Origin of the sequence: Foetidibacter luteolus, assembly GCF_009650435.1 — a bacterium.
Lineage (GTDB): Bacteria > Bacteroidota > Bacteroidia > Chitinophagales > Chitinophagaceae > Foetidibacter > Foetidibacter luteolus.
In genome coordinates this window covers 1-57,671 of sequence record NZ_VVIP01000067.1, presented here as the reverse complement: position 1 = coordinate 57,671, position 57,671 = coordinate 1, and the positions used below count along the sequence as shown (strand labels likewise).

The following is a 57,671-nucleotide window of genomic DNA, read 5'->3' as shown; positions in this document are numbered from 1 at the left end:
AAACAGGATGTAGTGAATAAAGCAATGCCGAAAGGTTTCTGGCGCCTTGGGCGCCAGAAACAATGGTTACACTGCGGGCAAAGCTGAATAGCGAACAAGGCGCACAAGAGTGCGACGCAACGAAGGCCTCATAGCAGTCCCGTCTGCCGGGCCCATAAAAATTATCTTGAAAGCCGAAGGCTTTTCACAACTACGTTACAATAACCGGCACAGGATAACAGGAAATGAATAAACGCCGCCACGCCTGCCTATTGGCGCAGTTTTGGTACTTTTGCACTCTCACTATTAAAAAACGCAGATGCAATTATATTGTAACTCGCTTACGCAATACGAAAGGCTGAAAACAAGAGAAGTAAAGATTGGTGATTTGCTGCTGGGCAATTTTCATCCTATCCGCCTGCAGACCATGACCACCACCGACACCATGGATACCACTGCCACGGTGGAACAATCCATACGCTGCATTGAAGCCGGCGCCGAGCTGGTGCGTATTACCGCACCATCAAAAAAAGAAGCGGAAAACCTGCTGAACATAAAGAATGAACTGCGCAAACGCGGCTATACCACGCCGTTGGTGGCCGATATTCATTTTACACCCAATGCTGCCGAAATAGCGGCACGGATAGTGGAAAAAGTAAGGGTTAACCCGGGCAACTACATTGATAAAAAGAAGTTTGAACTGATTGAATACACGGATGCGGAATACCATGAAGAAATTGACCGCATACAGGAACGCTTTACCCCGCTGGTTAAGATTTGCAAAGAATATGGTACGGCCATGCGCATAGGTACCAACCACGGCTCACTAAGCGACCGTATTATGAGCCGCTACGGCGATACGCCTATGGGCATGGTAGAGAGCGCCATGGAATTTTTGCGTGTGGCCCGTGGTGAAAATTTTCACAACATTGTACTTAGCATGAAGGCCAGCAACCCGCAGGTAATGGTGCAGGCATACCGGTTGCTGATACAGCAAATGATGCAGGAGTTTAACGAGTGTTACCCGCTGCACCTGGGCGTTACCGAGGCCGGCGATGGCGAGGATGGCAGGGTTAAAAGCGCCGCTGGTATTGGCACCCTGCTGGAAGATGGTATTGGCGATACGGTTAGGGTTTCGCTAACGGAAGACCCCGAATTTGAAATTCCCGTTTGTAAAGACCTGGTGAAACGCTACGAAGGAGAGGGTTCTATTGTTAGCCGGCAAACCTCCGCGGTAAAAGTGCCGGCTAAGGTTCCGGCGCTGGAAAAGGTTCCCTACTCACCTTTTGAATACCGGCGCAGGCAAACTTTTGCTGTGGACAATATCGGCGGGCACCATGTACCGGTGGTTATTGCAGACCTTAGCAAGATTGACAGCATAACACCCCGGCACCTGGAAAGCATAGGGTACAAATACGATGAACCTACGGATAAATGGAACATTAGCGATGCGGCTGCCGATTATATTTTTACCGGGCACCAACTATTGTCATTTGCGTTGCCGGGCACGCTGAAAGTGATTGTATACCCCGATGCGTGGCAGGAAGCGGAAGACAAAACCAAATACCTGCCCATTTACCAGGACAGCGGCTACGTGAATGCTGAAAGCAAAAGCCACCTGCTGAACTTTGTAATGATTGACTGTTTTAACGACGATACCCCGGCCAACGATTTTACTTACCTGGACAGCCTGGCCAACGACCCACGGGTTGTATTGTGCTTAAGCAGCGCTAACAAACAGGCTATGTCATCCGTACGGCGCATGTTCGTGGAACTTATTGCCCGCAATATTCAAAACCCCGCAGTTATTGTGTGCGACAGCTATTGGCAAACAACAGACGAGCACCTCATTCATTACTCCACCGAATGCGGTGCACTGTTACTGGATGGTTTTGGCGACGGTGTTTGCCTGGGCATGGCCAGCGAAGCCTATAAACAGCAGGCCACCAGTTATCAAAATACCAGTGGCCGCAACTACAGCAGCAATGCCACGGTAGAGCAGTTCATTAACTCCACCGCTTTTTCCATACTGCAGGCTACACGTACACGCATTTCCAAAACAGAATATATTTCCTGCCCTTCCTGCGGCAGAACCCTGTTTGATTTACAGGAAACCACCGCTAAAATACGCTCTGTTACCAACCACCTGAAGGGCGTTAAAATAGCCATCATGGGCTGCATTGTTAATGGTCCAGGCGAAATGGCCGACGCTGATTTTGGCTATGTAGGCAGCGGCGTGGGCAAGATTACCCTGTATAAAGGCAAGGAAGTGGTAAAACGCAACGTTGACAGCAACATAGCTGTTGAAGAACTGGTTAACCTGCTGAAAGAAAATGAAGCCTGGGTAGAACCGTGAGGAATATGCAAGATGTGGGATGTACTATATAAGTCAGCTTCTCCCCCACTTGCGATTCACCATTCACTACTCACGATTATGATACCAGCGGCATAGCCTTGTGGTCCCGAAAGTTCGGGATTGCGTCGCAAGCACTTTATCGTCCGGTTTTTCATGGCAACTTTTCAGACCCGGGTAGTTTTACCTTGCAGGTGAGGGTCTGCACAAGATGTTTTATTTCTCCGCAATAATATATTATCTCTATTTTCATAAACAAAAAGCCATGCAGAATAACCAGGAAATGCGGCTGGCCGTACTGATTGACGCGGACAATGTGCCATCAGCCAACCTGAAGGAGATGATGGAAGAAATTGCCAAATACGGCACGCCCACTTTTAAACGCATTTATGGCGACTGGACAAAGCCTACTGTGGCCCGCTGGAAAAACCTGCTGCTCGAAAACGCTATTACACCCATACAACAGTATAGCTATACACAAGGCAAGAATGCCACAGATTCAGCCATGATTATTGACGCTATGGACATACTGTATACCGGCCGGGTGGAGGGTTTCTGCATCATATCCAGCGACAGCGATTTTACACGCCTTGCCCTGCGCCTTAGGGAAGCCGGTATGAAAGTAATTGGTATGGGCCAGAACAAAACACCTTCGCCCTTTATTGCTGCCTGCGATAAGTTTATTTACATTGAAATTCTAAAACCTGCCGACACTTTGCCGGCGAAAGAAGAGGATGTTAAGCAGGAGGAAGCCCCTGAGCCGGTATCAATTAAAAAAGTTGACAGGAAACTGATTAGCCTGATAGCATCTTCTGTAAACGACCTTGCCGACGAATCTGGCTGGGCATACCTGGGCGAGCTTGGCAACCTGGTGCTGAAGAAGCAACCGGATTTTGATGCCCGCAACTACGGCTTTAAAAAACTGGTAATGCTGGTAAAAAGTACCGGCGCTTTTGAAATTGATGAACGCCTTACAGAGAAAGGCAACGGCAACGTAAAACATGTATTTGTAAAGAATAAACCGGCTAAAACGCAAAAGTTTAATAAGCGGCCAAAAGCACCTCAAAACACCGGCGGAGAAGGATAGCTGCTTTTTTAAATTACCTGAACAAATTTTCAAATCATCTCTTACATTTGCACTCCGCTCTTTTAAAAAAAGTCATAAAGACAGTAAGTCAATAAGTGTGTGCGGGTTATCCTGTTTTACTTTTTGACTTAATGACCCACTTGACTTACAGTTTGCCCAGGTGGTGAAATTGGTAGACACGCTACTTTGAGGTGGTAGTGCTTTAACCGGCGTGCTGGTTCGAATCCAGTCTTGGGCACTTGATAAAAGAGCCTGCGCTATTAATAACGCAGGCTCTTTTTTTGCTATTGCTTCAATTGTATATTCCTGTATTCCACTTTCATCTTAGGCATAACATGCACCTGGAAGCCCAGCAGGCCGCTGGCTTTGCTGTTGGTGCTGTCTTCGTCCACAGCTTCGCTCATTAAAGTGCCATTAATAAAGTGCTGCATTTTGTTGCCTTTGGCAATAATGTGAATTTCGTTCCAGTCGTTTACTTTTATCAAAGCTTTCAACGAATCCGTATTACCAACAGAGCCGGTAATCACGGGTTTTTCATTTGGCTTTAGCACAACACTCTGGCCACGCATAGCTAAAAATCCACGTTTGCGCTCTTCATAATTCTGACCGGTGTAAGTGTTAGCGCCATCAATATCCGCCTGGTAACCTTTCAGAGCATATTTAATATCCGGCAATTCTTCGCTGCGGTATTGAATGCCGCTGTTGCCTTCAGGGCTTATACGGTATTCGGCCTTCAATTCAAAGTCGCCCGGGGTGCCGCCCCGCCATATCAAAAATGTGTTGTTCTTTAAAGGTTTTGCCTCCGTTACTTCTCCTACAAGCGTGCCGTTTTCCACACGCCAAAACCCGGTATCTGCTTCCCAGCCTTTAAAAGACTGCCCATCAAAAATGGATACAAAGCCGCCTTGTGTTTCCGCCGGCGCGGCAGTGCTGTCTGCCCCTGTTGATACTTCGTCTGTTGTGGCGGATTGGCAACCGCTGCCCGCTAATACAACAGCCAATGCAGCAGTGCAAATAACAGCAGTGAATTTTTTTTGTAGCATATATTTTGTTTTATCGTCAATAGTTATTTTGAACGGCGAATTAATTTGGTTACCAGCGACAGTATTTCATGGCATCGAACGTTGTGTCACTCACTTGTACGTCCAGTATTTCATGGCATCTTTTCAGGCCCGGATAGCAATGTTTCCGGCGCCTCCGGTGGCAGAAACAGAACCTGCATTCCAGGTACCAGGCTGCATACTCCTGGCTGTTCTATACGGGCTGAAAAGCCGCTCAATGAATTGAACGTACAAGAGTTTCCAATCTTGCTGCTTCGACACGCAAGATTGCGCAACGATGCTCAATTCATATTCTATGGCCTGGCTCATAAATCGTGAATGGTGAATGGTCAATGGTGAATGATGGGTGCGAATTGACAATAGTTGCTTGCCACTATTCACCATTGACCATTCACCATTCACTAAATCTCTTTCCACGTTTTGGTATTAGCAGATTCTATTACAGCTTCGCAAACCTTTTGTGTTTCCAGTGCTTCTCTAAAAGTTGGAGAGCAGGGTGAGCCATCTTCAAGACTCTTTAAAAAATCTGCTGCCTGGTGAATGAAAGAATGTTCATACCCAATACCCAAGCCAGGTACCCACCATTTATCCATATAAGGTTGGTCGCCGTCTGTAACATGAATGGAACGCCAGCCACGTACAATGCCTTCATCGGCATAGTCAAAATACTCCAGCCTGTTCAGGTCATGCAGATCCCAACGGAGAGAGGCATTGGCGCCGTTAATTTCAAACGTGTACAAAGCTTTGTGTCCGCGGGCATACCGCGTAGATTCAAACAAACCCAGCGAACCATTTTGAAAATGACAATGAAAAATACAGGCATCATCAATACCAACTTTCTCCACCTTGCCCGTAAGCTGGTGCATACGCTCTTTTACAAACGTTTCTGTAACAGCAGACACATCTTTTATAGAACCATTCAACCATATCGCGGTATCTATACAATGCGCCAATAAATCGCCGGTAACACCAGAGCCGGCAACACTGGCATCCATGCGCCAAAGACCTTCGCCGCCTTGCGGCAGGTTGGCATTAATGGTCCAGTCTTGTAAAAAGTTAGCACGGTAATGATAGATTCGTCCCAACTTGCCTGAATCAATAATTTGCTTTGCCAAACTAACCGCAGGTATGCGGCGGTAGTTATACCAAACTGTATTGGCAACCCCGGCCTTCTCTATGGCATCCACCATGGTTTGAGATTCTTCCAGTGTTCTTGCCAAAGGCTTTTCTACCAACACCATTTTACCAGCTTCAGCAGCGGCAATAGCAATTTCAGCATGCGTATCATTGGGTGTGCAAATGTCCACCGCGTCAATATCTTCACGGGCAATAAGCTTTTTCCAATCTGTTTCGTAAGACTCAAAGCCCCACTGCTCTGCAAATGCTTTCGCCTTACTTTCGTTGCGGGCACACACCGCTTTTAAAACGGGTGTATATGCCAGCGCCGGGAAAAAATTATCTATACGGTTATATGCATTGGAATGTGTACGGCCCATAAAGCCACAGCCAATAACACCTATGCGTAGTTCTTTTTTTGTTGACATGTTTGTTTGGTTTGTATTGTTAGACCTCACCCTAAATCCCTCTCCAAAGGAGAGGGACTTTTAAACATCTTTGCTAAACTCCCCTTTAGGGGTTGGGGGTTTCATACCATCCATGTGCATCTCTCACTTTAATCATTGCCGCAAGAATATCATTCCAGGTTTGCTGTTTGGTCATTACTTCATTAGGAAACATACAGCCGTCCCAGCAAATATGTTTAAAGGCTTTGGTCAGTTCTCCGTTTTCATTGCGCAGCCAGTAGCCTGCGGCTTTGGTAATATCCAGCTTGCCATTAGGATCTGTTGCAAGGCAGTGCCTGCCTGTTTTATCATGCGAACCTGTACCATGAACGGTACCATCGTTTTGCGCCACGTGAAAATCTATCGTCCATGGCCGTAATGCGTCTGTTAATTGTTTAAGCCCGGCGTACAAGGTATCCTGGTCGTTCCAGTCGAAATTTTCTGGTAAAATGCTGTCTTCAGGGCGGTTATAACCTAACAGGTAAAGCAGTGTATGCGCCATATCTGCCTGGAAACCAATGTTGGGCCTGTCCACCGCTTCCATGGTTTCTATCATCGTTTTCCAGCTATGCATACCACCCCAGCATATCTCGCCTTCAGCGGCAAGACGTTCGCCATAATCGGCCGCAACATCGCAAGCTTCACGAAAAGTCTCGGCAATCAATTTTGTATTGCCTGCAGGATCCTGCGACCAGGCTTCCGGCTTACATGCTGAATCAATTCTTATAATGCCGTTAGGGCGCACACCCAATTCTCTGAGCTCTTGCCCGAAGCGACAGGAACGTTTCACGATATCTACAAACAAGGCCCGGTCTTCTTTACTGCCCATTGCGGGGCCGCCCCAAATGGGGGCAACAAGACTGCCTATTTCCAGGTTTAATGATGATACTCTGTCAGCAAGCCTTTTAAGTCCATCATCACTTTCATCAATATTAAAATGTGGCTCAAACAAACCAAGGTCAATACCATCGAACTTAATTCCATCTACTTCCGCATTAACCGTCAATTCAAGCAAGGTATCAAGAGATATCGGCGGCTCTGAATCGGAACCTTTACCTACTATGCCCGGCCATGTGGCGTTGTGTAGTTTGGGATAATTATTTCTTTGCATATCGTTAGATTGAAATGTTTTGAGATTTTAAAGTTTCACGCAAAGGCGCCAAGGCGCAAAGTTTTTTTGTTCTTGTTTTTATAAACTTTCTATTTCCTGCTTTGCGTCTCTGCGGTTTTGCGTGCCATTTTCCCTCAAATTGAAATGTTTTAAGATTTAGAAGTTTCACGCAAAGGCGCTAAGGCGCAAAGTTCTTTGCTCTTGTTTTTATACCTTTTATTTACTGCTTTGCGTCCCTGCGGCTTTGCGTGCCACCTTTCTACAACACCAAATCAGGGTTGGCAGGCCCGAAGTGTTTTAATATTACAATCGGGTCTGTTGTGGAAGGATTTACGATTGTTACACCTTCTTTTGCTGCTGCTTCACTCACAAAAAACTCATCGTTGGTTAACTGGCCATAACGTATCAGTGCAGGTGTTTCAATATCCCATACACCAAATTTTCCGTGTCCCTGCATTACAATAATGCCGTAAGCAGCACTGTCTTTTATGGTAACCGTCTTACCAGGTTGCACCGTTAATTCCTTTGCACTAAACGCATCAGATTTATAACATATCCAATTTTCTACATAACCTTCTGCCTGCATTTCTTCAACAGGCTTAACGGGCTTCGGCGCCATAAAACGATTGACCATCGTATTGGGATCAACGTTCAATTCCCAGTCAAGCACATCAATCAAAGAATCAAAATCACCAATGCTTTCTTTGGGTGAACCATTCCACAGTAGTTCTTCCGGAATAATGGCTTCGTTAACCAGCGATTGATACATCGCAAATACGTCAGAAGCCTTTTGAGGTTCATACGTACACATACTACCAGGCGCATGCAGCAAGCCAGGAGGAACATCCCAGCCTGTGCCTGGCTCAAGCCTGTAAGCCTGTGAATAGTTGGTAATCTTGTTATCGCCTTTGGTAAAATTCACCAGGCATTCACGTATTTGTTCTTTGGTAGTGCCCGGTGCAATACCGATAAATGTGTAGGGATAATCGCCACCATGGTTATTCAATTGCGGCGGAAAATAATACGCTTCGGGCTTCCCTTTCTGGCCAATCAATGCAGCCTTTTCATCGTTATGGTGCACATGGTGTGGCAAAGGCCCCATGTTATCGAAGAACTTTGAATACATCGGCCAGCTTTGATATTCATTCCACAGGCGGTCACCAATCAAAGCACCCTTCAATTCATCTACCGCATCTTTGAGCAGTACACGCTCTTCACTAGCACCATCATTAACTACAATAAAACTCAAGCCTTCATTTTCGCCTGTAAGGGGACCATTCTTTGCCGGCGTTGTTGATGACAGCCAGCGTTCATCAATGCCGCCACGCACGCCACCTAATACATAATAATCATCAGGGTGCAGTTTAATTCTGCGGCCGGGAACACAAAATGAGCGGGGCACCCAGGTAGGTGCAAGCCTTACAATTCCTTTTCCCTGGTCAAGCGCTTTTTGAGCAATGCTTTGTTTTTCCATTGGTAATCGTTAGTTATTTTTTGATGTAGCAAAGGCACCGAGGCACAAAGGCATCAAGTGCTGCTTTTATTAAAAAGTTTTTTTACTTAGCTGTATTGCTACTATAAAGCTTCGTTGAGCAATCTTGCGTGTCAAAGCAGCAAGATTGGAACACTTGTACGCTTTGTTCTTTACTCGGCAATGTGCAATCAACCTCCTAATATTCAGGCATGTTTGTTCAGTATAACTTTGGCTATAGCCATTGTTGCTTTTATTTCAAAACAGCATGCTGGTAACGGCGCTCTGCGAAGTCTCCGGACTTCGCAGTATTATGCTTAAAGTCTCTGACTTTATTTTCATCGCCGGAGGCGATAGAATAAACATCCGCGGCGAGGACGCCGCGAATAGCGTCCACAATTATTTCTTCGCAATCTCTTCAATCATCCCCAATCCCCGTTCACACAATCCCTATCTCCAAATCATACAGCCTCGTTTCACCGGGCTCTAATAAAATTAATTGTTTATCAGCTCTTGCTTTTGCCTGGCCGGTAGGTGGATTTGTACCGGGCTCAAGTCCGGTAACATATTCGCCAAAGCCCCAGTGTTGCCAGTTGGTAAACCAGGGCAATTGCTTTTTTACAAACTTTATCTCTACTGCAAAGCCCAGTCGCTTATTGTTCAGGCTGGCTACACATAGGCCTTGTTCATCTGAATCAATATCTACAATTACGGCATCTTCTTCGCTGCCGTTATGTTGCTGCATCGGTGCAGGGCATGTATGAAAATCATTGTTGTTATTAAATATCCTGTTATTGCTATCGCCATCACGTGACTGCCATTTGCCGCTCCAGTTGATAGCCGTTCCTTCATCAACCAATGGCCAGCCGAAATTGCAGTGATAAAGTAACATATGTGGTGCAACCGTATTGCCCCTGTTGGTTATTTCATCATGAATTTTGATGACGGCTTTACCCAATGTGCCGGATATGGTCCTCTTTAATTCCAATGCCGGGCCGAATATTTGCGTTTCTTTAATGATGCCGGTAATGCTCATGTCAAGCTTATCCATAACGGGATCGGGTTGTTGAATAGAAATAACCTCAGCAGGCGTATTGCTGATGCCGCCGTGTACTCCGCGTTCACCAAACTCATCTTTTTCAGGGCCGCCCACATGGGTAAGGCCACAGGTGGTAAGCAACCCACCACCAAATGTTTTTAACCAATCTGCACCCTTGTTGGAGAATGGTTGTGGCGGCACTACGCCGGTACTGCTTAGCCAGGCAAGGCTATATTGGTTATAAAAAGCATCGGCAATATCCATGGCACGGTCAAGCACTATTTTGTATCTAAGACCTGTACCGGTATTAACCCAGGCGATGCGTGTGCCCCGGCCTGCGCCATTATCCAGCACGGAGGTCTCTATACCGCCGATCTGTGTATGATTTGATATTTTGTTTTTCCAGTTGGTCAAGCAAGAGATTTTAAAAAAGGCACAAAAGCAACAAGTTAGCAACATGCCGAACAAAGAACTAAACGTACAAGAGTGCGACGCAAGCAAAGCTTAATAGTAGTTTGTGCAGCCGGGCTCATAAAATTTTCTTACCTATTTTACAAAAATGGTATCCTTTTCATTACCGCCTGATTTCAAATAGGCCAACAGGTCTTTCAACTCTTCAGGGTTTAACCTGTTGATCATTCCCGGCAACATCGGCGACACATCAGACACCCTGGTACGTACTACATCTGCCTTGGCAATATCTCTTGTAACCAGCGGCGCAAAAGGGTTTTGTGAAATAATGTATTTGTCATTGTCCTGGTTAATCATTCTTCCTACAATAGACGAACCATCCTTCAAATAAAACACCGTTGCGCCGTATTGATCTGAAATGGTTTTGCTTGGCTCAATGATGGCTTCCAGCATATCCCTGTAAGAGAAGCGTGTACCCAATTGTGTAAGGTCAGGGCCGGCCACACCACCCTGGCCATTCATACTATGGCAGGAAATACAAAACGATGCAGCGAACATAGCTTTACCCCTTGTATAATCACGGTGGGTGATGCCATTATCTACATATTTCATGGCACTGTCCACTTCCCAGTTACGGCCTGGCCCTTTAGGGCGCATAGCATCTTTTGCAAGGTCTGTACCGGAAACGGAAATAATAGAATCGCCGGAGAGGTTGTTGAAATAGGCGAACCTGTCTTTAGGCACATGCGATAACGCCATTTTCCTTGCGCCATCTACAAAGCCGATGAAACTGTAACCGCCCTTAAAGCCAAAGGCATCATAAAACCATTTGAAGTATTTATCCTGCAGCTCAGGCGTCCATCCTGTTGTTACCTGGCTTAAAACGGTGGCATAATAAGTTTGCTGTGCCGGCGGTATTTTAGCCAGCATACCGGCTATATCCATACCATACTGCGGGTTGCGCATGATAAGGTCTGATGACTTGGTAAAGGTTTCCTGCCCTGCGCTGTTGTCGTCTTTTGCAGATGCAAGCAGCGGTACTGTTTTGTTTGCAAGTTCAGGTGCATTCAGGTATCCCAGCACCTTGCTGAGTTGCCTGTTTAACTCATTACCACCGCTTGCCGGAAAATGAGGGTTAAAATAGGCAATCACTGCCGTTTTGGTTGCTGCATCGGGTGCACCCATGCGGGCAAACACCAATTCGAAAGCCCTGGTTAAATCTAATTGCTGTGCCTCAGAAAGTTTTGAATAGTCAACTTTTAATAAGTTGGCGAGTAACTGGTTCTTGGCTGCTGCATTGCCTTTGCGTGCCAATGCAATGGCCGCCTGTGTTGCAGTAATAGCGTCGGTTTCAGCCAGGGCTTTGGCCTGCCATTCAGCTACGGGCTGGTTTTCTACCGCTATGCGTGCCGCGTAACGGATAAACCTGTCTTCATGTTTTAAATAAGGCCAGGCAAAATCAACTGCGCCTGCTTTGGGGGCGCCATGATACTCTTCCAGCTTGCGGCGTATTTTATTTTCTTCTGTAAGTTCAGTTGGTTTAACGGGCTCTGTGTTTTCTTTGCCGCCTTTATAATATACCCGGTACAAATCAGATTCCAGCCTGCGGCCACCGGTAAGAAAATACAAAGCTCCGTCCGGACCAATTACACCATCCGTTAAAGGCAATGGTGAGCCAGACACAAACTCTTCGCCTTTTGCTTCATACGAAGAACCTTTGGGCTCAAGATGAATGGAGTAGATAATACCAAAACTCCAGTCGAACGCGAAGATGGATTTACGGTATTTTTCCGGGAACCTGGAATTGATGCCCGAAACCACATTAGTGGGCGAGCCTTGGCCGATGTTCAGTATAGCAGGCAGGTTATCCGGAAATACCGGAGAATATTTTTCTGTGCCCGGGCGCCAGCCAAATTCAGCGCCACTGGTTACATGGCATATACGTGTAGGGCGGTACCAGGGCGTGCCCAGGTCCCACTCCATATCAGAGTCGTAAGTAAACAGGTCGCCTGCATCGTTAAAAGCCATATCAAAAGGGTTGCGGAAACCGGAAGCGATCAAATCCCAGTTAGCACCGGTAGAATCTATGTGGGCAATCCAGCCGCCCTGCCACTGCACCGTATTGTCATGGCCGTTGGGGTCTTTTATCTGCGGTAAAATGTTATCCAGCTTACCGTCGGGAAAATTGCGGTAGCTGTTCAGCTTAGGTATTTTGGTAAAGTTGCCCGCAATAACGTAAAGCGATTTTTTGTCGGGCGCCATCACAATACTGTGCGGGCCATGTTCGCCTTCACCGTCCAGCGCTTTCAACAAGGTTACTTTATCGTATTGGTCATCACCGTTGGTATCCTGCATGCGGTAAAGGCCGCTGCCTTTGCTAAACTCGTCATCGCTGCCATGGTTAATCATTACATACAGGCTGTTGAATGCATACAGCAGGCCTTGTGCGTAACCCATGCTCACTTTCTTTTTAGATGTATCTGCCAGCACCGCGGTATCTGATGTTATAATGAGCCGTTCAATCTGGGTTTTGGTTGCGGTATCACCAATTGGCGGCAACGTCATCCGGTAGAGTGCGCCATATTGGTCAGAGGCAATCAGCCTGCCTTTGTCGTCAAACGTCATAGAAACCCAGGAGCCTTCGCCATTTTCAGAAGGGCCATACAGGTGGTCTGCATGAAAGCCTGACGGCAGTTTAAGATTGGCTACTTTAGGGTCAGATGATGTTTCATCTGGCTTTAAATCTGCATTGTTGCCGCAACTGTACAGCATGGTTATGGCAATAAGCAATATCACTGAATACATCCGGTAAAATGGCGATGAAATACGTAAAAAGTTAGTTAGCATAATACTTGGTGGAGGTTTAATGCATCTTTTATGGGTGGTTAACAATGTGAAATCCTCTACAAATTAATCCATGAATTATTTTTCACGAAGTATAAATTTTGTGGTTGCCACATACAGGCTGCCATGGTAAATAAAAAGCGCCGGACAGCCGGGTATTGATGAATTTTCATACAGCAAAAGTTGTAAGGCATAAACATAAATACTTTGGCTTTTAGAACTGTTATGACCTGTGCTGAATTCGGCGGTGCGCCGTTTTGTTAAGGCGGGAAAAGATATTGGCCGTAAGATTAAGATGCAAGAGAATTTTATGGGCCCGGCTGAATGGACTACTATGAGGCTTCGTTGCGTCGCACTCTTCTACGTTCTGTTCTCTATGCAGCTTGCCCGCAATATAGTGTATGCTTATGCCGCCTCCGGCGTCACAAAGCACTATGCCTTGCACATGCGCCAAATACCTACTTTTGCCCCTTTAAATAAAAAGGGTTTTACATGAGCTTTTTGCAGGTTAACGGGGTTGGCAGAAAAGAGGGCAACGACTGGGCTATAAAAGATATCAGTTTCAACGGGCGGCAGTTTCATAAAATAGCTATTGCCGGCGAAACCGGTTCGGGCAAAAGCACGCTGCTTAAAACAATAGCCGGGCTTACAGAGCCAGATGCAGGAACAATAAGATTCGAAGGTGAAAGGGTTTGGGGCCCTGCTTATAAACTGGTACCCGGCCACCCGGGGATAGCTTATTTATCCCAGCAATTTGAACTGCCCAACTACTTAACCGTAGCCCAGGCACTGGAATATGCCAACCTTATGACTGATGAGGAAGCGGAAACACTTTACCAGGTATGCCGCATTAACCACCTGCTGCAAAGAAGGACAGACCATCTATCCGGCGGGGAAAAACAACGCATTGCCCTGGCCAGGTTGCTGAGCACTTCTCCCAAACTGCTCTTACTGGACGAACCGTTTTCTAACCTTGACATGATCCACAAAAACGTCCTGAAATCGGTCATCAGCGATCTGGGGGAAAAGCTGGGCATTACCTGCATGCTCATCTCCCACGACCCGCTGGATACCCTATCCTGGGCGGATGAAATGATAATACTCAGAAAGGGTGAAATAATACAAACCGGGCCGCCGGAACAGGTATACCGCAATCCTGCTGATGAGTATGTTGCCGGCCTGCTGGGCAGGTACAACCTGTTGCCTGCTGAAATAGCTACTGGTTTTACCAGGGTCGCTGTAAAAGAGCCAACCGGCCGCAAACTTTTTACCCGGCCTGAAGATTTGGTGCTGTCTGTTAGCGGCAGCGGCATACAAGGAACAATATTGCAACTAAAGTTTTATGGCAGTGCCTACGAAGCAGAAGTGCAGCTTGGCCGTATTACCGTAACGGCACGCACTCAAATCAATACTTTCTCACAGGGCGATGCCGTTATGGTAAACCTTACCGGCAGGCAACGCTGGTACCTGGATTAGCCTGGCTGTAGCAAAAGTTAAACCTTCTTTTGCCGTTATTGAAGGCAACGGTATTTATTGTAAGTTTGCAGCCTGCCTAAAAAAAGGCTTTTAGTTCTTTGAGTTTACATACACTGTAAACTATTAACCGCATAATACGGGGCTGCATTGGTTTTGACAGCATAGGTTACGGTAGGTATAAGCATGCAGTGCGTTGTATCATTAGCACTTTAATCTGAAGGTTCAAACTATAAATGGCAATACTCAGTATGCCATGGCTGCCTAATCAGTGATTAGTTAGTCATTAGGGCCGCGTTGAGCAGGTTGTTCTGTTGCCAGGCTCCGCCGCCGACTCAAAAAACAAACACAGAATGCTGCAACGGAAGGCTGTGACCGTTGCCTAAGACTATCCAGCTAAGCACAGGGTTGGTTTGTTCATTTCCTGCCCCGCGCCTACAACCAATAATGGAATAAGCATGTAGAAGACTTATGGTGACTATGTTTGGACGCGGGTTCGACTCCCGCCAGCTCCACTATTTTAATATTAATTGTTTCAAAGCTTGTAAACAGTGTTTGCAGGCTTTTTTATTGTGCAACTACCCCGTCACCATACGGTTAACAGGAAAAGTAACATGAAACAAAGAACCTTTGCCCGGCTCACTTTCCGCCCATATCTGTCCGAAATGTGCTTCCACAATTTCTTTGGCAATGAATAGGCCCAGGCCAATACCCTTACCCTGGTTTTCGCTGCTGGAAACCCGGTAAAACTGGCTGAAAATATCTTCCAGGTATTTCTGTTCAATTCCTATGCCCTCATCTTCTACAACTATGTGTGCATTTTCTCCTACTATGCTCCATGAAACCTTGATGAGTTTACCGGCCGGGGTGTATTTGGCTGCGTTGGATAAAAGGTTAACCAGCACCTGGCTGAACTTTTGCCTGTCAACATACACAAGTGTATCGTGCTTAGCATTCTCCAGTTGAAAATTATGGCTGGATAAGTCTACCAGCTCCGCGCTTTCTTTAATAAGGTTTTGCAGGCTTATTTTTTCAGGCGCCAGGGCAAGCTTGCCTGCCTGTATGCGGGATATGTCCAGCAGGTCTGCAATAATGGCTTCCAGGCGGTCCACCTGCGGGGTAACACGTTTAAGGGCATCGTCAACGGAAATTATACCGGCGCTCAATAATTGCAGGTACCCTTTTACCGTTGTAAGGGGTGTTCTTAACTCATGGCTGGCAAAGCCGATAAACTGGTCTTTTTTCCTGTTCAAAAACTGCACTTCCTGTAAAAGCCTTGCATTATCAAGGGCTATGGCTGCCTGGGCGGCAATAGCTACCACCAGCTTTTCGTGTTCCTCTGTAAAACAGGCGGTCTTTGGGTGCCCGAAAAACAGCCCTCCGATAACGTGGTTATCCTGCGAAATAACCGGAACAGCAAGATAACTTATCACGGGCAGGTGCCCGGCAGGCATCCCTTTGTGCGGGTAATTATGACCATAGCGTGGGTCTTTGGTAATATCATCACTGCGTACTGCGCCGGTTCCATCAAAGGTGGGGGAGAAAAGGGTGGTATTACGGGGCATGCCAAACCGGTCAAAAGCTTCCCTGGGCGCCCCGCTTAAAGCATACAGCATGAAAGCCTGACCGTTTACATCAACTTTATTGTAAAAGAAAGCGCCAAAAGCGGCGCCGGAAAGGCGTGTTGTGCCATCGGTAACAAGCTGTAAAATCGCTTCTGTATCCAGCTTGCGGTTAATGGATTGAGCCAGGTCGTTAATAATGGCCAGCCGTTCTTCGTTAAGTTTTTGCTGGGTAATATCCCGGGCTATTTTAGAAGCCCCGATAATCTTTCCGTCCGCACCGCGTATAGGGGAAATGGTGAGTGAAATCTGCAGTTGCTTTCCATCTTTTGTAACACGCACGGTTTCAAAATGCTCTACCCTTTCTCCACGCTTCAACTGTTCTATAATCCTCTCTTCCTCGCTTTTCCTGTCATCCGGTATCAGTATATGTATTTGCCGTCCAATCATTTCCTGCTCTGTGTAACCGAACATACGTTCAGCAGCCCTGTTCCAACTGGTAATTCTGCTGTCCAGGTTTTTACTGATGATAGCATCTTCTGAGCTATCAATGATGGCAGCCATCATTTGCTCATGTGGGTAATTTACAGGTGTAGCCATATATGTTTTCTCATATCGCCAAAAGTAATACCAAAAGCTTTTTTTGCATGTTTAACTTTACAAATAAAAATTGCAATAGCGTTAAACAAAAATTTGCGGATGGCAAACCTACCTTTGCCTAATTTACCAGGCTTAACGCAGCGTTGTTATATTCGTATAAAACTAAGCATAAAATCTGCCACCGGCAGAAATGCCTGTTACACCCGCGGGTGAGGGATTGCAGCGGTTACCCCGGTGAAGCCTTTGCGGCCTGGCTTTTGTGCCGGAGTAATAGCGAAAAGCCCGACCCCTTGCGCAGCTTGGGGGCACCCCCTGAAAATTTTCTTTACTAAGTAAAAGCTTTAAGGCTTACCTGTAATAAGAAGAGTTAAAAAACAGAATTTATGAAGAATATCTTTAAAGCATTATTGCTGCTTTTTACAGCCTGCAATGTATCTGCCCAACAAAAAGAGCAGGTTTCTGCGGAAGAATTTGAAAAACTTGCATCGCCTGTTGAGGCGCAATTGCTGGACGTAAGAAGGCCGGATGAATTTGAGGAAGGACATATTAAAAACGCAAAACTGGCCGACTGGCAAAATGAAACCCAGTTTAAACAAAAAGTAGCCCAACTGGATAAAACGAAACCTGTTTACGTGTATTGCAAGGCAGGCATACGCGGCAGCAAGGCGCAGGACTGGCTTACTAAAAACGGGTTTACCCGGGTTATTAATCTGCAGGGCGGCATTGATGCCTGGAAAGAGGCAGGCAAACCGGTTACGAAAGAGCCATAACCCCAATTATGTTTATGCAGGCATTTACGGGTTTTTGCTTGTCTTTTTTCTTCAGCATTGTTGGCTCTCTTCCTCCTGGTACGGTTAACCTCAGTTCTGTGCAACTGGGGCTGGATAACAAGCCCCAACTGGCATGGCGGCTGGCTGCTGCCGCGGCCATAGCGGAGTATTTTTATGCTTACCTGGCTGTAACCTTTGAAGGGTTTATAACATCTTCGCCGCTGGTGGTTAAAAATTTTCACCTGGTGGCCGCACTGGTAATGCTGGTATTGGGCATTTTAAATATCCGCACAAGAAATAAGCCATCGGCACTCTCGCAACGTTTTTACAACAGCGGTTTTCGCCGCGGGCTGGTACTGGGTTTTCTAAACCCGCTGGCCATGCCCTTTTGGATTGGGATAACGGCTTACCTTAAAAGCCAGCATTGGATTAACCTGGACAGTTCTTTGAGGCTGCATGCCTACCTGCTGGGGGTATCATTGGGGGTTTTTACCCTGCTGGTTACGGTAGCCTATATGGCTAACAGGGTTATAAGGCTGTTTAATAAAAGCCATGTAATAGCCAGCATACCGGGCTACCTGATGCTTGGCCTGGGCATTTATGCCCTTATCAGGTATTTTTTTATGATGACAGGGTGAGAGCGTTAAGACCGACCGGCTATTGGTTTAGCACCGCTTTAAATTTTCCATCTGTTAACTGCACTTTTTGGTTGGTACGGTTTAAAACAGTGCCGGTAAAAGTGCCCTCAATTAGTTGGGTGGGTGCATTGTAAGCGGTTATGGCAACCGTTAATTCTGCTGTGGGGGTTGTTTTGTCTGCCCTGTAGAGCGTGTTTCCACCCCTGTCAAAAAAAGTAAATGTGACCGCGTTTAGCGAGGAATAGCTGCCTTTTTGTACCGTGGAGGAACCGGGGATATCCACTAATACGGCAATGGCTGTATCTTTTGAAGGTACAAGCCCTACCAAAGTAACCACTAATGAGCCGTTTACTGTATCGGTAAGCGCCCCGTCAAAATAGCCATGATAACTACGGCCGCCCTGGCTGAACATCCATGCAGAATCGGCCAGGTTAATGTTTTCCGGCTCATCGCTTTCCGCAGGCGTTACATTTATCTCAAAAACGCAGTAGCTGCCGGCAGCATTTACAGGAACAACGGTAACACCCCCGGATGCCGGCGTGCCATTGCCCTGCAGTATAACCTGCTGCAAACCCGTTACTGTAAAATGGCCCGAAGAGCTGAATGCAATGCCGTTAACCGTGGCTGTAGAAATGCTGTAACTACCTGGCCTGCTAACATTTACCCACAAGGTTACGGTGTTGGATGGGGTAAGTGCGGTTCCTTCCGTATAACTTCCTGTCAGTTCTGTATTTGGGCAGGCAAGGGGCGACCCCTCAAGAGAATAAATGGCAGGCAACGGGCTTGCCGACCCGCCTTCATAACTGTATTCCTTACTGCAATTAACCAGCAAGAACAGCCATGCAACAATTATTGCTACCGCCCTTGATACGCTCACAACAATTTGTATTTTAAACAAAAGCCATATAAAAACAGAGTTTCACTACGCTGGTTACACGCTGCGTGCAAAAGATTTTTATGGGCCCGGCAGCAGGAACAAGCATGAGGCTTTACTGTAGCCTGTCCCGAGAGGAACGATTCGGGATCGCACTCTTGTACGCCACCGCTTTGCCCAACAAAAAAACCGGCATCCCTTAGGTTTAATTTTTTACCAGGCATTACCATCCAGCCATTACCGTAAGTACAATAAGGCAAAAAACAACAATTTGATACCGGCAAGAAAACAGAAGTTTTGCCACCTGGCCAACATTAGCCGGCGCTGTTCAGCAAGTTGAAGTATTTTTCAACAAACAGCTCTTTTTGCTTTAGCTTATACTGCATTACAAAACGCGGGTGCGGCAGGGCCGTTATATTGCCAAACCAGCCATACCTGCCGTTAAGCTGCCGCAGGTATTTTAAGTTTTCACCTTCACCTATGCAAAAGCATACATCCCTGTTCAGGCCCCAGGATAACTGGCGGTTAATACAATCTGCCGCAAATGGCTCTATGAGTTGTTTCAGGTTTTTGTCGTCATAATAATTAAGGTTTTTTCCGTTCCGCACAAACCCCAACGGGCTTATGGAAGAGATGTAGAACCGGCCGTAAAAAGCGGCAGGCCCGCCAAAAGCGTCAATTACATCGTAAACAAATACAGACGACAGCTCCTGCTTTTTTGCAAACCCGTTTTCTATGCCGCATTTTTCCTGCAGACGGATGGGGTCTGTAAAAGGAATGCCGGTAACGCCCCCGCCAAAGCGGCCTGGGTTAATACCCAGCATAAGGTGCCGGGCCTGGTTATCGTTGTAAAATTTACTGTAAAAGGCGAGGCAGGCATTTCTTACCTGCCGGTTGTTGTGCACATCCAGCACGCCCACCCCCTCCGGCAGCGCAAAAGGCAGGTGCAGGTTAAAAAGAAAATCAGTTATCAGCGGGGAAAGTTTTTTCATTAAAAAATTAATTTAACATGCGCTGTTACCTTTAAAAGGCGTGGGTTTATAAGCGGCAAGATTTCCGGTTTGCGGCTTTCGCCAAGCTATGGCAGCAACCAACAATAATTAAGTTTTATCAAAATTGCGTTTTTCCACAAATTTTACCCTACTTTTGCCGTCCAAATAAAGAAGAAGAAAAATTCTGGATGTTTTTAAAAAGAAATTGAGATGTCTTACTTAACAAAAGAAAAAAAAGCCACAATTTTTGCAACCCACGGCGGCAAAGCTGAGAACACAGGTTCTATAGAAGGCCAGGTAGCCCTGTTAACAGAGCGTATCAGCAGCATATCCAGCCACCTGCAGGCAAATAAAAAAGATTATTCTACCCACCGCGGCTTAATGCAGATGGTAGGCAAACGTAAACGTTTGTTGAGCTACCTGCAAAAGCACGACCTTACCGGTTACCGCGCATTGATTGAAAAACTGGGTTTAAGAAAATAAATTGTTCAATTATGCTGAAACTATTCCCAACTGCGTTTTGAAACGGTTGGGAATAGTTTTTTTTGCATACGCCTGCAAATAGATTCCTTATCTGTTCACCAGCGGCACCTGTGTACGCCATATTTCCCCGCTTTTCGTACTTCGTGCTTCTATTTTCAATATTTTATTATGTTAACTCAACCAATTCAATCCGCATTTACCTTACCTAACGGAGCGGAAGTTGTTATAGAAACCGGCAAACTGGCCCGCCAGGCAGACGGTGCTGTTACCGTACGCCAGGGTAACTGTATTATTCTTGCTACCGTAGTAGCCAACAAAGAGCCTAAAGAAGGCCAGGACTTTTTCCCGCTATCTGTTGATTACCAGGAAAAATTCGCTTCGGCTGGCCGTATCCCCGGCTCATTCTTTAAACGTGAAGCAAGGCTTAACGATTACGAAGTATTAACCAGCCGCCTTATTGACCGTGCATTGCGCCCATTGTTCCCTGAAGATTACCTGTGCGATGTGCAGGTGCTGATATCCCTTGTATCCAGTGAAGAAGAAATACTTCCGGATGCGCTGGCTTGCCTGGCCGCTTCGGCAGCATTGGCGGTAAGCGACATTCCCATTAAAGAAATCATCTCTGAAGTACGTATTGCCAGGGTAGACGGCAACTTTATTGTAAACCCTAAGCGGTCTGAACTGGCCAAGGCCGACCTGGAGTTCATTATTGCAGCTACAGAGAAAAACCTGATGATGGTGGAAGGTGAAGCCAAAGAATGCAGCGAGGAAGACCTGGTAAAAGCGCTTGAGATTGCCCATGAAGCCATCAGGGTGCAAATTAAAGCGCAGGCAGAACTGCGTGACAAAAAAGGTGTTACAGGTAAACGCGACTACGCTAAACCTGCCCAGGATGAAGCCCTTAAAGAAAAAGTAACTGCTTTTACCAAAGAAAAAATATATGAAATAGCCAAAGCAGGCACTGATAAGCATAGCAGAAGCGATGCTTTTAAAGCGCTTAAAGATGCATTGGTGGAAAGCCTGGGAGAAGACGTTGAAGACAGCACAAAAAAACTGGCTAAAAAATATTACGAAGATTTACAGTGGGAAATAGTGCGCAACATGATACTGGACGACCGCATCCGCCTGGATGGCCGCCAGCTTGACCAGGTTCGCACACTGGCAATGGAAGTTGACCCGCTGCCCACGCCGCACGGTTCTGCCTTATTTACAAGGGGCGAAACCCAATCCCTCACCACAGTTACCCTTGGCACCCCGCTGGATGAGCTGTTGGTTGAAAGCGCTGCTAAATCTGATTATTCCAAATTTATACTGCATTATAACTTCCCGCCATTTTCAACCGGAGAGGTTAAAATGATGCGTGGCCCGGGCCGCCGCGAGGTTGGCCATGGCAACCTGGCCATGCGCAGCCTTAAGCAAATGATGCCGGGCAGCGATTATGCCTACACCGTGCGTATAGTTAGCGACATCCTTGAATCTAACGGTTCTTCGTCAATGGCTACCGTTTGTGCCGGTTCGCTGGCGCTGATGGATGCCGGTGTGCCTTTTCCCAAACACGTAAGTGGTGTGGCTATGGGCCTTATCACCCGTGGCGATGGCAAGTATGCCATCCTTACCGATATATTGGGCGATGAAGACCACCTGGGCGATATGGATTTTAAAGTTACCGGTACCCGCCAGGGCATCTGCGGCGTACAGATGGATATTAAGGTAGATGGCCTTAGCATGGAAGTAATGCGTGAAGCGTTGGAACAGGCACGCAAAGGCCGCCTGCATATTCTTGATGCCATGTACGAGTGCCTGCCTGCACACCGCGATGACGTTAAGCCGCATGCGCCAAGAATGGAAAAACTGATTATTGACAAAGAATTTATTGGTGCGGTAATAGGCCCCGGCGGAAAGATTATACAGGAAATACAGAAAGAAACCGGCACTACCATCAATATTGAAGAAGTGGGCAACTTTGGCGAGGTTAGCATCTTCTCTTCCAACAAAGAAGGTGTGGTTAAAGCGCTTAACTGGGTTAAGGGCATAGTAGCTGTACCGCAGGTTGGCGAAGTGTACGAAGCCAAGGTAAAAAGCATCCAGCCTTATGGTGCTTTTGTGGAGTTTCTGCCTAAAAAAGAAGGCCTGCTGCACATTAGCGAAATAAGCTGGAAACGCCTCGAAACAGTAGAGGGCGTTTTAAACGAAGGCGATATTGTTAAGGTTAAACTGATTGGCCTTGACCAGAAAACCGGTAAGTTTAAGCTGAGCAGAAAAGTATTGCTGCCTAAACCCGAAGGCAAACCTGCACAATAAGCAATTTTGAAAATATAAATAAGCGGCCTCAACCCGGGTTGAGGCCGCTTTATTTTTTGCTTTGCAAAAAACAGGAAGTTTTTTATTTACCGGGCTTTATTGCTACTATGAGGCGTCCGTTGTGTCACTCCCTTGTACGGCAACAATTCTACTGGGCAATTAATGCAATAGACTGCCCCGGGGCAAAGCGAAGGGCTTTGTCAGCTACTCGGCACAGCGCCAGCCTGTAAATTCGCCAGTTTATCATAGTCATATATTCTCTTTATGAGCCACGTTCAAATTACCATAACACCCGTTACTGAAGAGCAAAAAGAAATACTGGTAGCCTTATTAAGCCATGCCGGTTTTGAAGGTTTTGAAGAACAGGACAACCTGGTAAAAGCGTTTATACCCGCGGATAATTTTGATGAGGAAACCCTTTCTTCCATTACAGGGCGGCAGGGTGTTTCCTATCAAAAATCAATTGTGCCCATGCAGAACTGGAATGCCGTGTGGGAATCTTCTTTTGAACCGGTATGTGTGGATGACTTTGTAGCCGTACGTGCAGATTTTCATGCCCCTGTAAGCAATGTGCAGCATGAAATAGTAATTACCCCTAAAATGAGTTTCGGTACCGGGCATCATGCCACTACCTACATGATGATGGATCAAATGCGCCACATTGATTTTTCAGGAAAGAAGGTCTTTGATTTTGGCACCGGTACCGGCATATTGGCCATTCTCGCTGAAAAACTGGGTGCATCTTCAGTATTGGCAATTGATAACGATGAATGGTGCATCAATAATTCACGGGAAAATGTCCATAGCAATCAATGTGAAAATATCCGGGTGGAGCTTGCAGGTAACGTTGCAACAGGTGAAAAATTCGATGTTATACTGGCAAATATCAACAAAAATGTAATACTGGATAACCTAAACGCCCTTTGTGGAAACCTGCAATCCAAAGGTTTTCTGTTACTTAGCGGGCTGTTGGCCGAAGACGAAGCAGACATCTTATATGCAATAGAAAAATTTAATGTGTTGTATAAAGGCTGTTTTTCCCGTGATAAATGGATTTGTATGCTGTTTAATGGCTAATTTTTTCCAGAAAATATTCACACAAAAAGCTGGATTTGCAAACCCGGAACCTTATATTTGTTATCCAGCTTTAACCAATCACCATTGAAAGAACTCCTACTTATCGTATTAGCTTATCTTATTGGGTCAGTTCCCACCTCTGTATGGGTAAGTAAAAGATTTTTTGGAATTGACATCAGGGATTATGGCAGCGGCAATGCCGGCGCCACCAACACTTACCGTGTGCTCGGCTCTAAATGGGGCACATTTGTAATGATTATGGATATGCTGAAGGGCGTTATAGCTACTTCACTATACATTTTTATCCCCTTTTACTTAACCAGCGAGTTGCACCGCACCAACCTGATGATAGGGCTGGGCTTAGCGGCTGTACTTGGCCATATATTTCCTTTATGGGCCAATTTTAAAGGCGGTAAAGGTGTGGCTACACTGTTTGGAATGATCGTTGCGATTCAACCCCTGGTAGCTGTTTGCTGTGTAGGGGTTTTTTTGCTGGTACTTTACCTTACCCGGTTTGTTTCCTTAAGTTCCATCTTATCGGGTATAGCTTTTGCCGTATTTATCCTTTTCATATTTAATGATGATGTAACGCTCTACCGCATATTCTCCATACTGGTAGCGTTAATGGTTATACTCACCCACCAGAAAAACATCAACAGGTTGCTGAATGGCACGGAAAGCAAAGTGCCCATTCTTAAATACCGCGACCGCCGAAGGCAAAAAAGACGTGGTTAATACACACAGCCATTAACACAGAAAAATTCCTCCCCTCTTTCAGTACTCAGTTTTAGGTTGTATTATGCTTAATGTAGCTTCCTAAGCTGAAGTATAATATCATTAAGTTAAGCTGCCAGCCTGAGCCCGCAATAAACGGGTAAAGTGACTTGTACAACCGGTTTCGACAATGCTGCGATAAACTCAGCATGACAATGCTCAACCCGGCATTACAGCCTAAATTTAATAATGTGGGCTGCCGAATAAAGCGGTGCAGTACAAGAGTGCGACGCAAGGGACGCCCAACAGTAGTTCCTGCTGCCGGGTACCAAGACTTTCTTTTTAATCAGATTCCGTTGTACCTGCTACGCCGAATTTTCGTCTTTTGCCTACATCCTTCGTCATTATGCCGATTTGGCCACTACCTGCTTTAAACTAAAAAATAGCTTCAACATCCAAACGGGCATTATTTATTCAATCGCTCCTTATGATGAGAAGCTCTACACTCTTGCTGTTTATTTTTTCCCTTTGTGCCAATACGGGCTTTGCGCAGAGTAATACCACCGGTACTGTTAAAGGCGCTTTGAAAGACACTGCTTCCGGCCAGCTATTAAAAGAAGCTACCATCACCATCCTGAACCAGACGGACTCATCTGTAGTGCTTTACCGGTTAGCCGGCCCTGACGGAAATTTTTCTATTGACAATGTGCCGTTGGGCAATTACCTGCTAATGGTAAGCTTTCAGGGATACGATAATTTTTACCGGCCCTTTGCACTTTCTGCTGAAAAAAATGTTTTTGATGCCGGCAATGTTTACATGCATACTACCGCTAACGATCTGGGCAATGTAACGGTACAGGCGCCACCTATTATTATTAAGAAAGACACTGTTGAGTTTAACGCCGGTATGTTTAAAACCAAACCCAATGCCGTTGCTGAAGACCTTTTGAAAAAGCTGCCGGGTGTGGAAGTGGATAAAGACGGGAATGTAAAAGCGCAGGGCGAACAGGTAAGCCGCATACTGGTGGATGGTAAACGCTTTTTTGGAGATGACCCCAAGATGGCCACCAAAAACCTGCCCCCGGATGTGATTGATAAAATACAGGTTTTTGACGACCTGAGCGACCAAAGCAAATTCACCGGTTTTGATGATGGCAACAGGGTAAAAACCATCAATATTACTACCAAGAAAAACATGCGCAAGGGATATTTTGGCCGTGTTGTTGCGGGGGCAGGCGACAAAGGCTTGTACGATGAAGCTGTTAACCTTAGCCGGTTTAACGGAGACCAACAGATTACTATTATTGGCCAGGCCAATAACACCAACAAACAAAACTTTACCCGGCAGGATATTTTCGGCTCCGGCGGTGGCGGTAACCGGGGCGGCGGTGGCATGCGTGGCAGCGGCGCCGGGGCTTTGCTGCAGAATAACAGCAGCAACGGTATTACCAATACCCTGGCCGGCGGCATTAACTACCGGGACGTGTGGGGGAAAAATACAGACGCTTACGGCAGCTACTTTTACAACAATGTAAAACTGAATACAGAACAGGTTAGCACAATAGAAAACCTGTACCCCGGAGATTCATCACTTTTTAATGACCGTACACAAAAAGGCGAAAACCGCAATATTAACCACCGGCTTAACCTGAACATAGAAACCAAGTTCGATACACTGAATTCCATGATTATCCGACCGAATATTAGCTGGCAGCAGTCAGACAATAACTCAGCTTCTGTTACGTCTGCCACAAGGGGCAAAAGCGTGCCGGTAAGTAATTCAGATGCCCGCACCAGCTCTCATAACAGTGGCTACAATGGCAGTGCCGATATACTTTTCCGCCACAGGTTTGCACAAAAAAAAGGAAGAACAGTTTCGCTGGAGTTGAATTTTGCGGGCAGCGATAAAGACGGTAACGGCACCAATTATTCCACCAATCAATATTTTAACCCGCTGGGCGATTCTACCAGCATTATCAACCAGCAATACCTTTCCCAATCCAACAGCAAGAGTTTTGGCTCTACGTTTTCTTATACAGAGCCCATCAGCAAAAACTCAATGCTGGAGTTGAATTACAATTACTCCCGGAACAAAAACACATCTGCCAAAACCACGTATAGCTATAACCCGCTGGATGATAAGTTCAGCATTATTGATACTCTGCTTACCAATTCGTTCGATAACACTTATACATCTAACAGGGTTACGCTTAACTATCGCCTACAGGCAGAAAAGCTCAACTTCAGCATAGGCTCCGGCGTGCAGTTTGGCAACCTTACCAGCGAAAACCGTTCGAAGGAAATATTTCTCACACAAAAATTCACCAACCTGTATCCTACGGCCAACCTTACATACCGGTTTAACCGCACTACCAACCTGCGCTTTAACTATTCCGGCAGAACGGCCCAACCCAATGTACAGCAATTGCAACCGGTTATTGACAACAGCGACCCGCTTAACATAAGCGTGGGTAACCCTAACCTTAAGCAATCGTTCACCAACTCGTTCAGGTTGCTGTACACCTCGTTTGACAATGTTAAGTTTCGCAACATATTCGCTTCTATTAATGCCAGCTTCATCAATAACAATATCGTTAATTCCACCACTACCATCCTTTCTACTGGTGTAGATACCATAAAGCCGGTAAACCTTAATGGTAATTACAATATATCAGGCTATTTCAACTATGGTTTTCAGCTAAAGAACCCTAAGTCCAACCTTAACTTCGGCACCAATTTTTCGCATAGCCGCGGTGTGGCACTTGTTAGCACTTTAGACAGCGCCAATGCCCAACAAATAAAAACTCAAAATAATGTAACCACCAATTATTCCATTGGCGAAACCATACGCTGGACAACCAACCTGAAAGAAAACTTCGACATGAATTTTTCCGCTTCGCCCACTTATAATATTTCCCGCTATTCTGTACAGCCTGGCCAGAATGCCAATTACTTTACGCTGGGCCTTTCCGCCGAACCTACCTATTACACCAAAAACGGCTGGATACTTTCGTCAGACTTTACCTATACCTATTACGGCAGTGGCTCTTCTGCTTACAGCGCCACCAGCATACCCTTGTGGAATGCCAGTATAGGCAAGCAGTTATTTAAGAATAAACAGGGTGAAATAAAACTGTCCGTTTTTGACCTGCTTAACCAGAATGTAAGCCTTAACAGAACAGTTACGGATAACTATATACAGCAAACACAAACAAAAGTGCTTACCCGTTATGTGTTGCTCACGTTTACGTATAACCTGCGCAACTTCGGCGCTAAACAACAGCAGCGCCAGCGCAGCGATATGCCGCCGGGCATGCGTTTCCGCGGCGATGGGCCAATAGGTATGCCCCCGGGTGGTGGTTTTCCACCTCCGGGCGGGCCGGGCATATAATGTAAAATGCAGTATGCACCCACCCCAAAAGTCCTGGTTTTACCCTTAACGGTTGCACTGTTTCGCCCACTTTCCGGCATGCCATAAGCTATTGCAAGCGCCCGGCAGAACTGCGTTCGCATTTCATTTCTTTTGGGGGTGTCCCTCGTACCTCGGGCCGGGCTTTCCGCTATTACTCCGGCACAAAAGCCCTGCTGCGATGGCCTCACCGGGGTAACCGCTTCAATCCCTCACCCGGAAGACGGAGAGTGGTGAGTGGGGGATTTCGTGAATGGTGAGTGGGGGTATTCCGCTTCGTCATTGTCAGCATTCCTTGTTCCTTGTTCGTTATTCTTTTCGTGAATGATGAGCATGTCCCGGAGGGATTACTTAGAAAAATCTAAAGTGTTGCAAATCAATTACTAACATATCAGGGTCGAACTTTCAGTCGAACCCAAACGAATTTCTCATCTCTCCCTTATAGAACTTTCCAAAGAATAGCATATCAATATAAAGGTACGCTTATTCTACCTTTACCTTACTTATTCATACTCAGACGACATCTAAAATATAATGAAGGTATTTGCAATTTTAATAACTGGAGTTTGTGGATCCTAATGTGAAAATTATCCTCGCTTGATTGTAGAATAGGAATAAAGCAGGCAACAGCATTCAAAAAAGTTATACTTATTAATTCTCTTAATGAAATCCCATCCCGGTTGCTTTCCTACTGCCTACTGTGTTCAACTTGCCGCTCATCATCTCATGACCATTTTTATGTTTCTTAAAACGCTTGCCATTGGCTTGCTGGTTAACATCCACTTTCATGCGAATTGTTCGTGTTAGCTCATTCTCGACTGTGTTGTTAAGGGATTAATCATAAAAAATTTTGGTAAGTTATGTCTGCCAAAAGCTGCTGCAACCATACAGCTATTTAAATCCAGGGATAACGAGCGAGGAATTACTTTGAGGTGCGGTATGGAGCATATGGTTTTCATGGCGACCAATTAAATCGCTATCACTTCATCGTTCAGTTTTAATAGTTTAATTTAATTACAACTTTACATAAGATTAGCCCTGTGTGGGTAACATACTTTATGTGGATCCTGCCTTGCTAAACTTTATAAATCAATCTTGCCACAATATTCTTAATAATCACTTAAGCACGGGGTTACAACGATAGGTGAATTGCTATGTCCGATCAAGCACCAAACTATCGGGTTATTATTTATTTATGTCGAATCCAATTTGTATAGCACGGTATAGAAGAGGACATGTAGAGATGATCTTATGGATTTATATTGCGCAATACCCTTGCTCAATCTTATTATGAATGCAGCCTTTATAACCACTATATATCGCTGAAGAAAATAAAAACAACGATATACAGTGGTTATTGAAAAGATTATTTTTTGTAACTAATTAATTGTTAGTTACTTACAGATGGCAGGCATGTTGCAAATATCTATACTACAAAAAAGCTAATTATGCTAACCGTTAAAGAGGCAAAATGCAACTTAAACCTGGAAGTTCATGACCTATCAATGATTACAGGATGTTCAAAAGAGACATTTCCGGATTATTTATCCGACTATTTTTTTATTGTGTATGTAGCCAACGGTGTGGGGGCATTTAAATATTTTGACCAACAAGTACACCTTTATCCCGGATCTGTTTATTTTTTCTCCCCAGGGCAAATAAATTTTTTGCGACACCTGATTTCCGAAGGAACAGCACTAGCATTTTCTTCCACATTTTTAAGCAGTCAGGACTTAGCATTGACAGCATTGATGACACGTGGGCTGTTCAGCACTTCATATATAAACCTGGTGAAAATTCCAGAGCAGAAACACCAGGAAGTAGAACGCTTGCTTATGCTCATGCATGCAGAGTATTCAGGCATTTCAAGTTTAAAGCAGGAAGTCTTGCATGCATTACTGAGGATATTTCTTGCAGATTTGCTGAAAAAAATCCCACTTGTAAACGCAGATATGTCGGTTACGGCGACTGACGCAGATCTTGCCGCCCGGTTTTTGGAAATGGTACACGCAAATTTTCTTACAATGAAAAAAGTAAGTGAGTATGCAGACAGGCTGTGCATTACGCCCAACTACCTCAGCGCAAAAATCCGTATTGTTACAGGTTATTCAGCAAGATACCACATTCAGCAGCGGATTGTGCAGGAAGCTAAACACCATGTAGGAAATGGCAGCCGCACATTGAAGGAAGTTGCCTATATGTTAGGTTTTGATGACCTGTCCCATTTTAGCAAGTTCTTTAAAAATATCACAGGAATGAACTTTACACATTTTAAAAAATCATCCATGTCGTTATTGAATTAGCCTGTCTTTCCCGCTGTCGTTCGAAGCCAATAACCTTCTTTTGATGCCAAACTTTTTCATTTTGGAATGAAGTGTTGTTGGGGGGAGGCTAAGCAATTCTGCAGCACTGCCAGGGCCCTGAACTTTACCTTTGCATTGTTGCAGTGCACGGAGAATAATATCTTTTTCCATCTGCACCATAGGCTTAATTTCATCTGCCCTTTCACTTGCTCTTCGATCCCGTGAGGGCAGATCGATATGCCGGATAAGTGATTCTTTGCTTAACAGGATAGTCCTTTCCAGCAAGTGCTCTAGCTCCCTTACATTTCCGGGCCAGTCATAATTGGTCATTTGCTTGAGCACAGCCGCGGAAACACCGGTCACATTCCTGCCGGTTATTTTTGAATATCGGCTAATAAAGTGTTCAACCAGCGCAGGAATGTCTTCCGTCCGATCTCTCAACGGGGGCATTTCTATCGGGAAAACATTTAATCTGTAATAAAGATCACTTCTGAAACGCCCCTGCCTCACTTCATTTTCCAAGTTTCTGTTGGTGGCGGAAATGATACGGACATTCACCTTGATCACAGAGCGCCCACCCAGTCGCTCAATTTCTTTTTCCTGTATGGCACGCAGTAGTTTTGCCTGCAACTCCAAAGAAAGTTCACCGATTTCGTCCAGGAAAAGGGTACTGTTATTGGCCAGCTCAAATTTTCCGATACGCCTTTCAAATGCACCTGTAAAGCTTCCGCGCTCATGTCCAAACAATTCGCTTTCCACCAAGTTGGATGGCAAAGCGGCGCAATTTAATTTCACCATCAGCTTTTCTTTTTGCTGAGAGTGGTTGTGTATTGCGCGCGCTACCAGTTCTTTGCCGGTGCCGGTTTCACCCAATATCAGAACACTGGCGCCAGTAGCCGCAACCTGCGAAATTAACTGGTAAACATGTTGCATACCTGTTGCCTGCCCTACCAGTTCAGAATAATTATAAGCCGTACCGATTTCTTCCTGCAGGTAACGGTTTTCCTGTTCCAGTTGCTGTTTATAACGATTGATTTCATTAAACTGTGCTGCGATTTTTTCGTTGCTGATGATATTTGCTATGGCAATGGCGATCTGAGAAGAAATTCCCAGTATCAATTCATCATTTACCTGGTCAGGGGGTGTCAATAAAATGCCTATTTCATTTGCACCAACTTTCAAAGGCACACCTAATATCTTGTCTACACCAATGGATTTCCATAAATCTGCGCCAGGAAACGAGATACGCGCTTCACTCAATAATTCATCAATATTGAAAACAACTGGTGTTGCCGCTTTCAGAACAGCCTCCGCAAGTCCTCCTTTAATAGGAAACCGATTGTTCTTAATTTGTTCAAAGCCAGGTTGGGCAGCATAGCCGGATGCCAAGTCGTATAAAAAATAGCTATGTGTAAGCCTATCGTCATTTATTACCGACAGGATATATTCCTTTATAAAAAATAAATCTTTAAGGTACCTATTGATGGTAGAAGCCAAGCCTTCTTTGTCTTTTACGGCAGCTATATCATAACTAAAGGATAAAAGCAGGGACTTCTCCTTTTCACGGCGTTGTAGTTCTTCCGTTGCAAGAATATTGGATACCGCAATAGATACCTGATAGGCGATGCCTTTAATGATGGAGATATCCTCAGGAGTAAATGTGTGCTTTCTGTCTGAATAAAAATGCAGCACCCCCCATACACCTTTTTCGTTCAACAGGGGTGTGGAGACAGCTTCCTTTAACCCGGCTTCATAATGAATGCGGGCGTATTTGGGAACATGCGCCCTGCTAACAACTTCTTCGTAATCAGATACCGTAGGTTCTTCCTGTTCGATAAAACGGTTGAATATGCCATCATTTACCGCGTAAACAGTGGTAACCAGGTCCTGGTAAGCGGGGTGCACTTTGGATTTTGATGCAGGATCGGTAAGAAATACGCTGAAATTTTGCCCGTCTTCACTGATGGCGGAGATACTGCTGTGGGTAAAATAGAAAAGCTTTTTTAACTCTGAATTGATAAGAGTAAGCAGCTGGTTTTTGTCCCTGATCTTCGCTATCCTGTAACTTACAGCCAACAGCGTTTCTTTTTCATATTCCCTTTTGCGCAAATGCTCACCGGAGAAAATATTGGCAATGGCAACCGACACCTGGCTTGCAACTGCCTTAATAATCTGCAGATGGTTTTGATTGAAGGTCCGTACCCTGTCTGACAGAAAAGTTAGTACGCCAAAGATACCATTATCACCATGCAGCGGTATAGCAGCCAGTTCCCTGATGCCGGCTTGGTAGTGGATGGTGATATAAAACGGCATATTGCCGCCAGGCACCAGTTTTTCAAGGTCAAATACAGTAGGCTCGTCTGACTCAAGCACTTCTTTGAACGGTCCGCTTACAGGATATCTTGTCGCAATCATTGATTGGTAATCAGGATGTGACCGTGACCTGGATGCAGGGTCAAGCAGGAACGCGGAAAAAGTGCTATCCTCCTGATGAATTACGGAAATACTTGAATGGGTAAAGTAAAGCAGCTTGCGCAGTTGGGTATTAATAAGCGCCAGCAGGTCTGCTTTATCACGTATCAATGCCATCTCGTTGCTAATTGAGAGCAGCATTTCTTTTTCCCTTTCCCTTGCCTGCATTTGCACAGCGGTGCGGATATTTATGATGGCTATGGACAACAGCGAAAACACTTCTTCAATAACCTTAAGCATTTCGGGATTGCAACACCTGCTGTCTTCAAAATACAGTACTGCAATTCCGGATACATTATTGCAATCCTCTATCCTGTACAATACAAACCCGGGAGAGGGAGGGCCAGCCTGACGCCCGGCCAGGTGGTACAGCTCATTTAATTCTGCCGGAGAAACATTCGCAATATGGAAGAAAACCGGGGTTTCGGACTGTCGTACAGCTTCAAGCACAAGAGGAATCTCCCGCAAAGATTGGCCAGTTGTTATCCCTGGCGGACATGCGTCATGCAATGTCAATCGTTTATCTTCATGACAATAATTATAAATAGCCATCTGGCCAAAAGGGGCCAGCTTAGAGAAATGATGTTCCATCAATAGCTGTAACTCCTGCTGGCTTTTCACCAGTGTTACCATCCTCCTGATGGCTAAAAGATGAGGATCCGTTGCCATAAAATTCCAATATAACGCTTTTGCTGCTTATTGACACTTGTTTTGTTAAAGGGCATCCCAGTTTGCCGTACCGGCTGTATATTTCTTCTTTCGGAAAGTATAACGCAGCTGACACGCATACGCAGGATTTTTTAATGCTGTTTTGCAGTGTTATGCATGCTAACCTATCTCTTTTTTAAGTCCGAAGCTTTCGCAAAAATGCAAAACGCCAGTGAAAATCCGCTTAATCCTTACTCTGCGCTTATTTGTAACATATCGCAATTCTACCAGGGGCTGAAAAGATGCCATGAAATACCAACCGATGAATGGATTGCGACGCAACGAAGCCGCTACAGGGCTATGCTGCCGGTATCAAAAAGAAACGTACAGTAAAACCTGCAAATAGTAAAATACATTTCGCCTATTTTCCCAGGTGTTGACTGACTATGCCCATTTTTTTTAGTTTGGATGTAAGTATTGCAGGCGAAATGCCAAGTATAGCGGCTGCGCCGTTTGAACCGGAAACGCGGTAATTGCACCAGACCAAAACCTGTAGGATGTGATCCTTCTCCACGTCTTCTAACGTTTTCCAGGACTTATGCTGTGATGAAACTTCTGGCAATTCCAATTCCGTGCGGGGCAGTAGAATGTCATCTATTTCGGAACCGGTGGCAAGTATAACATGCCTTTCTATAATATTTTGAAGTTCCCGTATATTGCCGGGCCAGGTGTAGCCATCCAGTGTGTGCAGTGCCTTTTCAGATAAACCCACTTTTTTGCCAATGGTATCACCATAGTGGCGTGTGAAGGCCTGTGCAAGCGCGGGAATATCTTCTTTCCTCTCTCGCAAAGGAGGTAAGGTAACCGGAAATACCTGGAGACGATAATACAGGTCAAGCCTGAACCTTCCCTCTGCAATTTGCTCTTCCAGTATGCGGTTGGTTGCCGCGACAATACGGATATTCAGGCGTACCGGATCTTTCCCCCCCAACCGGTACAGTTCCTTTTCCTGCAACACCCTTAACAGTTTGGCCTGGGCATCAACAGGCATCTCTGCTATTTCATCGAGGAATATGGTACCACCCTGTGCCTGCTCAAACTTTCCTGTTTTGCGTTCATAAGCGTCTGTAAATGCCCCCTTCTCGCTTCCAAACAACTCCTGTTCTATCAGTTGCGCGGGGATGGCGCCACAGTTGACTTTAACAAATGGCCCGGAATGCCTTGCAGAATGCGCATGTATATAATCTGCCAGGAATTCTTTACCCGTTCCACTCTCTCCTAAAAGCAATACCGAGGTTTCGCTGCCGCAAACCGCATTTATCAGATCCATCACTTTAAGCATTGATGGGCTTTTCAATAATACGTTACCCCCTGTTTTATTTCTTTCGAATAGCGAGCTGCCTGTTTTTTTCGGCAGCTGTTTTACAAATCCCTTCCGATAAAAAGCAATATCAAGTGCAATTAAGACGTCTTTTTCCCGAAATGGTTTTACAATAAAGCCGTAGGGTACGGTAGCTTTTGCCGCTTCCAGAATATCCCTGCTGGAATTGGCGGATATATACACAAAAGGTATATCCAGATCATTGAGCGCAACAGCAAGATCAATACCTGTAAGGTTACCCCTAAGATAGATATCTATCATTACCATATCCGGCTTTTGTTGGGCGATAAGTTGCTCGGCCTGAAAAACGGATCTGGCCACACCGCAAACACCGTAATCATTTTTTTCAAGCATCGTCCGCAAATTACCCGCAACCACCAGTTCGTCTTCCACAATAAGTATTTGATGTTTCATAGGTTCTTTATTTAAGAAGATGACCCAAAAGTTTTATGCTGTTTTTAGAAACCATATTGATAATTTAAGCCCTTTTTCGTTGTTGATGGAAAGCTTTCCTTCCAGCTGGTCAATGAATGTCCTGATGAGCAGCATGCCAAGAGATGGAGATGCATCGATATGAATGCCATCTGGGAGGCCTGGACCGTTGTCTTTAATAACAAGCTGCACCCAACCGGTTTCATCTTCACTGATACTGATCCTGATGCGGCAGCAACTATTACCTGGCAAAGCGTATTTAATCGCATTGGACACCGCTTCGTGGATGATCATGCCCACGGCCACTGCCTGACTGATATCCAGTCGTACAGATTGTGCCTGGATAACCGGCTGCACAAGAGCGTCTGAATCATAACTTTCCCTCAGGTAGCTTACCAGTTCACGCACATATAATTCCATATCAATGCTTGCTGAAGTGCCCGGTTGATATAACTTCTGGTGTAAGAGGGATATAGCCTGCATCCTGCCTGTACTTTCACGGATTGCCTTGATGGCATGCTCATGTTCAAGATAACCGTATTGTGTTTCCAGTAGGCTGATGATAATCTGCAAATTATTTTTTACCCGATGGTGAGCTTCCCGCACCAGACACTCTTTTTCCTTTACCATTTTTTCCAGTGACAGGTTCTTTTGAGATATCTCAGCCTGCTTCCATTTCAGTTCCAGGTTATGCCGCTGCTTGGTACGATACCTGCTGTAAGCCAGTATTAGCAATATTAACAACAAACAACTTGTAACAAGGATGAATTGCCTGATCTGCGTTGCCTGCCTTAACTCACGCCGCTGGTGGCTGGCAATATTTTTCAGGTCGGCTATGTCCTTCCTGTTTTGTTCCGCCTCGTACCTTAACATAAGCTCGTTGAATTGTCTGACTTTTTTATCGTTGAATATCCTGTCTTTGATTTGCTGAAACTGCTGCAGATGTTTAATGGCCGCTGCATAGTCTCCGTTAAGAGAATCTATTTTAAACAGCATCAGATGCATGTCTTTCAAATGTGCCAACGGCACCCTTCCAGGCGAAAAATGGAGGGCTGTATCCAGGTACGCGGCTGCTGTTTTCAGTGCACCTGACTGAAACTTAAAACTACCGAAAGCATAATATGCGCCTGCGGATATCTGGTTTCCAAGGTGTATGTTGCGCTCCACGCTCATCATTTCATTGAAATGCATTGCAGCTTTACCCTGTTGTCGCAAAGCTGAATAACATTCCCCCATCGCTCTTGCCAACAGTTCCTTTTGAACTGGCATTAAAGGATGATAAGTTTTTTTGGCTTCTGTTAATAACTCAAGTGCCAGCCCGGCTTTATGCAAAATCACCATTTGTATAGCCGCCAGGCTCTTTATGCGTATAACCGGTTCTCTGTCCCCTGCCAGTTCGAACGCGCTTGCGGCGCGGGCATACCAGGTTACGCTTTGCGACGGCTCCCCAATCTCACTATATATATCACCGAGGCGTTCATAGACATAAGCAGCATAAGTGGTATCTCTTGTTTGCTCCATGCTTTTCACAGCATTCAACGCGTATGTTAATGCGTTGTCGTAATCGCCCTTGAATATATATATATCGGTTAGCGGCTGATAGCTTTCATGAAAATTCCTGTAACCGGCCTTTTTCTGCAAATCGACAGCACGCAATAATTCTGCTGCTGCCGTATCCAGCTTCCCCTGGCGGCGATAGACTTCTGCCCGTGCCCTTACCGCCCATATTTCTTTATCCGGCATGCCAACTGCATGAAATAATTCAATTGATTTTGTAATGAGTCTGGCTTTCTCATCAAATGTGCTGTCATTATCAGGTATGTTATAGCCATAATCTATCCAAAAAATTCCTTCCAGGTATTTATTTTTTATGCTATTCACCAAATGGATAGCTTGTTCAAATAGCCTCCTCCCTTTTGCCAGGTCTCTTAGTTCAAAGAAATACTTCGCCTGAAAACGCAACGCTTCGGCTTCCCAGCGCACCAATTTCAGTTTACGGCTACACAGAAGTGCTTCTTCAAACATCTGGTTCGTACTGTCATAATCCGTTTTTCCAACGCCGTGCCGGTACATATAATTTTCGCCTGTCAATAATAATGCACGGATATCTGTAACAGATTTTGCCGGGCGGTGCAGCAATGCCGCGGCAGATTTTTGGTCATTTATCTCCAGGTAAGTTTTTAAGAGCAGTATGTCTGATTCGCTTGCCAGCGAATCTTCACCCAGCCGTAGCGCAACACTTTTCGAGCAGATTGAAAAATATTTGGCGCTGTCAATATCAGAGGGAACCGTTCCTATTTTCAGCAGGTACCGCTTGCCAAGATCAAGCCACAGGGGCAGGCGTTGCCGGTCTGTTTTACAGGTCATCAGCTTTTGATCCAGTTCCTGGATAGTTTCTCCGTCAATATGCTGGCTAAAACAAGGTGGAAAGGTTAAGGCAAAAACCGCAATCAGCGAAAGTAGGAATTGTAAGCAGCGCTTTAGATGGCGGTATCCCATATCAGTTATTTTCTCTTTCTTCAAAGTTCTGAACTTGTAATATTATATGGATTAATTTGGCAGAAAAACCTTCATTTATACAAAAAAAGCCTTTATACAGCCATATTTATTTCAGTTATCGTAAAACAGCATTAGTTTGTTCACCACAAACCGTTAAATGTACATTGACGTTGCATGCAACACCTGATAGTTTTGAGTGCCTCTTTCCCATGAAAAAAAGTAATAAGCGATGGAACGGTTTGTATGGAAATTTAAAGAAACAAGTTTTGCCGGTTACCATTGGAGGCCTCAACAATACGACTATGTGGTAATACTGGTACATGGCATTGGGGAATATGCGGGTAGGTACAAGCATGTGGCCGCTTTTTTTAACAGGCAAAACATTGCAGTAACCTCAATAGACCTTTACGGGCATGGATACAGCGATGGACAGCGGGGCGCATCCAAGGGGCTTGTGTTTAGCCTGGAATATCTTTCCGCCTTTATCAACACTTCTATTAAAGAATATAAATGTCCCGCAATCCTTTATGGTCACAGTATGGGCGGCGGATTGGCAGCCGGGTTGCTTTTACGTAAAAAAACCGACATAGCCGCCGCTATTCTAACTTCGCCGGGGCTGGTAGTGGCCCAAATGCCCCGGCTGAAGGAAAAATTACTGTGCATGGCCAATTTTATCGTTCCTAACCTAAGAATTAGCCAGGGTTTCCAGCTTGAGAAAATAACAAGGAACACCGAAGCTGTAAATGCATTTCGCAACGACCCTGCCACCCATGGCATGGTGAGCATCCGGCTGGCTTATGAAATGATCTGCAATGGCCGCTGGTGCATTGCAAATGCCCATCGGTTAAAGCACAAGACCCTCCTTATCCACGGCACTTGCGACCACTTTACCAACATAAATGGCTCACGGGAATTTGCTGCCGGCGCTAACAAGACTGCGCTATCTTTTATTGAATGGCCCGGAGGTTATCATGAATTGCATAATGAGCCGGATGCGGCGGCTTTTTTTGACAGGGTTATACAATGGCTGAAAGAGACAAAGGTTTTACAGGGAGATTAGGTAAACAGTACAGAAAACTGCTTTGTACAATTAAAACATGATTCTGACAATGGTTAACACCTGGGTGCCACAATAATTTTATCCTATGAATTCAGCTAACCAGACCGGGAATATTTTGTGTGTACAGGTTAGGGGCAGACAACTAAGCGCATCTATTGTTGGCGCGGATGGCAGCCCTTTACAGTCATTTGAAGAAGAAACGCTAGACAAAAAGCTTCTGCCGCAAACCTTCATTCAAAAAATGGCGGGCCTGGCTTCTGCAATTGGCAGCTTTGAAGCTGTATCAATTGGTTTCCCAGGATTTATCTGCAATGGGACAATACTTGAACCCGAACTATACCCGTCAAAACACTGGAAGCAGTTTCCGCTTGAAGCTGCCCTTTCAACAAAGCTTTCATGCCCGGTGAGGGTTTGCAATATAACAGATCTCCTGGCCCTATCAATGATTGAAGGAAAGGGATTTGAAGCGGTGCTTCTTCTTGGAAAATTTATTGGGGTAAGTTTTTTTGCTGAAGGGTTGCTCCTGCCTCATTTCAACCTGTCTCTTCATCCACTTAAACGATCGGGCGATTACAAAAGCTGGATCGGTTCCAAGGCGCTGGAAAAAATCGGCATTCCTAAATGGAGCAAACGCGTGGCCGATACAATAAGTATTCTCTCAAATGTTTTCCGTTATGACCAGCTATACCTTACAGGCCCTAACCTGGAATATTTGAAAGATGTGGAAGCCATAAACATATCAAAAATCCGGCAACCGGATTTTCTGATGGGGGGCATAAAACTTTGGAGTATCCAGGTATTCCAGAAGGGCAATCCGATAGAAGAAACAATACATCAAATAGCTTAAGCTTTTATGCAGAAGATTGCCAGCACCAATCGCCGCCTTGCTTTTTACGGCAAGGCTTTTTTATGACTACCGGCATTGCAAAATCTTTTGATATGGAAAATATTATTTCTGAAAGAACAAAAATGCAGGCGACGCAAATGAGTGTTTTGCCTGGAACATTTCAACAAAGGGTATTATCGGTTTGTGTGCAACAATTCGGCAGCCAGCAAAGATTTTTCAGGCTAACAGGCTTCAGCGAAAGGCAATGGTACCGTATAGTAAGGGCTAACTCTAACCCTACACTTCATTCTATTATCATGCTCGCCAGGGCTTTAAACGTACACCCAAAAGAATTGTTCGATTATGATGGCACCGCAAACGAGCCCCTTAACTTCTGATAGATATAAATAACAATCAAAATTAAAAGAAATGCAAGCCCGATGATGATAACACCGCCGGTGATTGCTTTGGAAGCCGACAGCAGCGCCTGGCCCTGCAGGTTGGCAAACACATTCATCGCTCCACCCTGTTGGCGAACAATATCAGAGCCCGCATCAACCTGCGATGCCAGCAGGTTAAAATGGCGCAGCCGTTCTTTGTAAAGCATATCGCCATAAAGTGCGGTAAATACGGCGCTGCTGAGAAAAGACCGGACAATGATCATTATGCCGGCCGCAACAATAACATTTTTAAGATCAAATCCTTTCGTAGTATAAAGCCCAACAGCAATATAAATCAACGCCGTGGCAAAGCCTTTAATAAGCGATGGCACAATAAAATCTTCCTGGGTAAACTGAAGGCCGAAACTGTAGTACATAATAACATGATAAAGTACAAAACCAGCAAAACCTGCAAATATCAGTATGCGTTGATCATAGCCGCGGTAATACCATGTAAAACAACAAACCGCACCCACCAATACGCCGGGAATAAGGTACAGGTTAAGCGATGTATTGCGATGTGCTTCATATTGCAGGATGCTTGCTGAAAAGGCAGACTGCAGCGTGGAAGGGAAAAAGATGCCCATCACAAAAAAATAAAACAATCCCACCAAAAAGGTTTGCTTTCTAAATAAATGCAAATCTACCAATGGCCGCCTTGCATGTACCTCCCGCAGCAGGAAAAGAAAAAAGGACGCAAGTGCAAAACACAGGGTCAGCTTCATCCGGCCTGCATGCAGCCAGTCTTCCACTTTTCCCCACACAACAAAATGGTTCAGTGCCAAAAGAGCGGCAGCCAGCAACGCCAGGCCCGGCCAATCAACGCGGTACAAAGGCAATGCCTTTTTTAGCCGGTGGTTCTCTACAAAAACCAGGCTAAGGATAATGCATAGCACCAGCAGCGAACAGATAACAATATAAGCGTAACGCCAGTTAAAGTAATATGCAAGCCTGGTGGTTGCCCAGGTAACAAAATAAAGGCCTGCAAGAGCGGTAAAATAAATAAACGGATAAAGCCGGGATGTATCCCCTTTCTTACTCCATACAAACATCCAAATCACGTACACCTCCACCATTGCAGACATTTTAATAACACCTATTATAAAACATGCCGCAACCATCAGCAATGGGCTGGCTGTGGTGGCGCATATCGTATTCATGGCCAGCGTTACACCAAGCCCCCATAAAAGCAATGTTTTATTGGTAAAACGCAGCTTCAGGCGCATCTCTATCATAAGGCCAAGGCCCATGCCAATATACATGGCATTATATGCTTCAGTAAAAGGTTCTGTATAAACGCCAAGGCTGCTAAAAGCTTCCGTACTGTTGCCGAGAAAAATACCGTTGGATACCAGTATGGTAAAAAGGAGGATAAACAATACCGGGAGCTTAATATACACTGGCACCCACTTATAAAATAAATCTTTAAGTTCCATCATATCCTGGTTTTATGGGTGTATGTCAAATATTCGCTTCGGTAAAAGATGCCACAATGACACGCAGATGAACCCCGAAGTTTCACGACGACGTAACGATGCCGCTACAAGGCGTTGTTGCCGGCTTCAAAAAAAATAAACGGCCCATTGTTTCTTTTTCAATCTTTTTGGGCCTATAACTTAACCAAACTGCATTGGTTCTCCCGCTCCTATTTTTCATTTTTATGATACCAGCGAGGGGCGCCTTTGGCATCGCCCGTTGCGTCGCATTACGTTTATCGTACGGTATTTCATGGCGGCTTTTCAGACCCGGGCAGACTTGTTTTGCAGTTGCTTCGCCACGGCAGGATGCTTTATTTGTTGCCCGCTGCCGTTACCTCTACATTCATACCTGCAAGCAGTTTAGCTATGTCTTCCAGACGGTTTTCTTCTTTTAAGATTTCTATCTTAACAGGCACACGCTGTTGCACTTTTACGAAGTTGCCGGTGGAATTGTCAACGGGCACCGCGGAATATTTCGAACCGGTTGCTTCCGATATGGCAATGATCCTGCCCTTGAGTTCCTTGCCGTTTAACCCATCTATTTTAAGGTTCATCAATTGCCCTATATGCAGGGCAGTTACCTGTGTTTCGCGGTAGTTGGCTACTATCCATTTCAAATTATTTCTCACCAGAAACAAAAGATTTTGCCCAGGTTGCACCAATTGGCCTTCCTGGATGTTGCGCCTTCCGGTAACGCCATCGTAGGGTGCGGTAATAACAGTATAGGAAAGGCTTAGTGCTGACAGTTGCATGGCCGCATGGGCCCGTTTAATTTCGGCGTCATTTACTTCCACCCTGCGGGATGTTTCACTGGCAGAAAGCCCCACCGTTTTGCGTTGCTCAGTTAACGCCGCAGTTTGTGCCTGTAAAGATTCTAATTCTGTCTTAACCTGGTCAAACTGCTGCTGCGTGGCAGCGCCTTCTTTCAACAGGTTTTCGTAACGGCGAAAATTTTGTTCGGCATTCCATAACCTTGCCTTTGACGCGTTGATGTTTGCATCCGAAACAGTAAGGTTGCTTGATACCGTGCTCACCGCTGAGGTTGTTACCTTCCTTGCGGCTAAAGCAGATAGCCATGCCGCTTCCGCCTGTTCAACCTGCACTTTATATTCCCCATCTTCAATTATTACTAGCGTATCGCCTTTCTTTACCTGCTGGTGTTCCTCAAAGCGCACTTCACGGATGTAGCCCGGTATCCTTGCATTTACCGGGTTAATGTATTGTTCTACCTGTGCATCATTGGTATAAAGGTCCCGGTCCAGGCCAAGATAAATGCGGATGCCCCATACGATGGCTGTTATAAGTGAAATAATCAATAAAGCATTCATAACAAACATCGCTTTTTTGCGGGTCTTACCGCCGTGTTTCGGCTCATTCATATCCGTTGTTTTTTAAAGCGTTCCTATTGCTTTTAGTATGCGCAGGTAAGCGTACACTACATTGATGCGGGCCCCCACCACCCTTAGTTCGGCTTCAATTTTGGTGTTGCCTGCATCTATCAAATCTGTCAGCAGGGAGAGCTGGTTGAAATACTTTTTTTCAGTGATGCGGTAATTTTCCTGTGCGGAAAACAGGTCGTGCTGAAATGTTCCCAGTTCATCGCGGGCCTCCCTGAATTTGGTATGCGCTGTTGTTACATCCAGGCCTACCTGTTGTTTTTCCAGTGTTTGTTTTTCTTCCGAGAGGCGCAATGCAATATACCCCGCTTTTATTTTCCTGCCTGTTTGGTAGAGTGACGAGATATTGTATTTTACACTGATGCCTGCCTGCCATACGTTGTAAAAAATATCCACCGAGGGTATTGTATTAAGGAAAGGCCGTTGAAAATTGCTTCCGGCGAACACAGCCACTTCAGGTAACTTTCCCGATTTGATGATATTGATATTTGTTGCGGCTATTTGTTTTTCCGCACCGGCTATTTTAAGCTCATGGTTTTGCTGCAAAGCAGTTTCCAGGCTCTTTGCAAGCAAGAGATCCCCTGCCGGTGTTTCCAAAAGCGTTGAATCGGGCAGGAACTGCACGCTGTCTGCAAGACCGGTAATTAAACAAAGCTGACTGTTTAAAATAGCCATGTTATTAACAATCTTCCGCTCACTCAATTCAAGATCCGATACTATAAGACGGTTACGGAGTACATCATTTTCTGTTACCATCCCCTGTTTCTGCAATACCAGTATATTGGTAAGCCTTGCTTTTGCCAGTTCAATATTGCTGGCAAAAACTTTTAACTGGTTAGCGGCCCGCAATAAGTCAAGGTAATAGCCAGCCGCAAGGAAACGTATGTCCTGAATATTTTTCTCCAGCGAAAGTGCAGCCACCTGGGTTTCAAGGTCGGCCTTCATTAATTCACCATTCACTTCACCACCTTTAAAAATCAGTTGCGCTGCCAGTACGGAAAGTTGTGTAAACTGATGAGGGATATGCCCTTTCTGATGCTCAGAAAAAGAAGGTGTCCAGATATCCGCGTTACTGATGTAGCCATAAGTTAAGCTGGATGAAAGCTGCGGCAACCGGTATAAGGCGGCCACTTCTTCTTTTTGCCGGGAGAGTGAAAGGCTTGTTTTTGCCAACCGGATGCGTTCACTGCCGTTTTCCACTAATTCAAACAACTGTTCCAGGGTAACAGCCCTTACATGGCTGGTGTCCTGCCCCCAAACCTGCTGGCGCCAAATGAGGCATCCCAACAACATAACTATGCCTGTAACCCTTTTCATGGTCATGCCGTTTGCGGTTTTTCATCAAGCCCTAATTTATAAGCCCGCCGCGCAACCATCAGGTCTATATACTTTTCATAATCCTGGCCCTTTACCTGGTATAGTTTCCATATTTTCTCATGAGAGGAAACCATAAACCGCTCTTCATCCATTGCCTTTACCACCATATCCACCAATTCTTCCGCTTCCAACGCATCTTCCTGCATGGCAGCCACACCAGCCGCCATTGGTGTACGCACGGGGCCGGGGCAAACCACAGTTACCCTTATCCCCCTTTCTTTATAGGTGGCGGCAAGCCACTCCGCAAGGCCGATGGCCGCATGCTTTGTAGTGCTGTAGAGCACCGAATGAAACTCCATCAGCAGCCCGGCGGCAGAGGCTGTGTTTACCAGGTACCCCTCACCCCTTTCTAACATTTGGGGTAATACGTATTTAGCTGCATATACCTGTGACATGACGTTAACATGCCAGGAAAATTCCCATTCCTTTTCTGACGCATCCACTTCACCAAACCTGGCTACTCCGGCGTTGGAAACGAATACGTCAATTCTTCCGAATTGCGCGGTAGCCTTGTCAACGAGGGCTTTCACATCCTCTTCTTTGGCAACATTGGCAATTATCGGCGTGGCGCCTGTTTCCGCTGCCTTTTCAAGGAGCGCTTTCTCATTGATATCTGAAATGATGACAGTGGCGCCATCAGAAATAAACCTTTTTGCCATGGCCAGCCCTATGCCGCTGGCGCCGCCCGTAACAACAATTACTTTGCCTTGTGGTTTCATGCGATTACTCCTTTATTGGTGAATATTTTTTTGCAAGCGTTGAAGGACGGATGATCATGCGCAAGGCCTGGTCGCTGGTAAAAAATGCCACAGCCCAGTTGAAAAGCGTAGTAAGCCTGTTGCGCCTGGTGAGTAAAGAGGCCAGGTGGACAAAGAGCCACATATACCATGCAAACCAGCCTTTGAAATGCCTCCCGGATGGAAGGTCTGTCACGGCCTTGTTTCTCCCGATGATTGCCATACTGCCTTTATCGCGGTAAGCAAAAGGCTTAAGCGGTTTACCCTTCTGCAATGCAGCCAGGTTAATCGCAAGGTTTTTCCCCTGTTGTATAGCTACCTGGGCAAGCTGGGGATGGCCCTTGGGAAATGCTGGTTCATGTAGCTGGATGGAGGCATCGCCAATGGCAAACACATCTTCCAGTCCTTCAACGCTGTTGTAAGGATCGACCATTAAGCGCTTTGACCTTCCATAGCTTGCTTCAGGTATTCCTTCAATCGTTTTTCCCGTAATACCTGCGGCCCATACCAGTGTCGCGGCCTCTATGGTTTCCCCGTTATTGAATAAGATGGTGCCGCCGTCATAATCCTTCACCTGCACGCCAAGCTTAAGCGCCACACCTAATTTTTCCAGTGCATGAAAGGTATCTGCCTGCGATTTTAGACTCATCGGCTTTAATACAGCATCCGAACCATCGGCGAGATAGATAAAAGCTTTACCGGGTTGCCTTTCTATTTCTGCAAAATCTTTTGGAAATACATGGGCACGCATTTCAGACAGCATGCCGGCTACTTCAACACCGGTAGGGCCGGCGCCGGCTATAACTATGGTCAACAGCTTTTCGCGTTCTGCCCGGTCACTGGTAACCGCGGCAAGTTCCACACAGCTTAAAATATGGTTGCGTAATTCCAGCGCATCGTTTACCGTTTTTAATGGCAACGCATTACTGCTTACACGCTCCATCCCAAAAAAATTGGTGGTGCCGCCGGTAGCAATTACCAGATAATCATAATGCAGCACCCCGGTTGATAACACCACTTCGTGCAAATCAGGCAGTACGCGAACAAGCTCTCCCATGTGGAAGCGTACATTACTTTGGTTGCGGAAATGCTTCCTGTACGGATAGCTGATATTGGATGTTTCTAAAAAACCGGTTGCCAACTGGTACAACAGCGGCGGAAAAAAAGAGTAGTTGTTTTTATCAACCAGCGTAATGTGAAACCGATGTTCTTTTAACAGCTCCGAGACAAGGTTAAGCCCCGCAAAGCCCCCACCTACCACTATAATATGTTTACTCATATAATCTTTTTGGTAAGTTTATGTTTATAAATAAAAAGCGGGGTAATAAGCACCGTGAATATGCCGGTAACAGCAATCATTGCCAGCAACACCAGGCGATAGGCAGCCTCACTGTTTTTATCAGTGCTGTAATGGCTTCCGGTAGCTTTTACACAGGCGGCTATGAATATGGCGCAGCCGGCAACAACATATATGGCCCTTCCTGCTTTAACCCGGCGAAGCGTATAGCAGATCAATGCCCCAAGCAACGGTGGGATGCAGGATAAGTAAAATATTGTAAAGGGATTAAAAATCAGGTAGCCCACATCAGCAACACCCGGTGTACCCAGCAGGTAGAACAAAAGAAAGTTAGCCATTACCGCTGCCAGGCCTGCCAGAAGGCCTGAAAGCAGGTAATTGGTGAGCGTGTCTTTTACAGCGTCAGTTGAGGTCATTTTTGTTGATTATTTGTGTTGAAGCCAACCTTGTGATACTATCCATTTCAGGGCATTAATGCCGGGTAGGAAAGTGTGTTCTCCGCCGCGGGTTGCCGTGAAGTCGGGCAAGCCCTTGATCCTCTTGCGTACAGGTTTATCGGGGTAGGCAAAATCATCTGCAATATCCCTGCGGCCCACAATTGGGTCAGTACGAGACCCCTCAGAAATAAAGTCCCCGTCATTCACCCACTGAGATTGCACGAACTCGAATTGCCTGCCGGGGTTTGCATTTATAAAAGCAATGACAATCCCTCTTTCAAAACCATCATCTTCAGCGGCACTTTCCGGCAGCATAGGCCCATAAGCTGCACCACGCCGCAGCAGCCGGTGTAACCGCGCATCTACAATGCCGTCTTTTAACCCATCTCTTGGATTCACCCTCCTGATATGACAACCGAGCGGTGTAATTTTACCGCTAACGTCATTGTCATAGTAGGAAAAATCATTGTTGCGCAACGGGTCGGCCACCAGCGAGGGATTGTCTTTTTCCGGCGACAATGCCAGCGGGCAGCCGCTGCGCCAGCGGCCCATCATCTTTGCCGCTACCCGTTCCCGGCCATCGGCATTATCAGATTGTGCTGCAAGAAATTTCCGGAAGCTCATTACATCCTGTTTTATTTTACGGATGGATATGTAGGTACCGTTTTTCCAAAAGGTTTCAGGCCCGGGGCCTGTAGCTATTCTGCCCAGTTCGTTTTCATATCCCAGGATGAATTCGCCGGCCTTGACCGGTTCGCCCTGGCCCGGCAGCGGTTCGCCACCCTGCCCTTCAATAAATGGCCTGCTAAGTCCATCGGTGTAACCAAAATGTTCCCGGAGATTAGGCGGAACGCCTACATCAAGCCGTGCAAGAAGGGTGATACCGCGCAGTTCCTCAATTGCTTCATGACCAATCCTTAACTTTTCTTCTTTTAACTGTTCATTTCCTGCCATCACCAACAACCCAACATGAAATCCATTATGTCCGTGCGGCATGTCCCAATACGCTGGGTCACTGCTACCGGTATCACCCAGTATCTTATTCCTGGCGGCCATCCCCATTTTAAACTCAACAGGAAAGCCTGCCAGTATCTCTTCAGGAATTCCAATACGCCTTAACCCTTCCCATGTAAATACTATATTGATCCAGGCATTTTCCCTGGGCGATTCCCAATCCGCCGCTGTAGTTACCTGTGGCGCCAGCCTTGCTATAAGCGTTCTTGCAGCCTCTGCATCTTCTATGCTAAAGAGCACATAAGAACCGAAATAAGGCATCGGCCTGTTCCTCAAAACAGTCCCCTGTATATCGTGTAGTTCTAATTGCATGTATTTTAGTTAGTTGGCTGCATCCAGTAAATCATTCAGGGCCTTGCTAAGTTTTTCCATCCTAAGGATATCTTTTACAGAAGAGTTGGGAGCGCCAACAAAGAAGAACTCGGCCTGGATAAACCTTTCCAGCACCCATTCAGGAAATGCCGGCGAGTGTATTCCGGGGTAGTCTTCCAGTACACCATCGGCAAGTCCGTCCAGCCATTCGCCTGCATATGTTGCTATATCCTGCAGGTAAGGTTTAAAATCACCATCATACACCAGCGATAGAATGTAACGGGTATCATTGTCGAATAGCGTGATCCTGAAGTCTTGGATAGAACCCACTTTGCCTTCATAGTAACCTGCTTCTGCCTGAAATTGTGGAAGGCGTTTACGAAAAAGTTCCGCGCCTCCCGGCGCAAATTGCCCTATCATGGTTAGCTCGCCTCTTTTTCCAATTCTTAAACCTGGCCCGTCTGGTTGGGTAGTTACATGCTGACTGAATTTTGTGAACTCATTTTCCAAGATTTTAGTTGCTTCCATTGTTTGATGATTTAAATGTTTAAGCGTTAGCAGCTGCTTAATTTAGTTTTGAAGATTTTGCATAAACCTTCAGCAGCCATTATAACTGAACGATGAAGTGATTGCGGCGCAATCCAGAAGTTTCGGGACCATAAAAAACCACTGCGGGTACCCAAATAAACGTTTTAAATAGCTTTTAAGAGTTACCCGAAGAGAAAGGACATTTGCGCCAGCCGCCAGACCGGTGTGCGGCAGAAACTTCGTAAACACCGCGCCTTATCTGAAGAATCGGGTCGTCAGTAGGTTCTATGCCATCGGTAAGCATACTGGGATCATGGTTCATTACTTTATCCCCAATCTCCTCTTCAGACGCAGATGCAAAAAGGGTAAGCCTGCCAATAATTACCCGTTTACGATCCGCAGGCCACAGCGCAGTAGCATCATTGAGCGGATCTCCGGTTTCGGCAAGTTCAAGTTCAAGATCAAACTGCACAGGACTGTGCGCCAGCCGTTCTGCAAGTTCAGTATAAAGTATATCTTCTGCCTGCGCCGCCAGTATTTCCGGAGATTGGCCTTTAACGCCCAGGCAGGGCTTCCAGTGGCATCGCACAGCAGTTGCTTTTCCATCCGCGCTGATGTAATAAAACGCATGCACCGCATTAAACTCTGTGTGGGCAAAGCTTACAGGCGCCAGGCTTTCAGAACGCATCTTAAAAACCGCGCCGCTATTGGGGTTGGCTGCAAAAAACTGCAGCAGGCCTTCCCTGTTAACCGGGCCTCCCGGTTCTTTGGGCAGCCCGGCTTCCAGTAACTCCATAAACTGTTCAACTGTTTTTGCAATGAATAATTTTTGGCTAAGCATTACCAAGTTGGTAACACAGCCATCCGGCAGGTAAAAACGGGTGGCCATGCCAACAGTTGAACTGAAATGCGCATACGGATCGCCTCCCCCTTTGGAGAAACGCACTGTTACCGGTATCTCATCACCCTGCATGTGCACCGCCCTGGTATATTGCCTGGCAGCTTCATTGGCCTTGAATACCCCGCGGTAAAACCTGCCGTCTGCATGCAGCGACCGATACCCCGGAAAGTAGCCAAGTATCTTTCCTATCTTTTCTACAATTTCGCCGGAATGGATGTATTGGCTTTGTTGTGACATGTGTATGATATTTTGTTAGATGACCAGCACAAACCTCCTTCTTTTAAAGGGGGCAGGCAATGGCAAAAGCAACAAAAAAAATGTATAAACCAGTTATTAAACCCAGGCATTAACTAGCCATTAATGTATCTGCGGTCATTTATACATCACAAGCGTTGATTTATCAATGGCGGCTGCAGGTGTTGGCATATAGCTTTACGTTATTACAGTTGGTTTGGGTGAACTTTGAGGCGGCTTCATTTCAATGAGCGGCCTCTTTTTCTTTGAAATAGTTTTGCCGCCAGGTAATGGCTCAACCACGCACTTCCCACACCAACCGCAGCGCCTGCCAACACATCGGAAGGATAATGTACGCCCAAGTACATCCGTGAATAACCAACTGCTGCAGCATACGCTAATGCCGGGGCAGCTATATACCATTTTCTATACTCCAGCGCAATACCGGTTGCAGTGGCGAATGCCAGCGAGGTATGCCCGGAAGGCATGGACCGATGATCATAATTTGGCTTGTATGGATGGATGATGCCGGGATATGATTCATAAGGCCTTTTTCTTCTTATCAATGTTTTAAGGGTATGCGTTACGGCGCCGGATATAAGTATTGTGCCTGTAAGTTGCCATGCATTCCTCTTCAAATCTTTGTCTTTAGCCAGAACTCCGCAGATGTACATACCTGCAGGCAGTGAATAGGACGCCATATAAACAGACGGCGAAACAACTTGCCAAAAACCGCTTGAAGGGGTTTTTGGATTGATATGGTTGAGCAAATCAATATCCGGGTTTTGCGCTGCCGCGTTAAAGTGGCAAGTTGCTGCAAAACAGAGAAAAAGAATGCCTCGGCGGATAAACAGGAGCGGGCTCATAAATTGTACCTTTTTATACAAAACTGTAACTGGCAGTTTTTATATCCAATGGCAATACAAAGGCAATACATGTCTCAATAAGATTATTTTGGTTAACTGCAAAATGCGCATCTGCCCGCGGAAAATTAGCCAGGAAGAATTTTTGGGGCTTTCATCTGCATTATTTCAATGTAGCTCAGTTCCGGCTTTTCGCTGCAAGTACTCACCACTCGTTCCTCGTGGTTGCGGGCTTTCCGCTTCAATCCGGCAGCCAGCCGGTTGTACGAACTTATCTCTCCGGGGAGCCTTAAGGGTCATACCTGAAATCAAGGAGAGGATACATTTCAAATCTTCGCTTCAATAAAAGCCAAATAGAATTGTTGCAGATGAACGTAATGCGACGCAACGAAGCTGCTACAAGGTGTTGCTGCCGGTTAAAAAGTTAAAGACGGGATATTGCACGTGCTGAATTAACCGGGCAGGTGCACATTTTTGCGATGGGGCGTTATGAAAAGTTTTAGCATGGATATATACTATTTAATCCTTCATACTTCCATTGCCGGCCAAAGCCGCTATTGATAGTTTTGATGGTGGAAATGCATCCTCATGTTTATTAAGCAACCATTCACAACATTATCTATTGCCGCCATTATTTTTTTCATGCTGCCTGTGGCGCCCGGTGCAGGGGCGCAGGATAGCATATCTGTTGCTGTACACCCTGCGTATGGCAAGGCGGGGGCTTTTCACAGGCTGCTGCTTGGTGAAAATTACCGGCGGGAATGGTCAATGAACATCCGGTTGCCGGTCTTGCAACTTTCCAAATTTCATGGAGGGCTAAGGCCGGTTCAACTGGGCGGGGGCATGCAATCCAAATCTTTGCGGCTTGTTGACAGCAGCGGATTTGAATGGGTGATGCGCAGCATTGAAAAAGTGCCGGATCTTATAATACCTCAAAATCTCCGGGAAACTTTTGCACAAGACCTGGTGGATGATGCCACCAGCGAGCAGCACCCATTTGCGGCCCAGCTTGTTCCACCAGTTGCTGAAGCATTAAAGATCCCCCACAGCCATCCGTATATTGTTTATGTTGGAGCCGATACCGCATTGGGCAAATACGCAGGAATTTTTGAGCATACTGTGGTTTTGCTCGAGGAAAGGTCGCCTTACCGGGATTCTGAAAACAGCAGCCATGTTATTGAAAAGCTTGTTCATAGCAACATGTACACCATTGATGGGCCGGTATTTTTAAAAGCCCGCATGTTGGACCTTTTTTTTGCGGATTGGGACCGCCATGAAGACCAGTGGAGGTGGCATCAAACACAACAAGGCAACCGTTCCATCTTTGTTCCCATCCCCCGCGACCGGGACCAGGTCATCAGCGTTACCCAAGGCCTGTTGCCAGGATTAATCAAAGGCATTTATACTATGCCGAGGGTTCCCGGCTTTAGCGGGGAGATAAAAAAGCCAGCCCATTACTTATTTAAATCAGGATTTCTCAACGCCTATCCCGCAATGCACCTGTCAAAAGCAATATGGGACAGCCTTGTTCTTGATTTTGTGATGACGGTAAGCGATTCAGTAATAGAAAAAAGCATATTGAGCCTTCCACCAGAGGTCTATCAGTTACGGCACGATGAATTTTTTAAACGGTTGGTTCGGCGGAGAACAGAACTGCCAGCCGCCATGGATGCATATTACAACCTGATTAGTAAAATTGAAGACATCCGTTTATCAAATGGAAGAGAAAAAATCATTATTGGCGATTCGGCAAGGGGAACGCGAGTTACTGTATCCAGTTTGGAAGACAGTATTGTTTTAATGGACAAATATTATGATGCTTCCCTGACAAAAGAATTACGCATATATGCCGGGTCTGGTGAAGACAATATCGTATTGAAAAGAGAAAACGGGGTAAAAAAAATCAGGATAATCAATGACAAAGGCTCAAAAAATATCCTGATGAGCGGCCCCGCCCGTGGCGTTTTGCTGTATGGCCCAAAGCAAAGGATCAACTTATACCATAGCGATTCCAAGGGGCCTTTGCCTGGCCTGCGCCCAAGACCAGATACTGGCTTTGTGCCGGTAAATCTGTATAACCTTACGTATCCGCTCCTGACCATTGGCGCAAATGCTGATGACGGCTTTTTACTGGGGGCCGGCTTCCGTTACTCACGACAACATGGTTTTATGAAGTTCCCTTACTCCTCCCTCCACCAACTATTGCTTACCCATTCTTTTTCCACCAGTGCGTTCAAGTTAAATTACCATGCAGAATGGATACATGCCGTTGGACATGGGGATCTTTTTGTTGATGCAAGGATAGATGCGCCTAATAATACGCTTAATTATTTTGGCAGGGGCAACGAGACCATGTATTACAGGGATTCAGGGCTCTATTATTACAGAACCCGCTTCAGTTACTACCAGTTCTCTTCCGGTATAAGGTGGAAAAACAGGAAGTGGCTGCTATCAGTTGCCCCTTCCCTGCAATATTATCATGATGGGGCCGAAAATAATAATGGAAAGCTTATTTCCGAAGCAGCGAAAGTGGGGTCTTATGACAGCCTGACGATTGCGGGAAGCAAAGTGCATGCCGGGCTGGCATTCAAAGCGGGATATGATACACGCAATAATGTGTTGCTTCCATCTTCCGGCACATATACATCTGTAGGCTTAGTTTTAAATAAGGGCTTGGGGAAGTATGCAGAAAACTATGGCCAGGCGAAAGCTGAATTTACTGTGCATCAGTCATTTAACAGCAATGGAACAATTGTAGCCAGCAACAGGGTTGGCGCTGCTGTTTCTTTTGGAAAAACAGCATTCTATCAATCCGCCTTCCTGGGGGGACAGGGCAACTTACTTGGTTACCGGCAATACCGGTTCGCAGGCGAGCATGTCCTGTACAACAATACGGAGCTAAGGTGCAGACTTGCCCAGGTTAGCAGTTATATCTTTCCGGGAGAGTTGGGTGTTATTGCTCTTTTTGACATTGGCCGCGTATGGGATGAGGTAGGGCCATCTTCCTCAAAATGGCATATGGGACAGGGAGGCGGATTTTATTATATTCCGGCAGGCCTCGTTACACTGAGATTAATTGCCGGGCACTCTGATGAAGGATGGTACCCTTATTTAAGTGCCGGGGTACGGTTCTAAACTTGGGCTATGGAGCATCAAAATACCATCATTGCATCAGCCGGCTCCCAAGACGGATGGGACGCCATCGAAAAATGTTGGCCCGCTCTTCATTTTTCATCGCAGGCTTTTGAGAAATTCCTGCAAAGCCGCATGAACAGTAAAGAAGGGGTGCTTAAAAGCTTTTATGAGCTATTGCACCGCTTATCATTAGAAAACAAGGACCGCGTTTTTGACCTGGCAGAGGAAGTTTTTTGTCTGGCGGATGAGAACAAACATGTTGTTGCCAGGTGCTACCTGGCTTCTTTTTCTGATGCCGATACCGGGAATTTTAAAAGCTATTGCGTTGAAAAAGGCGGGTCACATGCAAGGCACCCTTTGGAGAAGGCCATCAACCATGCACTATGTTCATATAAAGCGAAATGGGAAATTATTTTTTACCGAAAGGTTTGGGAAGAATTTGCCGGACCGGATGCCCCGTTTCATTTAGATTTTTCACTGCAGGTTGAAACTGAACCAGGGCGGTGGCATTATTGGGCTATTGAAAGCGACAGCAGGTTTGTTGAAGTAACTACAACCTTCAATTTGCAGGAATGCGCAAGGGTGCTTGAGGAGGCGGACGGCCAGTCGCCTGACCAGCAAAGCCTGCTTGCCTACCTGCGGCAACACTTGCCTTTGCACTTGTTTTGCTTTGAAGGTTTTTTTGTTTGTACAGCAAAGGACATTACCGTGGGGCAGTTAATAAGATTAATTATCAATGAGGCCCTGGCGAGTGACGGCCATGATAAGTCAGATACCTGGAAGACAATGCTCGACTTGCTTGAAATGGCAACCTCGGAAGACAGCATGCACTATGGATTTTATCCAATGCTGCGTTTGAATGAGCGGTTCATGTTCGAAGATCCCGCCCAAGCAGAAGTCAGGTTGCCATCCGCATGGGTCAACCAGGAGCAGCAGCAGGAACTTTATAATTTCCTGGAACAGGTTTTTCGGCATGAACCAAGAATAATATGGTTGAAAAGCATTGCGGAGAAATCATGGAAGTACCCCTATCTTAAAAACCTTGAGGACAAAGGAATCCAATCCTATATGCTAGTACCGGTAAATCATTCAGGTGTATTTGTTGGCGCCCTGGAAGTCTTCACTGCCGCTCCGGATGCGTTAGCAAAAACCATATTGCTAAAGCTTGAGCCTTGCCTCCCCTTATTAGGCATACTCTTTAAAACGGCTGTCAGCCGATTCCAGGAACGTGTTGAGCACGTCATCAAAGAACAATATACCTCCCTTCAGCCGGCTGTGCAATGGCGCTTTTATGAAGCGGCGCTCAATTATATTAAAGCAGGCGGGAAACAAGAGGTAGAAGACATTTATTTTGAGCGGGTATATCCGCTCTATGGTGCGATAGACGTAAGAAATTCCACCGTTAACAGGAACAACGCTTTGCGTGATGATTACCTTGTACAGCTAAATGCGCTGACAGGGCTGCTTCGCAGGTTGCACCAGTCAGTGCCATTAGTCTTGCTCAACGAAAAAAAGTTTCTGTGTGAACAATGGATAAGCATTCTTGAAAATAACAGCGATGTACTGCAGACCGGGGAACTGGCTTATTTTCTTGAAAATGCCATTCCCATGTTTTTGCAAAGTTTTGCTTCGGCATACCCTGAGCAATGCGCCATTATCGAAAAATTCCTTAATGACCTCCGCGACGCAACCTGCGAACGCTTTACCGGCCACCAGCGGAAACTTGAACGCTCAATGAACACCGTTATCGGCTGTATCAACAGATATGTGGACCTGCTTAAAGGGGGCACTTCGGCAGACTTTCCATGTTTTTTTGAAAAGTTCAGAACCGATGGAGTTGAATATGATGTGTATATCGGCTCGTCTATCGCTCCGGGTAGGGCTTTCTACCCGTTATTCATTCAAAACCTGCGCCTGCGGCAACTGATGAATATGGTTGATATTGTAACGGCTGTAAGGTTGTTAAAAGACAGCCTTGAGGTTGACATTGAGACAACACAGTTAATCTTTGTACATGCTTATCAAATTGATATCAGTTTCCGCAAAGACGAAAAAAGGTTTGATGTTGAGGGGGCATATAACATCAGGTACCATATCCTTAAAAAACGAATAGACAAGGCGGTTTTGAAAGGTACAGGAGAGCGGCTTACTTTACCGGGAAAAATTGCCATCGTATATTTTACTCAAAAAGACCTGGAAGACTTTCTGGTGCACATCCGTTACCTGCAGCAGGAAGAAAAGATAGTACCTGACATTGAATATCTGAACCTGGAAGATATGCAGGGGGTAACGGGGCTAAAAGCCATCCGCATCACGGTTGCCAACCCCTGATTTATCCCGCAGAAACATTTTGTACAAGTGCCGCTATAACAAATGCCACAACAGCGCCAACAAGCCCCCACATAAAGATGTTGTATGCCAGCCTCAGGTAGCGGTATTTGCGCCCTATGGCAGCGCCCTGGTGATAGATGTCCAGAATAATCGCGTGGTAAATATGACTTTTCTCATCAAACATGGTTAGCATGCCCTTGATATATTCTTCCGGCTGCATGTTATAGTAATTGCCAAAGAACAGCAGGTTTGTTTTTTGCTTCTCTACATCTTCTTTGCTGAACCTTCCTTTGGAAACAGTTGGTCTTGTGGTAATGATTGCAAGTACGATGGTCACCAGGCTGACCGCCAGCAGCAGAAAAGTTGGCAGGGCAAGATATGGGTTCTCCCCAAGTTTTCTAAGCACCAGGGTAATAATGGCGGAAAGGATAATTGAGTTAACGGTTATCAGGATGTGCGCCTTGTTATCTGCCAGGCTGCTTAAACGCTGATTGCTTTGAGAAGCTATTTTTACGGCAGTCTCAATGCTTCTCTCGGCACGGGCCGGGTCTCTTGCATAAGACTTGCCTTTTTCCAATTGATCCGGTTGTTTAAGGCCTGCAAGAAGTTTCAATTGAGTAATGTTCTCCTGCTTTTTGTCTTCCAGGTTCAGTTTTGCGTAGACAGTGTAGAACTGATGAGACAACATAAACTGAACGGTGTCTCTATACCATTCTTCTTTTTCAACCAGCATATTTTTTGTAAGGCAAACTTCCCTGCGCAGCAATTCTGTTTTCTCCATGAACGATTTCTTACCCAAATGGAAGCTGTCCGCATCAAGCAGTATTTCTTCCAATTCATTTTCGGGAGGGCCACTCCTCGCTGTCACCATAATAAGCTCACTGATTTTACTTACAAGGGGCTCTCTGAAGCCCTCAGCCTCTAGGTAGGCTTGCGCAATTGACGAACTGATTTTTTCATGCCCTTTCCTTTCATGAAGGTAACCGGTATCATGAAACCATGCAGCCGCCATCACGATAAAATATTCTTCTTCCGGCATATTACGGCTTAACAATATTTTTTCAGCAGCGCGGGCTACATAGGAGGTATGGTTAAAATCATGGTAGACTAACTCCGTATGAGAGTGGGCGGTGAAATATTCCTCTACATATCTTTCAATCTTCCTGAAATATTTTTGATAGCTCATTTGTACTAATGCGGCATTTACAAATACAAAATTGAATGTTGTCAGATATTCCGGCAATGTAAAAATCAATTTAAAGATTGTATAAATAAGAGTGGTTAGAACTGTTTATTTATATAAGTTGTACAGGGTTAGTGGAAATATTAGAGATGAAGGGACAGTAGGACTTTCGGTAAGCCAAAATAACAGGCGTTTGACCTGGATACAATGCTATGTGGTGATGAGTTACTAAAACATACAGAAACGGCCTTTGAAATAAAAGCCATGTTACAGATAAGCCCGGTTCCAGAAAAGGCGTTATATTATGCTTCTCCTATTAAAAATGGACAGAAGGAATTGGTGAGGCTGGTAGCGTCTCTCTGAATCCACACTTGTAGAACAAACAGTTCAAAAGCAAGCGAAGTTACGCCCGCTGCCCGCTAACCAAAAGCTTACGGCATAAACACATCATCCCACCCCACAGCAGCCATCCTTTATTCCGTTTCCTTTTGGTGTTTTCAGCCATCCCACAGCCGTCATTCAAATGCTTTCTTTTTTACTGTTTTTTCTTTTACAAGCAGATTGTTTTTTAAGAA

At 45.6% G+C, this 57,671-nt stretch carries 39 protein-coding genes, 1 tRNA gene and 1 other RNA gene; 18 read left to right on the top strand and 23 right to left on the bottom strand.

Annotation, left to right across the window (positions count from 1 at the left end):
* Window positions 1-298: 298 nt before the first annotated feature.
* The 3 genes from ispG (at window position 299) to F0364_RS22190 (ending at window position 3,657) form a co-directional block, all read left to right on the top strand.
* Window positions 299-2,335: a (E)-4-hydroxy-3-methylbut-2-enyl-diphosphate synthase gene (ispG, locus tag F0364_RS22200; protein ID WP_153800015.1), complete on the top strand. Its 2,037-nt coding sequence runs from the start codon at window positions 299-301 to the stop codon at window positions 2,333-2,335.
* A 262-nt stretch (window positions 2,336-2,597) separates the two neighbouring features.
* Window positions 2,598-3,419, top strand: coding sequence for an NYN domain-containing protein (locus F0364_RS22195; protein WP_153800014.1), 822 nt, complete (start codon window positions 2,598-2,600; stop codon window positions 3,417-3,419).
* A 154-nt stretch (window positions 3,420-3,573) separates the two neighbouring features.
* Window positions 3,574-3,657, top strand: a tRNA-Leu gene (locus tag F0364_RS22190).
* Between the two features lie 46 nt (window positions 3,658-3,703).
* On the opposite strand, the gene F0364_RS22185 is transcribed toward F0364_RS22190, so the two are convergent.
* The 6 genes from F0364_RS22185 to F0364_RS22160 form a co-directional block, all read right to left on the bottom strand.
* Window positions 3,704-4,462, bottom strand: coding sequence for a 3-keto-disaccharide hydrolase (locus tag F0364_RS22185; protein WP_153800013.1), 759 nt, complete (start codon window positions 4,460-4,462; stop codon window positions 3,704-3,706).
* Window positions 4,463-4,881: 419 nt separating this feature from the next.
* Complete coding sequence (locus F0364_RS22180) at window positions 4,882-6,024, bottom strand: Gfo/Idh/MocA family protein (protein ID WP_153800012.1); 1,143 nt, start codon at window positions 6,022-6,024, stop codon at window positions 4,882-4,884.
* A gap of 85 nt (window positions 6,025-6,109) precedes the next feature.
* Entirely contained in the window at window positions 6,110-7,153 is a 1,044-nt protein-coding gene (locus F0364_RS22175) for a sugar phosphate isomerase/epimerase family protein (RefSeq protein ID WP_153800011.1), read from the bottom strand.
* Between the two features lie 259 nt (window positions 7,154-7,412).
* Window positions 7,413-8,627 carry a cupin domain-containing protein gene (locus F0364_RS22170; RefSeq protein ID WP_153800010.1) on the bottom strand — a complete coding sequence of 405 codons (1,215 nt, stop codon included), beginning with the start codon at window positions 8,625-8,627 and terminating at the stop codon, window positions 7,413-7,415.
* A gap of 436 nt (window positions 8,628-9,063) precedes the next feature.
* Complete coding sequence (locus F0364_RS22165; RefSeq protein WP_235921201.1) at window positions 9,064-10,077, bottom strand: aldose 1-epimerase family protein; 1,014 nt, start codon at window positions 10,075-10,077, stop codon at window positions 9,064-9,066.
* A 132-nt stretch (window positions 10,078-10,209) separates the two neighbouring features.
* Complete coding sequence (locus F0364_RS22160; RefSeq protein ID WP_207632829.1) at window positions 10,210-12,921, bottom strand: c-type cytochrome; 2,712 nt, start codon at window positions 12,919-12,921, stop codon at window positions 10,210-10,212.
* Window positions 12,922-13,410: 489 nt separating this feature from the next.
* On the opposite strand from F0364_RS22160, the gene F0364_RS22155 reads away from it, so the two are divergent.
* Window positions 13,411-14,394 (top strand): ABC transporter ATP-binding protein, encoded by a 984-nt coding sequence (locus F0364_RS22155; RefSeq protein WP_153800008.1) that lies wholly within the window; start codon window positions 13,411-13,413, stop codon window positions 14,392-14,394.
* Window positions 14,395-14,532: 138 nt separating this feature from the next.
* Window positions 14,533-14,909, top strand: a transfer-messenger RNA (tmRNA) gene (ssrA, locus tag F0364_RS22150).
* A 60-nt stretch (window positions 14,910-14,969) separates the two neighbouring features.
* Here the strand turns inward: ssrA and F0364_RS22145 are convergent.
* The gene (locus F0364_RS22145) at window positions 14,970-16,553 is read right to left on the bottom strand and encodes a PAS domain S-box protein (protein WP_153800007.1); all 1,584 of its coding nucleotides are present in this window, start codon (window positions 16,551-16,553) and stop codon (window positions 14,970-14,972) included.
* Window positions 16,554-16,936: 383 nt separating this feature from the next.
* On the opposite strand from F0364_RS22145, the gene F0364_RS22140 reads away from it, so the two are divergent.
* Window positions 16,937-17,323, top strand: a complete 387-nt coding sequence (locus F0364_RS22140) for a rhodanese-like domain-containing protein (protein WP_153800006.1) — start codon at window positions 16,937-16,939, stop codon at window positions 17,321-17,323.
* A gap of 14 nt (window positions 17,324-17,337) precedes the next feature.
* Entirely contained in the window at window positions 17,338-17,961 is a 624-nt protein-coding gene (locus F0364_RS22135) for a LysE family transporter (protein ID WP_207632828.1), read from the top strand.
* A 19-nt stretch (window positions 17,962-17,980) separates the two neighbouring features.
* On the opposite strand, the gene F0364_RS22130 is transcribed toward F0364_RS22135, so the two are convergent.
* Both F0364_RS22130 and F0364_RS22125 read right to left on the bottom strand, forming a co-directional pair.
* The gene (locus F0364_RS22130) at window positions 17,981-18,838 is read right to left on the bottom strand and encodes a hypothetical protein (protein ID WP_153800004.1); all 858 of its coding nucleotides are present in this window, start codon (window positions 18,836-18,838) and stop codon (window positions 17,981-17,983) included.
* Window positions 18,839-19,149: 311 nt separating this feature from the next.
* Entirely contained in the window at window positions 19,150-19,827 is a 678-nt protein-coding gene (locus F0364_RS22125; protein ID WP_153800003.1) for a uracil-DNA glycosylase family protein, read from the bottom strand.
* Between the two features lie 210 nt (window positions 19,828-20,037).
* Between F0364_RS22125 and rpsO the strand changes: the two genes are divergently transcribed.
* The 6 genes from rpsO (at window position 20,038) to F0364_RS22095 (ending at window position 30,114) form a co-directional block, all read left to right on the top strand.
* Window positions 20,038-20,310, top strand: a complete 273-nt coding sequence (gene rpsO, locus F0364_RS22120) for a 30S ribosomal protein S15 (RefSeq protein ID WP_153800002.1) — start codon at window positions 20,038-20,040, stop codon at window positions 20,308-20,310.
* Between the two features lie 168 nt (window positions 20,311-20,478).
* Entirely contained in the window at window positions 20,479-22,611 is a 2,133-nt protein-coding gene (gene pnp, locus F0364_RS22115; RefSeq protein WP_153800001.1) for a polyribonucleotide nucleotidyltransferase, read from the top strand.
* A gap of 264 nt (window positions 22,612-22,875) precedes the next feature.
* Entirely contained in the window at window positions 22,876-23,688 is an 813-nt protein-coding gene (gene prmA, locus F0364_RS22110) for a 50S ribosomal protein L11 methyltransferase (RefSeq protein ID WP_153800000.1), read from the top strand.
* An 84-nt stretch (window positions 23,689-23,772) separates the two neighbouring features.
* Entirely contained in the window at window positions 23,773-24,423 is a 651-nt protein-coding gene (plsY, locus tag F0364_RS22105; RefSeq protein ID WP_153799999.1) for a glycerol-3-phosphate 1-O-acyltransferase PlsY, read from the top strand.
* A gap of 466 nt (window positions 24,424-24,889) precedes the next feature.
* Window positions 24,890-27,793, top strand: a complete 2,904-nt coding sequence (locus F0364_RS22100; protein WP_153799998.1) for an outer membrane beta-barrel family protein — start codon at window positions 24,890-24,892, stop codon at window positions 27,791-27,793.
* 1,466 nt (window positions 27,794-29,259) lie between these two features.
* Window positions 29,260-30,114, top strand: coding sequence for a helix-turn-helix domain-containing protein (locus tag F0364_RS22095; RefSeq protein WP_153799997.1), 855 nt, complete (start codon window positions 29,260-29,262; stop codon window positions 30,112-30,114).
* Here F0364_RS22095 and F0364_RS22090 read toward each other — a convergent pair.
* The 3 genes from F0364_RS22090 to F0364_RS22080 all read right to left on the bottom strand — a co-directional run bounded on the left by F0364_RS22090 (window position 30,103) and on the right by F0364_RS22080 (window position 37,546).
* On the bottom strand, window positions 30,103-33,255 hold the full coding sequence (locus F0364_RS22090) for a sigma 54-interacting transcriptional regulator (RefSeq protein WP_153799996.1): 3,153 nt from the start codon (window positions 33,253-33,255) through the stop codon (window positions 30,103-30,105). The two genes, F0364_RS22095 and F0364_RS22090, sit on opposite strands and share 12 nt — an antisense overlap.
* Before the next feature lie 400 nt (window positions 33,256-33,655).
* Complete coding sequence (locus tag F0364_RS22085) at window positions 33,656-35,029, bottom strand: sigma-54-dependent transcriptional regulator (protein WP_153799995.1); 1,374 nt, start codon at window positions 35,027-35,029, stop codon at window positions 33,656-33,658.
* A gap of 33 nt (window positions 35,030-35,062) precedes the next feature.
* Window positions 35,063-37,546, bottom strand: coding sequence for a tetratricopeptide repeat-containing sensor histidine kinase (locus F0364_RS22080; RefSeq protein WP_153799994.1), 2,484 nt, complete (start codon window positions 37,544-37,546; stop codon window positions 35,063-35,065).
* 229 nt (window positions 37,547-37,775) lie between these two features.
* Between F0364_RS22080 and F0364_RS22075 the strand changes: the two genes are divergently transcribed.
* The 3 genes from F0364_RS22075 (at window position 37,776) to F0364_RS22065 (ending at window position 39,830) form a co-directional block, all read left to right on the top strand.
* Window positions 37,776-38,606, top strand: coding sequence for an alpha/beta hydrolase (locus tag F0364_RS22075; protein WP_153799993.1), 831 nt, complete (start codon window positions 37,776-37,778; stop codon window positions 38,604-38,606).
* 85 nt (window positions 38,607-38,691) lie between these two features.
* The gene (locus F0364_RS22070; protein WP_153799992.1) at window positions 38,692-39,453 is read left to right on the top strand and encodes an ROK family protein; all 762 of its coding nucleotides are present in this window, start codon (window positions 38,692-38,694) and stop codon (window positions 39,451-39,453) included.
* 92 nt (window positions 39,454-39,545) lie between these two features.
* Window positions 39,546-39,830 (top strand): helix-turn-helix domain-containing protein, encoded by a 285-nt coding sequence (locus F0364_RS22065; protein ID WP_207632827.1) that lies wholly within the window; start codon window positions 39,546-39,548, stop codon window positions 39,828-39,830.
* On the opposite strand, the gene F0364_RS22060 is transcribed toward F0364_RS22065, so the two are convergent.
* From F0364_RS22060 to F0364_RS22015, 10 genes are all read right to left on the bottom strand, one after another.
* A complete protein-coding gene (locus F0364_RS22060) occupies window positions 39,794-41,311 on the bottom strand; it encodes an MFS transporter (RefSeq protein ID WP_153799990.1) in 1,518 nt (505 codons plus the stop codon). The genes F0364_RS22065 and F0364_RS22060 overlap by 37 nt on opposite strands.
* 350 nt (window positions 41,312-41,661) lie before the next feature.
* The gene (locus tag F0364_RS22055; RefSeq protein ID WP_153799989.1) at window positions 41,662-42,729 is read right to left on the bottom strand and encodes an HlyD family secretion protein; all 1,068 of its coding nucleotides are present in this window, start codon (window positions 42,727-42,729) and stop codon (window positions 41,662-41,664) included.
* Window positions 42,730-42,741: 12 nt separating this feature from the next.
* Window positions 42,742-44,070, bottom strand: a complete 1,329-nt coding sequence (locus F0364_RS22050; protein WP_153799988.1) for a TolC family protein — start codon at window positions 44,068-44,070, stop codon at window positions 42,742-42,744.
* Complete coding sequence (locus F0364_RS22045; protein ID WP_153799987.1) at window positions 44,067-44,843, bottom strand: SDR family oxidoreductase; 777 nt, start codon at window positions 44,841-44,843, stop codon at window positions 44,067-44,069. The genes F0364_RS22050 and F0364_RS22045 overlap by 4 nt, the downstream gene beginning before the upstream one ends.
* Before the next feature lie 4 nt (window positions 44,844-44,847).
* Window positions 44,848-46,140, bottom strand: a complete 1,293-nt coding sequence (locus tag F0364_RS22040) for an NAD(P)/FAD-dependent oxidoreductase (protein WP_153799986.1) — start codon at window positions 46,138-46,140, stop codon at window positions 44,848-44,850.
* Entirely contained in the window at window positions 46,137-46,574 is a 438-nt protein-coding gene (locus F0364_RS22035; protein WP_153799985.1) for a hypothetical protein, read from the bottom strand. The genes F0364_RS22040 and F0364_RS22035 overlap by 4 nt, the downstream gene beginning before the upstream one ends.
* Window positions 46,575-46,583: 9 nt before the next feature.
* Complete coding sequence (locus tag F0364_RS22030) at window positions 46,584-47,921, bottom strand: Dyp-type peroxidase (RefSeq protein ID WP_153799984.1); 1,338 nt, start codon at window positions 47,919-47,921, stop codon at window positions 46,584-46,586.
* Window positions 47,922-47,930: 9 nt separating this feature from the next.
* Complete coding sequence (locus F0364_RS22025; RefSeq protein WP_153799983.1) at window positions 47,931-48,449, bottom strand: hypothetical protein; 519 nt, start codon at window positions 48,447-48,449, stop codon at window positions 47,931-47,933.
* A 175-nt stretch (window positions 48,450-48,624) separates the two neighbouring features.
* Entirely contained in the window at window positions 48,625-49,587 is a 963-nt protein-coding gene (locus F0364_RS22020; protein ID WP_153799982.1) for a catalase, read from the bottom strand.
* A gap of 236 nt (window positions 49,588-49,823) precedes the next feature.
* The gene (locus tag F0364_RS22015) at window positions 49,824-50,450 is read right to left on the bottom strand and encodes a phosphatase PAP2 family protein (RefSeq protein ID WP_153799981.1); all 627 of its coding nucleotides are present in this window, start codon (window positions 50,448-50,450) and stop codon (window positions 49,824-49,826) included.
* 585 nt (window positions 50,451-51,035) lie between these two features.
* Here F0364_RS22015 and F0364_RS22010 point away from each other — a divergent pair.
* Together F0364_RS22010 and F0364_RS22005 are read left to right on the top strand one after the other, a co-directional pair.
* Window positions 51,036-53,582, top strand: coding sequence for a BamA/TamA family outer membrane protein (locus F0364_RS22010; protein WP_153799980.1), 2,547 nt, complete (start codon window positions 51,036-51,038; stop codon window positions 53,580-53,582).
* Window positions 53,583-53,591: 9 nt separating this feature from the next.
* The gene (locus F0364_RS22005) at window positions 53,592-55,913 is read left to right on the top strand and encodes a hypothetical protein (RefSeq protein ID WP_153799979.1); all 2,322 of its coding nucleotides are present in this window, start codon (window positions 53,592-53,594) and stop codon (window positions 55,911-55,913) included.
* Window position 55,914: 1 nt separating this feature from the next.
* Here the strand turns inward: F0364_RS22005 and F0364_RS22000 are convergent, their stop codons facing one another.
* On the bottom strand, window positions 55,915-57,099 hold the full coding sequence (locus tag F0364_RS22000) for a Pycsar system effector family protein (protein WP_153799978.1): 1,185 nt from the start codon (window positions 57,097-57,099) through the stop codon (window positions 55,915-55,917).
* Between the last annotated feature and the right edge of the window lie 572 nt (window positions 57,100-57,671).

Coding starts and splice junctions, on each gene's coding strand:
- F0364_RS22180 (WP_153800012.1), bottom strand. CDS start 6,024: ATGTCAACAAAAAAAGAACTACGCATAGGTGTTATTGGCTGTGGCTTT.
- pnp (WP_153800001.1), top strand. CDS start 20,479: ATGTTAACTCAACCAATTCAATCCGCATTTACCTTACCTAACGGAGCG.
- F0364_RS22065 (WP_207632827.1), top strand. CDS start 39,546: ATGGAAAATATTATTTCTGAAAGAACAAAAATGCAGGCGACGCAAATG.
- F0364_RS22010 (WP_153799980.1), top strand. CDS start 51,036: ATGTTTATTAAGCAACCATTCACAACATTATCTATTGCCGCCATTATT.
- F0364_RS22140 (WP_153800006.1), top strand. CDS start 16,937: ATGAAGAATATCTTTAAAGCATTATTGCTGCTTTTTACAGCCTGCAAT.
- F0364_RS22005 (WP_153799979.1), top strand. CDS start 53,592: ATGGAGCATCAAAATACCATCATTGCATCAGCCGGCTCCCAAGACGGA.
- F0364_RS22185 (WP_153800013.1), bottom strand. CDS start 4,462: ATGCTACAAAAAAAATTCACTGCTGTTATTTGCACTGCTGCATTGGCT.
- F0364_RS22030 (WP_153799984.1), bottom strand. CDS start 47,921: ATGCAATTAGAACTACACGATATACAGGGGACTGTTTTGAGGAACAGG.
- F0364_RS22015 (WP_153799981.1), bottom strand. CDS start 50,450: ATGAGCCCGCTCCTGTTTATCCGCCGAGGCATTCTTTTTCTCTGTTTT.
- F0364_RS22075 (WP_153799993.1), top strand. CDS start 37,776: ATGGAACGGTTTGTATGGAAATTTAAAGAAACAAGTTTTGCCGGTTAC.
- ispG (WP_153800015.1), top strand. CDS start 299: ATGCAATTATATTGTAACTCGCTTACGCAATACGAAAGGCTGAAAACA.
- F0364_RS22045 (WP_153799987.1), bottom strand. CDS start 44,843: ATGAAACCACAAGGCAAAGTAATTGTTGTTACGGGCGGCGCCAGCGGC.
- F0364_RS22090 (WP_153799996.1), bottom strand. CDS start 33,255: ATGGCAACGGATCCTCATCTTTTAGCCATCAGGAGGATGGTAACACTG.
- F0364_RS22135 (WP_207632828.1), top strand. CDS start 17,338: ATGCAGGCATTTACGGGTTTTTGCTTGTCTTTTTTCTTCAGCATTGTT.
- F0364_RS22070 (WP_153799992.1), top strand. CDS start 38,692: ATGAATTCAGCTAACCAGACCGGGAATATTTTGTGTGTACAGGTTAGG.
- F0364_RS22095 (WP_153799997.1), top strand. CDS start 29,260: ATGCTAACCGTTAAAGAGGCAAAATGCAACTTAAACCTGGAAGTTCAT.
- F0364_RS22080 (WP_153799994.1), bottom strand. CDS start 37,546: ATGGGATACCGCCATCTAAAGCGCTGCTTACAATTCCTACTTTCGCTG.
- F0364_RS22170 (WP_153800010.1), bottom strand. CDS start 8,627: ATGGAAAAACAAAGCATTGCTCAAAAAGCGCTTGACCAGGGAAAAGGA.
- F0364_RS22000 (WP_153799978.1), bottom strand. CDS start 57,099: ATGAGCTATCAAAAATATTTCAGGAAGATTGAAAGATATGTAGAGGAA.
- F0364_RS22055 (WP_153799989.1), bottom strand. CDS start 42,729: ATGAATGAGCCGAAACACGGCGGTAAGACCCGCAAAAAAGCGATGTTT.
- F0364_RS22145 (WP_153800007.1), bottom strand. CDS start 16,553: ATGGCTACACCTGTAAATTACCCACATGAGCAAATGATGGCTGCCATC.
- rpsO (WP_153800002.1), top strand. CDS start 20,038: ATGTCTTACTTAACAAAAGAAAAAAAAGCCACAATTTTTGCAACCCAC.
- F0364_RS22155 (WP_153800008.1), top strand. CDS start 13,411: ATGAGCTTTTTGCAGGTTAACGGGGTTGGCAGAAAAGAGGGCAACGAC.
- F0364_RS22085 (WP_153799995.1), bottom strand. CDS start 35,029: ATGAAACATCAAATACTTATTGTGGAAGACGAACTGGTGGTTGCGGGT.
- prmA (WP_153800000.1), top strand. CDS start 22,876: ATGAGCCACGTTCAAATTACCATAACACCCGTTACTGAAGAGCAAAAA.
- F0364_RS22040 (WP_153799986.1), bottom strand. CDS start 46,140: ATGAGTAAACATATTATAGTGGTAGGTGGGGGCTTTGCGGGGCTTAAC.
- F0364_RS22025 (WP_153799983.1), bottom strand. CDS start 48,449: ATGGAAGCAACTAAAATCTTGGAAAATGAGTTCACAAAATTCAGTCAG.
- F0364_RS22035 (WP_153799985.1), bottom strand. CDS start 46,574: ATGACCTCAACTGACGCTGTAAAAGACACGCTCACCAATTACCTGCTT.
- F0364_RS22175 (WP_153800011.1), bottom strand. CDS start 7,153: ATGCAAAGAAATAATTATCCCAAACTACACAACGCCACATGGCCGGGC.
- F0364_RS22060 (WP_153799990.1), bottom strand. CDS start 41,311: ATGATGGAACTTAAAGATTTATTTTATAAGTGGGTGCCAGTGTATATT.
- F0364_RS22125 (WP_153800003.1), bottom strand. CDS start 19,827: ATGAAAAAACTTTCCCCGCTGATAACTGATTTTCTTTTTAACCTGCAC.
- F0364_RS22160 (WP_207632829.1), bottom strand. CDS start 12,921: ATGCTAACTAACTTTTTACGTATTTCATCGCCATTTTACCGGATGTAT.
- F0364_RS22050 (WP_153799988.1), bottom strand. CDS start 44,070: ATGACCATGAAAAGGGTTACAGGCATAGTTATGTTGTTGGGATGCCTC.
- F0364_RS22195 (WP_153800014.1), top strand. CDS start 2,598: ATGCAGAATAACCAGGAAATGCGGCTGGCCGTACTGATTGACGCGGAC.
- F0364_RS22020 (WP_153799982.1), bottom strand. CDS start 49,587: ATGTCACAACAAAGCCAATACATCCATTCCGGCGAAATTGTAGAAAAG.
- F0364_RS22100 (WP_153799998.1), top strand. CDS start 24,890: ATGATGAGAAGCTCTACACTCTTGCTGTTTATTTTTTCCCTTTGTGCC.